Genomic DNA, 57671 nt, shown 5'->3' with positions numbered 1-57671 from the left:
TTGACTTGATCTACAGTTACGTTCTGGCTCAGTTCTACAACGAGGTCCGTTACGGATACGTTCGGTGTAGGAACACGCATAGCCATACCGTTCAGCTTGCCCTTCAGTTCAGGCAACACGAGAGAAACAGCTTTCGCTGCGCCTGTTGTGGAAGGAATGATGTTCTCTGCAGCAGCACGCGCGCGGCGAGCGTCCTTATGAGGCACGTCCAGAACGGACTGGTCATTCGTGTAAGAGTGAACTGTAGTCATCATGCCCTTTACGATGCCGAACTTGTCATTCAATACTTTCGCGAATGGCGCCAAGCAGTTCGTTGTACAAGACGCGTTGGAGATGACCGTATGGCTTGCCGGATCGTACTTGTCTTCGTTTACACCCATAACGATCGTGATATCTTCGTTCGTTGCCGGAGCGGAGATAATAACCTTCTTCGCGCCGCCTTTCAGATGCGCTTCCGCCTTTTCCTTCGCAGTAAAGATACCTGTGGATTCTACTACGATCTCAGCGCCAGCCTCACCCCAAGGCAGGTTTCCAGGATCGCGCTCGGCGAATACTTTCACCAGCTTGCCATTTACCTGCAGACCGCCTTCTGCAACTTCTACCGTTGCGTCAAGTCTGCCGTGAGTCGTGTCGTATTTGAGCAAGTGAGCAAGCATCTTCACGTCTGTCAGATCGTTAACCGCCACCACTTCTACTTCCGGATTGTTCAGAGCAGCACGGAACACGTTGCGTCCGATACGTCCAAATCCATTAATGCCAATTTTAACCATGTTAATGTCCTCCTTAAAAAAATTATGTTTGCGTTTATCTCAAAACGGTGCATAAGCTCCGTTATGAAAACATTAAGATAAGTAATGCAGAATTTGCTCTGCTGCGGCCTCGTCCGTAACCAGTATATCCTCATGGCCGAATCGCAAGACAGCCGCTATCGCTTCGCCCTTGCTCTTGCCGCCGGCCACGCCGATGACCAGCTCCGTCTTGTAGATGTCCTCCAATCGGAGACCGACGGTTGGAATGTTGTGGACTACATGCCCTTTATGATCGAAGTAATAGCCGAATGCTTCGGCCAGCGCCCCTTCCCGGGCCAGGCTTTCCTTCATGGCGGAATCCACATTGCGCCGCGTCGCCATCACCATAGCGTCTCCGATGCCGTGCACCACGATGCGGGCCTTGCGGATTATCGCAATCAGCTCGCGGATATTCGGCTCCTGTATCAAAGATTGGTACGCGTCCTCGCTCAGATGGTCAGGCACATGCAGCAGCCGGTATTGGCCGCCGGTTCGCTTCGCCATCGTTGAGGCAATGGAATTCGCCTGCAGCTCGACATTCTCGCCAAGCCCGCCGCGCGCCGGCAAAAACCACGTGCCGCGAAACGCCGACGAAGCCGTTAAGCATTCAGCGATTTCCGCCATCGTCGAACCGCCTGCTACCGCAATCACATCCTGCGGCTGGACAACCTCGCGCAGCGCCGCAGCACCCGCTCGTCCCAGCTCCTTCTTCGCCAAGATCGACTCGTCCGAGTCTCCAGGGACTATGATCACTTGCTTCAATCCGAAATGACAGCGAATCCGCTCAGCCAGATCAGTCAGGCCGAACAGCTGGCGAATATACGGCTCCAGTCCCTCTAGCAGCTCCTCGCCCGCTGCTGTAATATGCATGCCGGTGCTGTTCGTATCGAGCAGCCCCTGCTGCTTGAGGATATCGACCTCGCTGCGCAGCACCCGCTCCGTCATATGTACGGACTGGGCTAATGTCCTTCTTCCTATGCTGCCGCTAAGCTTGATATGATGGAGAATCGTATACCGCTTCTTCATGACGTCCATCAGCTCGGGAAGAAGCTGCTTCTGCAATTCCAGCAAACTGCTCAAATTTCTCCCACCCCAATCCGAACATGGCGCCATGAGATTTATCGGGGAGCTCGCGTCACTGCTGGACATTATATGTCCCAGACCAACATTTTTCGTCCCACCCTCGACAATCTTTATTCTATTGGATTTATTGCCAAATTGCAAGCGACAGAATGCCCCTTGCTTTTTTCCCCGAGATCGCCTATAATTAGTTTCGCTGTCTCCTCTACGAACTAGTATGCGCTCGTGGTCCAATGGATATGACGCAGGCCTCCGGAGCCTGAGATCGAGGTTCGATCCCTCGCGAGCGCGTTTCTCTACATGTTGCCGCCACAATGAAGGTGCACTGGTAGTCCGGTAGAACGACTGCATTTTTTTTGATTCTAGTTTGACCTTTCTTGACCTTTGGTATTGAAATCAGGTATAATAAAATACGTAAAGGCTTTTGAATATACAGGAACAGGTAAAGGAGGAAAGCCTCATGAGTTTTGTGCCTTATGTCGTCGAACAAACCAACCGCGGAGAGCGTTCCTATGACATTTACTCCCGGTTGCTCAAGGATCGGATCATTCTGCTCGGCACACCTGTCAACGATCAGGTGGCCAATGCGATTATTGCGCAAATGCTGTTTCTGACTGCGGATGATCCCGAGAAAGACATTCACTTGTACATCAACAGCCCCGGCGGATCGATCACGGCCGGTATGGCGATTTTTGACACGATGCAGTTCATTAAGCCGGACGTCTCCACGATTTGTGTGGGCATGGCCGCTTCCATGGGGGCCTTCCTGCTCGCAGCCGGCGCCAAGGGCAAGCGCTTTGCCCTGCCGAACAGCGAGGTTATGATCCACCAGCCGCTCGGCGGCGCAGAGGGCCAGGCTTCGGACATCGAGATCCGCGCGAAGCGCATCCTGAAGATGCGCGACAAGCTGAATCAGATCCTGTCTGAACGTACCGGCCAGCCGCTGGAGCGCATCGAGAAGGACACGGATCGCGATTACTTCATGAGCGCTGCCGAAGCAGCCGATTATGGACTGATCGACAAGGTCATCACGAAAACAAGCGAAGCGTAAGCCGGCACGTCTGCTGAGCACGCTAAGACTGCGCGATAAGGCTGCCCATCGGCACCTCATGTCTGGCGGATTGAACGGAGAGAATCGAACGATTCTCCCGGAAGCCGCGATATGGGCCAGGGGCGGCCTTTTTGCTTTGGAAGGCCTGACTGCTTTCACCGCTTTCTTACTTGCCGCTCGCCGTTGCCCACCACATCGCCTTAACACCACACACCGTCGCCCAATCCCTTCATGCCGTCCGTCTGCACCTCCTCCTATTGATGCTTTGCCCCACCACATTCGCCTGAGCATCTCGAACCGTCGCCGCCGTCCCCTTATATCTTCCGCTGTCCCCCTCTATCAATTGCCTCCTCCTCATGCCATTTTGCCCGAGCACCACACACCGACTCCACATCCCTTCTGACCCTCCGTCTGCACCGCCTGATATCGACACTCCGCTCGCACCCTCCGCCTGCACATCTACTCTACGTTGAAAGGTTGCTTCTCCCCGCCTTTCCTGCAAACTGCCGCAAGTAGAACCAAGTGTCGAAATAGCGGAATAAATTGGTCTTCAAACAGCAGGATCGGATGGATCGTATGAATGAAGACCAAAATTTGGACCTATCCCCGTTCGCATACCCGAATGAAACAAATCCCCATGCGGATACGACCAAAAAATTCCGCTAATCATCGGCCAAAATGAGTTATACGGCGCCATAAGAACAGTAATTCCCGTTATCCGTGCACCACCCCCCATGAAACCTGACTTCAAGGAATCTAGCGCCAGCTCCCACCGACACCCACCAGCCCCGCCGCCCATACTCCGAATAAAAAAACATGGTCAATAGTGGGAGAACCGTTTTTTTTGACGGGGTCATTGCCTCTAAAGCCGCCACGTTCTCCCGGCTATCTCCATCGTAATACGCCCATAAAAATAAGGCCAACCAGAACCTGGTTGACCTTATAATGCGAAACCCGGCTCCCTGCTGACACATTCGATCAGCAAGGATACCGGATTTTTTTGACATAAGGAGAACAGGGAATATAATGCCCTGTCTTTACTCCTTCCGCAGCGGGTACATAACGAGACTGATCGGGAAAGCAGACCCCGCCGGCGGGATAAATTCCACTTCAAGCGAGCGTTCCTCGCCAGTTGTGCGGTGCAGCAGAAGCACACCGTCATAGGCGGTCAGCGTGCCGCTTTGCGGCGCAAGCACCATTTTGCCGTTAATCTTGAAGACGCCCTTGAACAAGCCGCCTCTTGCCACGATGCCCAGCGCCATTTCGCCCGGGTTGTCGATGTGCACCTTGTAAGTGACGCCATAGTTGCCTTTGTTCGTGACCGACTCGCCCCGGAACACATCATAGCCCTGCACGTAAGGATCGGTCGTGCCATCGGCAATCAGCATATGGTGAGGCTCCCGCATGGTCGCCGCGTTAACCCGTTTGATGACATCCGATTGCACGAAGGTGCCGCGCACATGTCCGTTGTAAGGCAGTTCTCGTCCTCGCTGCACAACTTCATTCAAGCCGTCTGAGCGATGAGAGGCCACGACACTCACCTGAAGCCGACCATCCGTCTCGACATCATAAATCATATTGATACCCTGATAAGGATACATCGTCGGCATTTGCATAAATAACCGAGTCTCCCCAGGAGGGACAGTCACCGTCTTGTTGAACGGGTCTCGCAACAGGAAATCAACCGCAGCCTGATAGCCAATCAAATGCGCATACAGGTTCGGATATACCTCGCCTTTGTTCGTCGCTCTCAGCGTAACCGGATCACGGCCGGGATTAGTCAGCATGACAGCGACCGTGATCGGCTCATCCGTACCGTTCAGGTGATGCGCATAAATGCGCGCTTTGCCCTGGATCGTGTCGCGATACAGGACGCCTTCCTCCGTAATCGTCTCCGGGCTGTCGCTGACCAGCAGCTTGCGATCTTCTACCGGGAGAGTCTCCCCGTCAACACGAGGCATCCGACTCACATAACTGCGGAGCGCTCCGCTCATCGGAACGATCGAACCGATTTTTCCGTAATAGAATGGATATTCTTCCTCCGTTAAGTAAGGAATATCGTCTATTTTCAGCTTGCGGGTGTAAGGGGGACTCACATTCCCTTGGGAATCGGTCACCCGCAGGGTAACTTCATATTCACCGGGCCGGAAATAGGCGGCCTGCTTGCCTGACCATTCATACTTGACGAGTCCGTCGCCGTCAGCATCATAGCTGAGATCCACGGTTTCGACAGGCTCTCCCAATCGGTAGCTGGGCTTGGTGAACGCGAACTTGGCAGTAGGCAGGGAATTGCCAGTTTGCGTATTGTAGATGGAACCCGGCAAACGCAGAAAGGTCACTTCTATCTTGCGGATATTGCTGTCATAGCTGTACTGAGCACCGATCAAATCACAAATCCAGGACATCTGCACCAGCAGCGTGCCTTCCTTGATTGCGGCCACCGAATCCCATGGCAGAAACGCGCCGTTCAAGTAAGCAGTCCCGGCCTTCTGATCCAGCAAAACCGTACTTCCGCCGGGAAGCTGCATCTCAATTGTTTGCGTAGCTTCATGCCAGATGACCGGAAACCCGAAGGAATCGCCCAGAAACTTGGCGGGCAGGAAAGTCCGGCCATCAATCGAGGTAGCAGGATATGCCAGATCAACCGGCTCTCCATTCAACAACGCCTGCTTGCTGTCCAGATATAGGGCAACCTGTACCGTAGTGCCCCCCACGCTATTATTAGGCGATCCTGCTGCCGCGGCCGGCAATATGCCAAGCGCACTCATCATCAGAACGGCTGCCAGTACAGCCGCTATATTCCTCTTCCAACTCCAGCTCATTCATGCTATCCCCTTTTTTCGCGTATAGTGCTTTGTTTTATTCTCCCTATTTATTCTCGTCAGACACACGAAAGCTTAAAACGAATATTGTACCGTAACAGTCGTGCTGATCGTAAGCTGACCAGCTGAAATCGGGGTAGACACCGCTTGCTCCGTCGTCAGCTCCACCATCTTCCGCGCAGGGAACAGCCCGTTGTCAGGCATGCTCACTTGCCCTTGCGAAACGTGAAGCACCTGCTGAACGGTGCGATTCTCGGTCTTGGCGATTGCCTCGGCCTTCGCACGCGCATTCGCCATCGCCTTAGCCAGCACGTCGATTTCATATTGTTCGGATTTCTCTGTGCCGAAGCGTATGCCGTTAATCTGGTTGACCCCGGCCCGGGAAGCCGCGTCGAGCAGCGGACCAATCGTTTCCAGATCCCGATAAGATACTTGAATCGCGTGCGTCACCGCATAACCGGTCACTTTAGGCCCCTGCTTGTCTGAATAGTCGAATTCCGGATTGACGTGGAAACCCGTAGTCTGCACATCTTTGGGATCAAGCTTGTACGTTTCGAACAGAACCTTCTCAAGCTCCTGGAAGGCTTCGGCATTCTCCGATTGCGCGGCCTGCGCGGTCGCGGCGCGGGTTTGGATACCTAGCTGCACATACGCGATATCCGGCGCAATCTCCATGGAGCCTTGGCCAGTGACGGTAATCGTACGCTCTGTCCCGACTCCTCCATCTGCAGCTGCTGCCGGTCGTGATTTCAACCATTCGCCCCCTTGCATGAAAGGGGAAGCCGCCAGCAAACAAGCCGCTACAGCAACAGCAAGCCCAGCTTTCCTCCATGCTGTCATTTTTCCTGCTCACTCTCCTGTCTAGTGAAATAATTGAATTACACAATTAGACGCCCACTACTAGCAAAAGTTGCACGAAATCCGCCCCATAAAATCGCCTAGTCAATCAGCCCGCTTCCCTCCAGCGTGACCTGCACGTCCGCACGAATGCCTGCATCGGGATAAGCGGCCTTCCAGTCCTCCCACTCCTGTTCGTCCGCATGCATGGCCCGGTAACGCAAGCCGAACCCTACAGGATCCATACCCTGCTGCTGCGCTTCCTTCAGAATGCGCTCCAGCTGCTCGCTGAACGTGCGGTTGATCCGATCCTGAAGCCGCCGCCAGAGACAGCAGGCCGGGCATATGGCCTACATGCGTCACAGCCTCGCGAATGGCGTCCCAGGACAAATATGTGTTCGTGACACCCTTGAACATAATGAACATAATGATAGGAAAGTTCAGAACAATGATGATCTCGAGCGCTCCTGCTTCCCTTCAGGCAGCGGCTTCTCCTTGGTGAACAGCTTCAAGTACGGCTGTCCGTAGGAGCGAAGGTTGCACATATAGTAAAGCAAGCCGATAAACCCGATCATGACGCCCAACAGCCCAAACAAAAAAGTGGCCATCAGGATCAACCCATACTTCACCACCCGAATAGCGGAACTCATTTCATTTAACGGGATGATGAAATCAGGTTCGAATCCAGGCTCTCGGTTAACGTATCCTTTGGCCCCAGAACCGTCTTTTCTACCTTGGCTTCCCCGACAGGAGAAGCCTCCTTCTTCCGCAGCTCGCAGGCGAACACCTGGCCGTCCAGACAGCAAATCACTTGCCCGCTGAGCATCGCTTGCGCCGCCTGTTGAACGTCCCGATCCTGCAGCGGTCGGCCAAGCGCCGCCAAGTACTGGGCATAGATTGCCTTGTTTTCGTAATACGGCTTGACGAGTCGCTCCGGAATGAGCTTGCTGTCCACAATAGACTCCAGATAGGCAAGCATAAGCTCGCTGTTGTCCTGCTTCACGGATTGGCTCCGGTAATCGGCCATGCCGCCGAACTGCTCCTGCAATACCCGCCAAACCGCTGGCTCTTTCTGGCCTGATTGCTCTCGCTTCATGACACTTTCCTCCGACACTGGAAGTCCTTTCTATCGTGTGCGAAAACCCGAGTCTTTAAACGAAAACATTTGTCGCCTGCCGAATCACACGCAAACTGATCTCCAGCATGGACCCATCCCGGAAGTGGACAAAGGGCTTTGCTGGAAAGGGCGTATGAATGCCAACCTGCGCGAATATATATGAGCGATAGGGAGTTTCTGGATCGGAGGGCACAAGCTCATGCAAATTCATGTGATTCAACCAGGACAGTCATTGTGGGGCATTGCGCAGGCATACGGAACAACGGTCGAGGAGATCGTGCGCGCCAACGCATTGCCCAATGCTGGCCAGCTAGTAGTTGGCCAAGCATTGGTCATACCGATTAACGGCCAATATTATTGGGTGCAGCCAGGGGATAGCCTGTACACAATCGCCGCGCGTTTCGGGCTGTCAGTGCAGCGCCTGGCGAGCGTGAACCAACTGAACCTGAATATGCCGCTGCAGGTGGGGGTGCGTCTGTATATCCCCCCTCAGCCGAAGGTTCCAACAGAAGCGAACGCATATATCGAGCCGCGGGGTGAAAGTGTTTCTCCGGAGCTGCTTCAGGCTGCACAAGAAGCCGCGCCATATCTCACTTATCTGGCTCCGTTCAGCTTCCAGATACAGCGGGATGGCACGCTCGATCCCCCGCCGCTGGAGTCCTTGCCGGCAGTTGCCGAGCAGCATGGCGTGACGTTAATGATGGTCGTCACCAACCTGGAAAACGAGCAGTTCAGCGATGAGCTGGGCCGCATTATCCTGAACGACGAAGCGGTCCAGACCCGGCTGCTGGACAATATTCTGGACGCGGCCGCGCGTTACGGATTTCGCGATATTCACTTTGACCTCGAATTTTTGCGTCCGGCTGACCGTGAAGCATATAACCGCTTCTTGCGCAGGGCAGCTGCGCGAATTCACGAACAAGGCTATCTGATTTCGACCGCCTTGGCGCCGAAAACCAGCGCAACGCAGGCGGGCGCCTGGTACGAGGCTCATGACTACCGCGCTCATGGCGAAATCGTAGACTTCGTCGTCATCATGACTTATGAGTGGGGGTACAGCGGCGGACCGCCAATGCCGGTATCGCCGATCGGACCCGTTCGGCAGGTGCTGGAGTACGCCCTTACCGAAATGCCGGGCTCCAAGATCATGATGGGCCAGAACCTGTACGGCTACGATTGGACCTTGCCCTTTGTTCCCGGCGGCGAATATGCCAGAGCGCTGAGTCCGCAGGCTGCCATAGCGCTGGCCGCCCGCGAGAATGCCGCCATCCAATATGACTGGCAGGCGCAGGCGCCGCATTTCGATTACGTGGATGACGAGGGGGCAAGCCACAAGGTCTGGTTCGAGGATGCCCGCTCCATTCAGGCCAAATTCAATCTCATGAAGGAGCTGGGCTTGCGGGGGATCAGCTACTGGAAGCTCGGCCTGCCGTTCCCGCAAAACTGGCTGCTGCTGGACAGCAATTTCACCATCGTCAAAAACCCGGCGGGATAACGCCGGGCCTCCTCGTCGGCAGCCTGCCAGATTGCCGCTTACCGGATCGCAAAGGTCTGAGCATGACAAAGAAACCGAATCCTCCGCGCGGTCCTGCCGGAACAGGACGTCCGCCGCGGCACAAGGTGCTTTCGGCGCTCTGCCGCGGATTGGCGAAGGATTCGGTTTCTTACGGAAGACTGCCGCCACCCGTTGCATGGCAGTCTTCCCTCCACAAGGGAGTCAAATTAAGAAGTGGAACAGCTCCGGGTTCTTGTTCAGCTCCAAATACTGAATCCCTTCGCGCTCCATCCGGGCCAACAGCGGCTCGTAGTCCTCCCTGGCGCGCAGCTCGATGCCTACAAGCGCCGGCCCGTTCTCCTTGCTCGTCTTCTTCGTATACTCGAAGCGCGTGATGTCATCGCCTGGCCCAAGCACCTTGTCGAGAAATTCCCGCAAAGCCCCGCTGCGCTGCGGGAAGTTAATAATAAAGTAATGCTGCAGGCCTTCATAAATCAGCGAGCGATCCTTGATTTCCTGCATGCGGCTAATGTCATTGTTGCCCCCGCTAATGAGGCATACTACATTTTTGCCGCGGATTTCCTCCTGCAAGAAGTCCAGCGCAGCCACAGGAAGGGCTCCGGCCGGCTCGACGACAATGGCATTCAGATTGTACATATCCAGGATCGCCGTGCACACCTTGCCCTCAGGCACTGTCAAGACATCGTCCAGCACCTCGCGGCAGATATCCAACGTTCGCTCGCCCACCTGCTTGACTGCAGCTCCGTCTACGAACTTGTCGATGGACTCCAGCACAACACGCTCCCCCGAGTCCAGAGAACGCCGCATAGCCGGCGCTCCTTCCGGCTCCACGCCAATAATGCGGGTATGCGGGCTAATCCGCTTCACATACGAGCCGACACCCGCCGCCAAGCCGCCGCCGCCTACAGCCAGAATCAGCACATCGAGCGGCTCCTTCATCTGATTCAGAATTTCCAGTCCTACCGTTCCTTGCCCGATAATGGTCCGCTCGTCATCGAACGGGTGGATGAACACCTTGCCCTGCTGCTCGGCATAAGACGTCGCTTCCCGGTACGAATCGTCGAACGTATCGCCCACAAGCTGCACCTCAACTGCTTCCCCGCCGAAGAAGCGTACCTGATTCACCTTTTGGCGCGGCGTTGTCGCCGGCATGAAGATCGTGCCCTTCACGTCCATATCCTTGCAAGCATAAGCCACGCCCTGTGCATGATTGCCAGCACTGGCGCACACCACCCCGTTGGCCAGCTCCTTCTCTGTCAGCGTCTGCATAAAGTGATAGGCGCCGCGAATCTTGAAGGACCGCACCACCTGCAAATCCTCCCGCTTCAGGAACATCTGGCAGCCATACTTTTGCGACAACCCTTCGTTGCGCAGCAGCGGCGTCCGATCTACCGCCTTCTGCAGCAGGCGGTCCGCCTGCAGAATGTCTTCAACCTGAATCAATGCCAACTTCACCCGCTCCTTACCGACATAGCATCCCGAGCGCACACCCCCGCGTCGTTTCCGGCCGTCCGGGAAGCGCCCTTCCTCCGCCATGCTGTTTCTGTCTAGTGTATCCGTTTCATGGAATATGGAGCCACTATAGAGGGTAAGCCGGCTTTTGTCAACCTTCCGCCTGCTCTGTCCCGGTGAAAGCTTCGAAGCCGCGCGCCAAGCACGGCGGCACATGCAGAGCGCTCGCTAACGGATCATCCGCAGCTGCTTATGCCTTCTCCTCGCACAGTTCCCTGAAATTGCAGCCTGCGCATACCGCTCGGCTCGGGCGGCTCGCGAAAGCCTCCTTCGGCTTCGGCGCATTGCGCTCCGGATCGGCGAGACAAGCCTTCATAGCGGCCATGCTGCGGCTCATCGCCTCACGCACCCGTTCCATGTCCGCCTGGTCGGCGTAGACGGTCTTCGTCTCGCCGGTGAGCAGATATTCCACGCGCAGCTCCAGCTGCTCGGGCGGTATGCCTGCTTGCTCTCCGAGATAGATGGCATACAGGATTAGCTGCTCCTCATTCTTCTCATCCTCCATGCCCGTCTTCCAGTCCACCATGATCCACGGACGCTCGCGGGAGCGATCCTCCAACAGGGCGTCCATCTTCACATATACCGGCGTTCCCTCCACCTCGAACGTTCGCAGCTGCTCTACCTCCGCAATGCGCATCGACGGGCTTGCCGTTAGCTCCCGCCACGTCAGACTGCGAAGCAGGCCATCGACACAGACGCGCAGGCGGCGCTTGATTTTCTCCACCCGATCTTGAGGCAGCTCCCCTATGTAGTACATCTCATGCAGCATGGTGCTCTTCTTCGGCGCCCGCTTCCAGCGAGGCACATCCCGCGAATCGAGAAATGCCTGATTCAGCCGACGCCGCAAGCGCTCCACCAGCTCGTCTGCCGCCGCGTCGCCGGCTTGCTCCTCCCATCTCTGGAGCAGATGCTCTGCTATCTGATGCAGCTCATCCCCCATCACCAAGTACAGGTTAGCCAGCTGCTTCAGCCGATAGGCAGCTTGCGCCTCTTCCGACGCTTCGCGCTGCCATCCATTGTGGGAGGCATAATAATGATAGTAATATTTGCGTGGACATTCCCGAAACAGCTGATCCCTCGACTGTGACCAGGACCATTCCGGAAACGGCCGAACCACGAAAGCCATTTTGCATCGCTCCTGTCGTATCCTTGCTATCCGGATACTTCGCTGCGTCTTCATTTTCACCACTAACGGCTCGGATGAAGGAACATCTCCTGGCGCATACCCATCGGGCGTCCTCATTCGGAGCAGGAGGACTTCCAGGTGCGCTGCTGGATATATTGCTTTCCCCACTCGTCCAGTTGGTTTAATATGGATTTCAGCGACATTCCAAACTCACTCATTTCATAGACGACTTTGGGCGGCACTTGATTGTAAACTGTTCGAATGATGATGCCGGCCTCCTCCAACTCTCGAAGCTGCTGCGTTAACATTTTTTGTGTAATATCAGGAATATTCCTTTTTAATTCGCTCGTTCGTTTGGGGCCGGTCCCACAGTTCAAATGACATAAGATCAGCAACTTCCATTTGCCTCCTATGACCTCCAGCGTCGCTTCGGCAGGAATGTTAAAAGTCCTTATATTTTGCATTTCCATGGAATAACCCCCTTACTTATACTTTCAATAGGTACTTTTCGGTGCCTTTCTCACTTTAAAGTTCCTATAGTACAAAAAAGTACGTTCTTCCCATTAATTATGTCTTATCAGATAATTTTATCGTACCTCGCTTGAGGTGAAAAGTAAAAAGAATGGAAGGTGACGACTATGAGAGTCTTGACCGTTGTTTCACACCCTAGGGTGCAATCCTTAACCTTTTCTGTTGCAGAAAGATTCACACAGGGACTCGCCGATGGCGGACATGAGTCGGAAGTGCTGGATCTGCATCGCAGCGGGTTTAATCCGGTATTGTGGGAGGCGGATGAACCCGAATCATCTTCTGCTCGCAAGATCTACTCGCCCGAGGTGGAGGCGGAGATCGGACGTATGATGAAACACGATGCTCTCGTCTATATTTTCCCGGTATGGTGGCACAGTTTCCCAGCCATGCTAAAAGGATATATTGACCGTGTGTGGAACAACGGATTCGCGTACGGCGCGAACAAACTGCCTCATAAAAAAGTACTGTGGATTGGATTGGCTTCGGCTCCGAAAGTACATTATGAGAAGTACAAGTACGACAAGATGATGAGCCATCACCTAAACATCGGAATTGCCGGATTCTGCGGTATCTCGAACAGCAAGGTTGAAATATTGTATGACACTTTGGATTCCAATCCGGAAACTTTCGAAAAACTTCTGGCGCAAGCGTATCATCTCGGACTATACTACGACCATGATATAAAGTCGATAGCTCAATAATTCACTTTTCGTGAAGCCATTCGAACATGGCTTCATTTTTATTACATACTTTAGCCGGCTAAGTGCGTGAAACGCGCGAAACAAACTCGTCTCCGCCTCACCCGCTTCCCGTGGCTCGTCGCACGCAGGCAGAAGCCCTGATCGCAGCTGTAAATGAAAAATACCTGCCCCGCGCATGCAAGCTGCAGGCGGTGCGCTTCCTTGGCGCCTCCTGCACGAGATCACTTGCATGACGGAACAGGCTTCCATCAAGACTTGCCTATTCATTTACGATTTGCTTGCCCCGGGAACTACTGCCCTGCCTTCGGATCGAACGAGCTCTTGAGCGAGACGATTCGATTGAAGACAAGCTGCTCGTCGGCGGTCATTTTCGGATCAACATTGAAATAGCCATGGCGGAAAAATTGGAATTTATCCTGCGCCCTCGCTGATTTCATATTCGGCTCGACGAAGCCCTGCAGCACTTGCAAGGAATTCGGGTTAAGCTGCTTGAGGAAATCATCCCCGGTCTCCTCCGCGTCCGGCTGCTCTTCCGTTTCCTCCGCCAGCAGCGGCTCGAACAGCCGGAAGCTGGCAGGAACCGCATGGGAAGCCTCCACCCAGTGCAGCGTCCCCTTCACCTTGCGGCCGGCAAACCCGGTCCCGCTCTTCGTTTCCGGATCATAGGTGCAGCGCAGCTCTACCACTTGACCGTCTGCGTCCTTGATGACTTCCTCACATTTAATGAAGTACGCATGCTTCAGACGCACCTCATTGCCGGGGAACAGCCGGAAGTACTTCTTCGGCGGGTCTTCCATGAAATCATCCTGTTCGATGTAGATTTCACGGGAGAACGGAATTTGACGGACGCCCATCTCGGGCACCTCCGGATTCACTTCCGCTTCCAGCCACTCGACCTGCCCTTCGGGATAGTTCGTAATGACAACCTTCAACGGCTGCAGCACCGCCATCGTCCGGGGCGCCTTCAGCTTCAGATCCTCGCGGATAAAATGATCCAGCATCCGGTCATCCACCAGGCTGTTGCTGCGCGCCACGCCGATCTCGCGGGCGAATGCGCGGATCGCTTCCGGCGTATATCCCTTGCGGCGCAAGCCCGAGATAGTTGGCATCCGCGGATCGTCCCACCCATCGACGATCCCCTCGTCGACGAACCGCTTCAGCTTGCGCTTGCTCATGACCGTATTCGTCATGTTGAGCCGGGCAAATTCATACTGCCTCGGACGGCTTGGCATCTCGCATTGCTCCACCACCCAGTCGTACAGCGGCCGGTGATCCTCAAATTCCAGCGTACACAGCGAGTGCGTCACGCCTTCTATTGCATCGCTAAGCGGATGCGCAAAGTCGTACATCGGATAGATGCACCAGCGGTCGCCTGTATTGTGATGCTCAGCATGGGAGATGCGATACAGGACCGGGTCGCGCATATTCAAATTCGGGGAAGCCATATCGATCTTGGCCCGCAGCACCTTGGAGCCGTTCGGGAACTCCCCGTTCTTCATTCGTTCAAACAAATCCGCATTTTCCTCGACCGAGCGATTCCGGTAAGGACTCTCTTGCCCGGGCTCCGTCAAGGTTCCGCGCGACGCGCGGATCTCATCCGGACTCAAATCGCAGACATAGGCCTTGCCCTTGCGGATCAACAATTGTGCCCGCTCATACAGCTCGTCGAAATAGTTGGAGGCATAATGCAGCTCGTCCCAGTCAAATCCGAGCCAGCGCACATCCTCCTTGATCGACTCCACATATTCCGTATCTTCCTTCAACGGATTCGTGTCATCAAAGCGCAAATTTGTCCGTCCGCCATACTCATCCGCCAATTCGAAGTTCAGGCAGATCGATTTCGCATGCCCGATATGCAAATAGCCGTTCGGCTCGGGCGGAAATCTCGTGATTACTTTATCGACGACGCCTTTCTTCAAGTCTTCGGATACGATGGTCTTGATAAAATTTGATGAAGTCGCATTCGTATTCGCTTCCACTGCTCTCAACCTTTCGCCCATAAAAATTCGCTATTGTTCTATCATACACCATATGCACCTTGATTATAAAGCGCCAGCGCCCAATTCCGATCGGCTGCAAGGGTAGGCAAGGAAAATGCGGACCGCTGTGGAGGATGCCACGAACAGCCGGGGATGGGCGGCAAGGTTAGTGTGTGTACCTGACAATAGCCGATTGAACTGTCTGCATCTAACAAAATATAAGCATCAGTCAGACACGTCTGCATCTAACGGAAGCCACCGACACTATTTGCCCATTTTTTGCTCATCCTTCATTCTTACGGAACCTACAGCCCTTATTGCCTTGAAAATCCCCGATTACCGCAACTGACTCATCAAATAAGGTCTCTCTCTTCCGTTAAAAGTGAAATCTCCTCGAAATCTGCGAATTAGCGCTTCTCACTTCCGTTACAAGTTCCATTCGAACTGAAGCACCAATCTGCAACCACTAGCCTTCCTAGGAAGTTACGTTCATCAACCCTCAGCGCCAGCCTGCAGCCACTTTCCCTTCTAGGAAAGCAACGCGCCTCCATCAGCACCAGCCGCTTCTCCCCCTGGGACAGCGCCGGCACCAGCATCCATTCAACTCGGCCTCCATTATCGCGCGAACACCCAAGCATGCAGCCCTGGAGCCCAATCCCGCTTCCAGCCAAAGAAACAAGCCTGGGCCCCATACTCACAAGCATACGAAAAAAAAAAGCCCCAGGGCATCTCCCCGGGGCCGCCGCAACTGCCGTGCGGATTATCCGTGCAAATTGTCATCCGCCTCATCCAGACGCGCCTTTTCTTCCTCGAAGCGCTCCTTGACGCGCACAACCGCTTCAGTGTGATCGGCTGCCTGAGCCTGAGACAGCGCATGGGAGGCGCGTTCCTCCGCCTCGCGCGCCTGCTGAAGCATATCCGCATCCGGACGGGTCTGCGCTTGAGCTACCGCGTTAGAGAAGCGGTCCACCGAATTTTGCGCTTGGGACAACGGCGTCTGTTCCTGCATGCTGCTCTCTTCTCTCGATGTCACAACAATCTCCTCCTTCTGGCTGGCATTCACGCTTAGTATGCCAATGCCAGGCAGGTTTCATGTCCTTGCAAGGAGATCGCTTCGCCAGCCATCGCTAATTCAGGGAAGAGGGACACGCTGGATTCACTTTACCGCTTTGATCAGGCCAAAAGCCAAATAATCGATACAATCTGCAATAATCTGATCGTGACGCAGCGCAATGTGCCATAAATCTGCATTGGCATATACATCGTCATCGATATATTCATGCTCATCCTCATACATGAGCTGCATAGCCTTGATCTCTTCTGTGAACAAGCTGTATTGCGGTATCTCTGCCCGGGCAAAGCCCAGGCTGCGCAATAGCTCCACCCACTCCTCGCGCCGCATCAGCTGAGGCATGCCAAAAAACTGCTGAATTTCATCCAATCGCGGAGTCTCCGCTGCGGCTTGCTGCAGCATCATCTCTCTATCATATAAGACGCCGCCGCTTCGCAGAACGCGAAAGTATTCCGGCACAGCCCGTCTCGCTTCGGCAAAATTGGTGACCGACTCCACAATTACAACGTCAAATTGTTCATCGTCGAATGGCAATGCGCAGGCATCCGCCTGTCGGAATGTCACCTGCAGCCCGAGCGCTTCCGCCCGCCGCTCCGCTTTGGCAACCATGCCTTGCTGCAGATCGACAGCAGTGACTACATGTCCCTCTTCCGCCAGATAGCACGCCGTACGGCCCGTCCCGCAGCCCACCTCCAGTATGCGGCTGCCTGCCTGCAGCGGATGCTCCTGGAATTGCTGAAGCGTAGCCGCGAAGCCGCCGGGATGCGCGCTGCCTATGCCGAACTTGGTCAGCATTTCAATATAATTCAATGGATGATATCCCTCCTTGCCCTAACGTTCGCGTTAAGTATGAGGACGACCCCGGCTGGCTTTAGCCAGCCGAAGCCGCCCGCGCAGTACCCGCGTCCGCCTCGATGTTACACGAAGAATCCTACGCTCAATACGATGACCAGGAGAATGTAGAGTACCAGAATCGTGCCCGTATTTGTGAAGCCATATCCTGCTGCTGCACTCATTTGCGATCACCACCTTTCGAGACAGCTAACATATTCTATGATTATGCTGTCTCTCATTCGTGGGCCGATTGTCCATGCTGTGCGCCCCTTTTCGATCTGCGCGCCCCAGCCCCAGCTCTGTCCGCTTCTGCAGCAACCGCAGACCTTACTGTGAGCACCAGCCCGCAAAAACAAAAAAAGACTAACCGAGCTTGGCTCAGTCAGTCTGCATGCAGGAAAATTAGTGAGTTAAATGATCGTGTCCCGGTGAGCGATATATTCCGGGCGGGGCTTCTTGCCCGAGAACGGCTCGGCCAGTTGGTTTTCCACACTATTGAAAACAAAGAACACATTGCTTCGCGGAAACGGCGAGATGTTGCTGGCCGAGCCGTGCATAATATTGCAGTCGAAGAGCAGCACCGAGCCTTTTTGACCCGTGGGCGTATCGATCCCGCCCTGCTCCACCAGCCATTTCATGCTCTCATCATCCGGTGTGCCGTATTCCTGCTTGCGCAAGGAATTTTTGTAGTTCTCGTCCGGCGTCTCCCCTACACAGGCGACATAATGATTCTGCGAACCCGGAATCACCATGAGCGGACCATTGTAATGGAAGTTGTCTTCAAGCGCAATGGAGCAGCTCAATGCCCGCATCCGGGGCATCCCGTCCTCCACGTGCCAAGTCTCGAAGTCCGAATGCCAGTAAAATTCCTTGCCGATAAACCCCGGCTTGAAGTTGATCCGCGACTGGTGAATGTACACATCGCTCCCGAGAATGTAGCGAACGATGCCGCGCAGCTTTTCCGATGTCGCCAACGCATGGAATGCCGCATAGTCCCGATGAACGGCGAAGACGGAACGAACCACATCGCTGTTCGGCTCGCGAATTACCTCCGGCCGGTCGGCATGCGCGCCTTCCTCCCATATGGACCTCAGCTCCCTGCGAAGCTGTTCTGTCTCTTCCGGGGAGAAAAAGTTCTCCAGGAACAAATACCCGTTGTCCCGGTAAAAATCCGCTTGCTCCTTCGCGAGAGATCCGCTTGTACCCTCTGAGTACAGCACAGGGTCCTGTCTTTCCAAGATTTCAGGACGGGATTTCACCCGCGAAGGATAAAGGTCTTTGGTCGTTTGCGTGGTACCCACGTGATCAGCTCCTCATCTATTTATATATGGAAAAGGTTAACGTGTTTACTTGGCCGTGATCGGGTTGGCTTGCTCCTCGTCATCCTCCACGATCAGCGGATAGACGCCATTCTCGTCATGCACTTCCTTGCCGGTCACCGGAGGATTGAAGACACAGATCATGCGCATGTCCTCCTCTGCACGCAAATAGTGCTTCTCATGTCCATTCAGGACATAGAGCGTGCCATCCTTGATCGGGTACGTCTTGCCGTTGTCGAGATCCTCGATTTCTCCTCTGCCCTGCACGCAGTAGACGGATTCGACATGGTTTTTGTACCAGATGTACGTTTCCGTTCCTGCCTTGATGATCGTATCGTGCAGGGAATAGCCCAATTTATCCTTGGCCAGAAGCAGCCTGCGGCTGTTCCAGGTTTCAGTATCGACATCCGCCTCTGTCCCGATCAGGTCTTCCAGTTGTTTGACAATCATGTTGATGATCTCCCTTCTGTAATAGGTGTCCCGCTCAACGCATCCCTGAGATGGCAGGGACTCCCCATCCCCTGGCTGATGCTGGGCTGCCGCCGATCCAGGAGTTTGCAGGTTCATCGTCCCTCCATCGCTTAATTAGGGCATGGTCACTGCCGGTTCCTTAGCCGTCAAGCCGGTCGTGTACTGCCTTCACACTTTGGCGCAGCAGCTCCAGCCCCTCGTTTAGTCCCTTGTCGTCTATCGTTAGCGGCGGCATAACTTTCAACACTTGGCTTTCGACACCGGACGTTTCCATGATCAGCCCGCGCTTGAACGCTTCGGCGGAAATTTCGTCGGCAGCGCTCCCCGCTTCGAAGGCGATGCCTTGAATGAAGCCGCGGCCGCGCGCTGACCCCTTCAGCTTTGGATAGGCCTTGGCCACGGATTCAAGCGTCTCCTGAATTTGCTCGGCCTGACGGTCAATCTTCTCCGTCAGCTTCGTGTCCGCCCAGAAGGACAGCGCTTCCGCCGCCGCGACGAAGCTCAGGTTGTTGCCGCGGAACGTCCCGTTATGCTCGCCCGGCTTCCAGATATCCAGCTCCGGACGAAGCAGGGTGATCGCGAACGGCAGGCCGAAGCCGCCAATCGACTTGGACATGCAGATGATGTCCGGCTCAATGCCTGCTTTCTCGAAGCTGAAGAACGTGCCGGTCCGGCCGCAGCCCATCTGCACATCGTCGACAATCAGCAGAATATCATGACGGCGGCACAGCTGCTCGATCCGCTTCATCCATTCATAGCTGGAGACGTTAATGCCTCCCTCGCCTTGCACGGTCTCAAAGATGATCGCAGCCGGCTTATCTACACCGCTGCCGTTGTCCTGCAGCATCGCATCGATGTAATCGACCGTATCCACCTCTTCGCCGAAATACCCGTCATAAGGCATAAATACGCTGTTATGCAGCGCCACGCCCGCGCCTTCCCGCTTCATGGCGTTGCCTGTTATCGACAGCGAGCCCATCGTCATGCCGTGGAAAGCGTTGGTGAAGCACATAATCGTATCGCGGCCGGTGACCTTGCGCGCAATTTTCAAAGCGGCTTCTACCGAGTTCGTGCCGGTCGGCCCCGGGAACATGATCTTGTGATCCATGCCGCGCGGCTTCAGAATAATTTGCTCGAAGCGCTTCAGGAATTCAGCCTTCGCCTTCGTCGCCATGTCCAGACTGTGCACGACGCCGTCTTCCATCATATAGTCAATCACCTTCTGCTTCAGCACAGGGTGGTTATGTCCGTAGTTCAGAGATCCTGCTCCTGCGAAAAAATCGATATATTCCTTCCCGGCCTCATCCCACAACCGGTATCCTTTCGCTTTGGTAAAAACCGTCGGGAAGCTGCGAATGTAACTGCGAACTTGGGATTCCAGCTCCTCGAACAGCTCGATCGTTTGCGGTTTTTCCATCACGTTGGCATTTGTCATGATAGGGTAATTCCTCCAATACTTTATTTTGCGGAAGGGATCGGGCCGATTTGATACAGCTCCTCGTCCTCATGGCCCCCTCCAGGGAATAACGCTGCGGCATAACCGGAGCGAACGTTCATATCGGTATTCAACTCTCGAGCCATGCGCATAAACAGCGCTCGTGACGCTTGATTGGACGGGGAAATCGTCAGTTCTACCATATTCACTTGTCTGCATGCTTCACGCTGCATTAACACTCTTAACAACTCCGTTGCCACGCCCTTGCCTCTTTGGGAAGAATCGACTGCAACCTGCCAGACGAACAGCGTTTCCGCGTTCCCTGGCGGACAAAAGGCGGAGACAAATCCGACAATCGCGCCATCGCTTTCCGCGACCACACAGGTATCCGCAAAATAATCGCAAAACATGATGTAACTGTAAGCCGAGTTCAAGTCCAGCACCTGCGTGTCTTTGACGAGCTGCCACACTTTCCCGCCATCTTCGGCCGTGGGCTTGCGATACACCAGCTTGCTTTGAGTGGTTGTCACAATTTCACCTCCTAAACATAGCCCACAAAAGCGAAGAACAGCTTCGAAGCATATGCCTATTGCTTTTGCGAGGCCCGATTATAAACCCACGAATTGAAGACCAGCTCTGGAGCTTACTCCTATTACTTTCGCGGGGCTGCCCGCTCACATGCCGTTGCTGCGGAAGCGCGACAGGAACGCTTGCAGGCGCTCGCTTTGTGGATTCTCGAAAATTTGGCTTGGCGGCCCATGCTCGACGATCAAGCCGCCGTCTGTGAAGAGCACCGTATCCGCCACGTCGCGGGCAAAATCCATTTCATGCGTAATGAGCAGCATCGCCATCTCGCCTTCCTTGGCGATGTCCTTGATGACCTCCAGCACCTCGCCGACCAGCTCAGGGTCCAGCGCTGATGTCACTTCATCGAACACCATCACCTTTGGGCTCATGACGAGCGCCCGCGCTATCGCCACCCGCTGCTTCTGACCGCCGGACAGCTGGGACGGGTAGCCATCCAGCTTGTCGCCCAGCCCAACCTTATCGAGCATTTCCCTCGCAAGCCGTTCCGCATCGTCCTTCGGCATCCCCAGCACCTTGCGGGGCGCCTCTGTCACATTGCGCAAAATCGTCATGTGCGGGAACAAGTTGAAATGCTGAAACACCATGCCGATATTTTTGCGCATTCGGTGCAGATGCTTCTCATCTGCACGCACGAGCTTCCCATTAATCTCTCTGTGCCACAACAGCTCGCCATCCACTTCAATGGTGCCGGAGGTCGGCTCCTCCAGCGTCATCAGCAGGCGGCCAAGGGTGGTTTTGCCCGAGCCGCTCGGTCCGATGACCGCTACCTTCTCGCCCGGCTGAATCTCCAGATCAATGCCCTTCAGCACCTCCAGATCGCCGAACGATTTATGAATATCGTTGTATCGCACGATCGGGCGCATGCCCGACGTCGACCGTTCCGCTGTTGTCTTTTCCATTTCCGCTTGCATCATCTGTTACCCCTCCCTGATTTGGCCGCTCCCCTATACACCGCGCTGTTGATTCAACCGCTTCTCCAGGCGGCGCACCAGCACCGCCGACGGGTAGCTGACCAGCAAGAATAAGATGCCGACCATGGTATATGGTTCAAGGAATGCGAAATCCGAGGCAACCCGACTCTTCGCCTTCAACAGCATTTCCGCCAACAGGACAGCCGCCAGCATCGGCGTTTCCTTGAACATCGTAATCAAATAATTGCCCATCACCGGTATGATTGGCGGGATTGCCTGCGGCAAGATAATGTTCACCCATTTCTGGTAAGGGGTGAAATTGAGCGCTGTCGCCGCTTCCCACTGTCCCTTCGGCACGTTGTCGATACCCGAACGGTATACCTCCGACAAATATGTGCCGTAATGGAGTCCCAGCGCGATAATTCCGGCAGTCAAGGACGGGATATACGTCCCGAGCACAAGGGGGCCGACTTTATATAAGAAGACGACCTGTACCAGAAGCGGAGTAAATCGGATAAAATCGATGACCCATCCCGAAGGCAGGGAAATAAAGCGATTGTCGGAGCGCCGCAGCAAAGCCATGAACAAGCCAATCACACAGGCTGCGAGAAAGCCTCCCAGCGTCGCTTGTACCGTCTTCACCAATCCCTGGAGCAGGTCGGGCAAGATACTCCATGCATAATTCCAATCCCACATCAGCTACACCCTCCCGACACTCAGCCTGCGTTCCAGGAAGCGATATCCCTGAATCAGCAACCAAGCCATAACAAAGTACAGGACAAGAATAAACACGTACATCAGCCAGATATCTTTCAAGTAGTTATTTTGAATGGCAGTCAGGCGGTAGAAAATGTCCTCAAGTCCGATAAAGTACACAAGCGCTGTGCCTTTCAACATCTCGACTTGCAGGTTGCCGAATGGGGGCAGCATACGAAGCAATGCCTGCGGAATGATGATATGCCGCATTCTTTGGTACGGGGTGAAATTCAGAGCAATCGAAGCCTCTGTTTGCCCTTTTGGCACAGTTAATATCGCGCTTCGCACGATTTCGGAGCCGTATGAACCGTAATTGATGCCCAGAGCGATTACAGCGGCGTAAAAAGCATTCAGGTCCAAGCCAAACAAAACAGGTACACAATAATAAATCCAAAATAACTGCACAACTAGAGATGTCCCTCTGAAAAACTCCACAATCACATAAGAAGTTCCGTTAATCAGCTTGTTGCGGGACACTCTGGCAAGCCCCAGCAGCATAGCAAAGATATATGACAAGATTGTGCTGACCGCCAGCACCTTGATCGTCATCCAAGTTCCGTTGAAGACGAAGGGAATCCCCTTCTCAATCATCGTTTCAATGGCAATTGGCCTCCTTCCAAACACAACCGTAGGGAAAGCATTCCCCTTCCTTGTCAGCCGAAGGAAGGGGAACAGCCCATCCAGGTTTAGTTACCGCAAAGCTCTGCAGTCGTGATGTCACCCGGCAAGTGTTCTTCGGCAAAGCCATTGTCCAACAAGATTTCCAGCAGCTTGCCGCTTTCCTTCAGCTGCTGCAGCCCTTCGTTGTAAGCATCGCGCAAATCGGTATCAGCCGGACGGAACGCTGCTGCGCCGTAGCCCCAAATTTCGTTGCCGTCCTCATCCTTCGGCTGTTCGAAGTCTTCTACGCGCTCCAAGTTGTCGTCACCGGCAGATTCCAGCATATTCATCAAGCTCATGTAAGTCATCGTCACGCCATCAACCTGTCCGGATTGCAGCGCACTAATGGCCGTTGGCTGGTCAGGCACTTCCACAATTTGATTGTCAGCCGCTCCTGCGTCCTTCAAATATTGAATCTCAATCGCGCCAGTCATGACGGCGATCTTCACATCCGGATTGGCCGCAACATCCTCATAGCTGCGGATATCCTTCGGATTTCCGGCCTTCACCGCCATCGCCTCACCCATTCGGTACTCCGGCTCGGCAAAGATTACTTGCGCGCAGCGGTCTGGATTCACATACATGCCAGCCGTAATAATGTCATAACGCGACGCGTTCAGACCGCCGATCAATTGACCGAATTCAAGCAATTGACTGTCTATTTCATCAATGCCCAGCTCCGCAAGAACGGCCCGCGCAATATCCGGCGCCTCGCCCCTGAGCTGATTGTCTTCGTCCAAATAAGCATAAGGCTTCTCGTTAGCAAACCCTACGCTAATGACGCCCGCTGCTTGTGCTTCGGCTAATGTACCGGAAGCTGCTTCGCCTCCTGCGTTATTGCCTCCGTCGCCATTCCCGCTGTTAGCACCATTGGCGGCTGGAGAATTGCCCGGATTCTCTCCACCGCAAGCAGCCAACGAAAACACTAAAGCGACTGTCAATACTGCCATCATCCATTTCTTCATAATAAGCTTTGACACCCTTTCTCTCTGATTTTTTCGCATTTATAAACTGTATTTATAAATGCGAAATTACCACACTTGACCGGGACGCTGGACAAATAAAAGAGTTTTCGTCCACATAACCAAAATCCCAACCATAACCTTTTCTTATATCCTGTGCACGTCAATTATCGTAACACGTTATCCGGAAGGGGTCACCCTTGATATCCATGGTTCATTTCCGATAATACTCCCTGTGTTTTCCACATGGGCGATTACCCATGCGAGCCTCCCTTTTCGTCTGGGGTCCTCCCATATCCTCCCGAATGCAAGCTTTCGACATAATCCCCCACAGCCTATGAAATCCTCGAAAAAACTTAGCCAGACAAGGATTCGGGAGCTTCTTGCCTGCGTGAATGCAACGCTGTCTTTTCTCCTGCATTTTTTTTTGCTATAATCGTTAATGCCGCTCGCCTCTGGCGGGCCAAACCCGGTCTCTGTCGCTCATCCTGACATTGCGATGCGGCACGATCCACCCAAGACTTACACATAAGTATGACCCCGTAGCTCAGCTGGATAGAGCACTTCTCTCCTAAAGAAGGTGTCGGAGGTTCAAATCCTCTCGGGGTCGCCAGTTCTGTATGTATCAAGCCGTCTGAAGCTCAGGCGGTTTTTTTGTTTTCCGGCATAAAAAGTTTTTTTTGGCAAAAGTGCAGGGCAAGCGTCCTTTCGCATCGTCTATAATCAACAGGAAGGGAGGGGAGCCCGATTCATGACGATGATCGCATTCGACGAAGCCTAGATGGCGATGAAGAAGCATTTCGCGCGCTGATTCAACAATATGCCAACCACGTCTACCAGCTAGTGTACGGCGTGCTGCGCCACGAACAGGACGCCCGGGAAGCCGCGCACGAGGTCTGGGTTCGTCTGTATTACGCGCTCCCCCAATACCAATTCAACGGGTTCAAAACGTGGCTCTCCCGGATTGCGGTTCACAAAGCGATTGACTGGAAGCGAAGGAAGGATAGAAGAAAGGAAGAGCTGCTCGACACGCAGGAGCCTGACGGAGAGCAGCTCGTTTCCTTGACATCGCGTTCTGACGACATCGAGCAGGTCTTGCTCAACAAGGAGCGCCAGGCCTTGATACAGAAACAAGTTCGCCAGATGCCAGAAACATACCGCAGCGTAGTCACGGCGTACTATTTGCAGCAGCGCAGCTACAAGGAAATCGCCGCTGAGCATGGGCTGGAGGTCAAAAGCGTGGAGTCCCGGCTGTACCGGGCAAAACAATGGATGCGCAAGCATTGGAAAGAGGAGGATTGGCTGTGAACAACCACTATGATCGCCTGTTCTGGAACGCCTATATCGCGGATACTCTTGACGAGCCCGAGCGCCAGCGCGCGGAAGACCATTTGCTCGACTGCGAAGCCTGTCTTGCGCTCTACCTCGCCTGCGTAGAAGAGGAATCGCCAAGCATGCCGGCGCTCGATCCCAAGCAAAGCGAGGCGCTGGCGAACGATGTTGTGCATGCGCTATTTCCCAAAAAACGCTGGTTCCAGCACGTCATCTTTCATTATGCAGTGGCTGCATCCATCACTTTGCTGCTGATGGGCTCCGGCGCATTCGACCGCATGACCCACGCCGTACAACTGGAACAAATCGTCGCGGACAAACCAACTCTTACAGACAAACTGATGCAAACGGCCAACGGTTGGCTGGATGAACTCGGTTCAATTTTGAAAGAAAGGAAGCCTGAACATGAATAAACACCCGCTTCTTCTGCTCGTGCTCTCCCTGATTCCCGGACTTGGCCATTACTTTCTGGGGCGCAGGGTTCGCCCGTTTCTCTACGCGCTGGGCTGCTTCGGCACAATTGTGCTGCTTGCTATCCTATTCATCTTGAGCGGGGGACAAATCATCTACTACAATGATGAAATCATACTGTTTGTGCTCTTCTGCGTGCTCGCCCTTTGGCTCATTAATGTGATCGACATGCTTATCTCTTTGCTGACTCGCAGCACCTATGCGCAGCAGCACGCCCATGCGTCCGAATCGGATGGCCAACTGGCTGCATCCCCCGCACAGCCAGACCGGTCCATGACGATTTTCCTCTCCTTGGTTCCCGGCCTCGGCCATATGCATATCGGCTTGATCCAGCGGGGCTTCACCTTCATGGTCGGCTTCTTCGGCTGGATCACTATGGTGCTGTTCGTCGTCTACATTACGAACCGCGGCGGCTTCGCCGTCTTCCTCCTGCTGCTGCCGATCCTGTGGCTGTTCAGCTTGTTCGATATATTCCAGCAGCTCAAGAAGGCGCAGAATGGCGAAGCCCTAGTTGACCGTTCGATTCTTGACGATTTCGCCGAACAGCGGGACGACGGCAAAAAAAGCAAACCGCTCGCCACCTTGCTGGCGATGTTCCCGGGAGCCGGACATATGTATTTGGGTCTGCAACGCCGGGGACTGCAGCTGATGGCCGCCTTTCTGTTCTCCATCTACATTCTGGATACGCTGCATCTGTCGCTGTTTCTGTTCGTCATACCGATCTTGTGGTTTTTCAGCTTGTTCGACGCTCTGCAGATCTTGTCTTCGCCTAATATGAAGGAAGTAAAGGATGTGCCTTTTGTGGATTGGCTAATGAATCATCAGAAATGGATTGGTATCGCCCTGCTGCTGATGGGCGGATACTATTTGTTCGATCAGATCGCCCTCGATGTGCTGACCCGCCTGTTCCCGGACCTGCGCATCGCCTACTGGTTTAACCAGTATGCCCAAACCTTCATTGTATCCACGCTCCTCATTGTCGGCGGCCTTAAGCTGTTGACCGGACAAAAGAGATCAAAGAAGGTGAGCGGACGATGAGAAAATGGCGAGTCGGTTCGTTCACCATGGGCTTCTCTCTCCTGCTGCTGGGGATCGTCTGCCTGACCACGGCCTGGCGGGGAAAAGAAGCTTTCGATGCGCTGTTCCAATGGTGGCCGCTGCTGTTCATACTCCTAGGTGTGGAAATCCTGGCCGCTCTCGTCCTGGCGAAGGAGGAGCACCCAAGGCTGCACTATGATGTGCTCAGCTTGTTGTTCGTGCCTTTTCTCATTATGCTCGGCATGGGCTTCACCCTCCTTACCTACACAGGGCTAGCTGAAGAGCTTCGAGACTCTATCCGCGCAGTGCGGTATACGGAGACGTTGCCGGCATGGGAACAGAACTTGCCGCCGGAAGTCACGACAGTCGTTGTGCAAGCGCCGCACACCCAAGTCATTACAGACCGCATCGCAGACAGCAAGCTGCACCTGTTGGGCACATACTGGTACGATTCAGCGATCCCTCAGAGCGAGCAGCCTGTTCTGACGACGGACATCTATGAGACGTCTGTCATCGGGGACAAGCTTTATCTGACCATGAATCCGTTGCCGCAGCAGCATAATTGGTTCGGCTCGCCCGGACATAGGAAATTGACGGTCATAGTGCCGGAGCAAGTACACGTTGAAATCCGGTAAAGCAAGCAAGATCTGCATCTTGTCAGGCAAAAATAAGCTATGCTATAATAATCTTCGCCGCCCGCAAGGACGTTCGCAATTGGCGCCACAGCATGCTGTCCATCGCTGTAGCCGGAACGAGCCTGCGGCACATGCACGCGGATTCCGGCAGGAACTGGCTGCGCTCCATTCCCTGCGCAGGCCATTCATTCGCATGCAGCTGCCCATGGGGCATAGGCGACGAGACGTGGCTCAGCTTGGTAGAGCGCTTGCTTCGGGAGCAAGAGGTCGCAGGTTCAAATCCTGTCGTCTCGATATGACGAACTAGGGGCTGCCCTGGTCATTATGACCAGAGCAGCCCCTTTGTTATGCGAACCTCGGATACGGCAACAAGACGCGCCAGGACGCGGCAAAACCCTCACGCCCCGCGATGCTTCTAACGGAACTCAGAAGCACGATTAGCTTCTTTTTGATGATTATGCACCGCTAACGGAACCAGGAGACGCTATTCGGGGCACATAACCGGAAATCCCCTTACTTGCACCCTATAAGCGCTGTGAGTTCCGTTAGAAGCAGAAATGTACAAAAAACGAGCAAATAGCGTCTGTCATTTCCGTTAGATTATACCGTGCACGCTACCCCGCTTCACCCAGCTCGCACAGCAGCCCAACACAGGTTAGATTCCACCGCCCAGAGACAGTTGCGCCCAGCCAACAAGCTTGCGGCCAAGCATCCCCGATGTTACGGCCGGGCCGGTGTGCCGTCCGGCTTGCGCGCCAGCGTCCAGGCCGGAAGCTCGTCATGCGGCGGGAACTTCGCCGCCTTCTCCTCGTCAAGCTCGATACCAAGCCCCGGCTTCTCCTCGATATAGGCGTAGCCGCCGCGCACCTCCGGACAGCCCGGGAACACTTCGCGCGTCGCGTCGCTGAACGGCGTCCATTCCTGAATGCCGAAGTTCGGGCAATTCAAGTCCAGATGCAGGTTCGCCGCATGCCCGACAGGGCTCACGTCGCCCGGCCCATGCCAGGCTGTCCGCACGCCGAACGCTTCGCCCAGCACCGCCAGCTTCTTCGCAGGCGTAATGCCGCCAATCGTGCTGACATGCACGCGGATGAAGTCAATCAGCCGTTCGCTGACGAGCGGCGTCCATTCGAGCGGGTGCACGAACAGCTCGCCCATCGCGAGCGGTGTGCTCGTTTGCGCCCGAATCATGCGATACCAGTCAATCTGCTCCGGCGGCAGCGCGTCCTCCAGGTAGAAGAGGCGATACTGCTCCAGCTCCTTCGCAAGCTGTACCGCTTCAATCGGCACAAGCCGCTCGTGAATATCGTGAATCAGCTCAATCTCGCTGCCGACAGTACCGCGGATATGCTCGAACAGGCGAGGGATGCTCCGCGCATAGGCGGCGGGATCATAATAAGCGCCCTCCAGCGCGCCTTCCGGCTTGGCGAGATTCGGATGGAGCCCCCCGTATAAGCCCATCTGGCAGCGAATATAGCGGTATCCCTGCTCTATGAATGCCCGTACGTTTTCCTCGACCTCCCGTTCATCTCTGCCGTCCGCATGACGATACACAGCCGCCGCTTCCCGACATTTGCCGCCCAGCAGCTGGTAAACCGGCATGCCGGCCATCTTGCCCTTGATGTCCCAGAGCGCCATATCCATGCCAGATACCGCGTTGTTCATAATCGGCCCGTTGCGCCAATACCCGCTGACCATGGCTGTTTGCCAAAGGTCCTCGATCCGGGAGACATCCTTGCCGATCAGGAACGGCTTGATGTATTCCTCGATTGCCGTCTGTACAGCGCGATGCCGCTGCGTAAACGTTGCACAGCCCAAGCCGTACAGCCCCGGCTCCGATGTTTCTACTTTAACAACGACTAAGTTAATGCCCTCCGGCGCGGTCAAGATCGTTTTTACGTCTCTTATGGTTACAGCCGCCACGTTCATCATCTCCCTGGTGTTTGTGGTTTCCCTAAGCTCTGCCTGCAAATGCCGCCCCATCACTGCAAATTGTCTGCCAAGGCATGGGCGAGCCTGCCGCTTCACACGTGCATTCGCATCTTAAATCTTGCCCCAGCCATCCTCCGGATTCACATCCAGCCGCTCCGGCATGCCCGGCAATATCAGCCCGCCGTCCACCCGCAGGTTGACCCCGGTAATATACGAGGCCTCCTCCGAGCAAATCCAGACAACGGCACTGCCGACATCGCTCGGCACACCGCCGCGGCCCAGCGGAATCTTCTTCCCCAGCGCCTCGTAGAACGGTTGCATCTCATCCCGCACCTGTATGGCGCCCGGCGAGATATTGTTGATGCGAATCCCATGCGGCGCCAGCTCCAGCGCAATCGATTCGGTCGCCCGCACGAGCGCGGCCTTCATGCCGCCATAAATGGCGTCGGTCGGATAGGCTCTCTCCGCTCTCGATGAAGCAATGTTCACGATCGCTCCTGCAATGCCGTGCTCGATCATATGGTTCGATACTAGCTGAATCATTTGCATCGGCGCCCGGAAGTTCAGCTTCATCAAATAATTCAGAACGTCGAGTGGCATTTTCTTGATCTCATCAAACTTGCTGGCCCCTGCATTATTGACCAGCACATGAATGCGGCCGTATGCTCGCACAGCCTGCTCCATAACATTTCGGGCAGACCCGCTCTCAGACAAGTCGCATTGAACAATGTGGCAACGCCCCCCGTGCTTGGAAACAATCTCTTCGGCAACCGCCTCCGCTTCCTCCTGCTCATTTAAATGCGTGATGACCAGATCGTACCCATGCTCGGCCAGCTTCAATGCCGTGCCTCTGCCAATGCCTCGGCTGGCTCCAGTTACAATTGCAGCCTTTCTCTCCACGTATCGGCACCTCTCTTTCTGTTTTGCCGGAAGTATGCTGACAACAAGGAATATTTGCTCCTCCTTATGACTTCACCGCTCCAGCAAGCGCCCCGTCCACGAGGTACTTCTGAAGGAAAGCGTACAGCACAATCAACGGCGCAGCTACGATGATGATGCCGCATGCAAGCAGCGGCCAGTTGTTCAAATATTGTCCGCGGAACGCGAACAGTCCCTTCGTTACAGGCGCCAAGCTCTGATCTGACAAATAAATAACCGGCATGATAATGTCATTCCACGTTCCGATTGCCGTCAAGATAATGCCGGTGGCCAGCACCGGCTTCGTCAGCGGCAGCAAAATCGTGAACAAATAACGAATATACCCGCAGCCGTCCATGGCTGCCGCTTCATCCAAGTCCCGAGATATCGACTTGATGTAGCCTACGATCAGCAGGAACGCAATGCCGGTGCCTGTCGTACGCAGCAAGATATAGCCGATTTGGGTATTATACAAGCCAAGCTCCGTCATCAGCGCAAATTGCGGTATGAGCGGATTGGGCAAGAACATCGAGATGAGAAAAAATGTATAGAAAAAGCTACTAAACTTCACATATCCCCGTGCAATCGGGAATGCCGCTATAAGTGAGAGCAGCATAGACAGCACCGTAGAGGTCACGGTATAGAGCACACTATTCCACAAGTATTTGGCAAAGTTCCCTAGCTGCCAAGCCTCTGCAAAATTTGAGAAGCGCAGCGATTCTGCGATCGCTAATGGGTTCGCCAAATATTCGAACTGCGTCTTCATCGAAACATTGAACAAATAGAGAAGCGGCAGCAAATATAGAGCCATGAACAGCAGCACGATGCCATAACGCATTCCTAGAATCGTTCTGGATTCCCTCATTAGAGCTCCACCTCTCTTTTGCGGAAATACAGCATGGCAACAATCGCGAAGGCGAAAACGAATACGAACTGAATCATTGCAATCGCTGAAGCCCTGCCAAAATCAGAAGTGGTCGTTGCGAATGCAGCTGCAAACACATTGTACGCCAATGTCGAGGTTTCAAAATTTCCGCCAGTCAAAACATAAATAATGTCGAACGTTTGCAGCGCGCCAATAATCGAGAGTAGTATATTGACAGTCATCGCCGGAGCGATCATCGGGAAAGTAATATGACGGAAGGAGGACCAACCCCTCGCCCCATCCATATAACCTGCCTCATACAAATCCTTAGGAATCGCTTGCAAACCAGCGAGAAAAATTGTCATGGAGTAACCCATATACATCCATATCTGCACAAAAATAATAAGCTCAAAGGCGATATCATAGCTGCCAAAAAAATTCGACTGTGTTCCGAAGACGTTCAACAGCTTCTGCGCTGGACCGCCCATCGGGTTGAACATCATTTGCCAAATAAGCCCCGAAACCGTTACCCCGAGCACGACAGGCAGGAAATATGTTGCCCGGTAAAACACATCGCCGCGCAATCTCTTGTTGACAATAATCGCAATCAACAGGGCCACCGCATTCTGAATCAACACCACCGCAAAGGCGAAATACAGGGAACGGCCGATTGCCCGAACCTGATCGCCTGCATTCGATGCTGTGAAGAACGTCTTGTAATTGTCCAACCCGATAAACTGCCAGGACGTTCCCGGAATCCCCGTAGCGTTTGTAAAGGAGAACACAATCGTGACTAGCGACGGTCCAACCGCCAACAGCACATATAACGCTACCGGTATCATCAGGAGGAGGAACGGCATATGGCGGGACAAGCCTTTTCCGAAAGGATACATAGGAACACCTCTGTGGAAAGAAGATGCCAGCGCCAGACGCTGAACCGTCTGGCACCAACACCTTCTTAGGGTTTAGTTATGCTCAGTTCACCTTACTGTGCTGCTGCGTCCCAATCCTTCTGTGACAAGTCGGCTAGCTCCTGCGGAGATTCTAGCGGTCCTGCCGGCTTCAGGAATTCAGCGTGCGGGCTCGATCCATCGGCGTATTGGCCTACATTCTCACGATTGATGGCCAATTGATCCCATGCAAGAATGAACTCTCCGAGATAAGGCATGATTTCATTAATAAACTCGCTGTCCACCGTCACATCCTGCGTCGGCAAGAAGCCTGCAGCATTCACGAAAGCCGTATAGTTGTCGCGCGAGCTCATCTCTTCCAAGAACGTCAACGCCCAGTCTTTGTTCGACGATTTCTCTACCACCATCCAAGTCATATCGTACTTCCCTGCTAATTTGCCATTGACCGCGGCATTGCTGCTTCCTGGTATTGGGAAGTATCCGAAATTTAAGTCAGGATTCAAGCCTTGATAGGTAGCCGCATTCCAAGTGCCGTCAGCAGCCATCGCTACTTGGCCTGCTGCGAACAAGCTTGGCAGTGTGCCGTAATCAGTGCCCATAAAGCCGTTTTGCGCGTAGTTCATCATGATTTGCGCTTTCTCCAGCACTTCAATCGCTGCCGGATCGGTGAACTTCGTTTCCCCTGTCCAAAGCCCTTTAATATAAGCCAACTGATCTTCATGAATCGTGGCTTGCAGCCCTTGCACTGCCAAATTGATTGGCCACACTTCCTTGCCGGCAAAACCAATTGGTGTAACACCGTTGTCCTTCAGCGTATTCAACACAACCATGAATTCATCCCAAGTCGTCGGAACATCTAAATTATACTGCGCAAAAATATCTTTATTGTAGAAAAGCCCGGTGAAGGATACTTTCCCCATGTTCACACCATACACTTTGCCGTCGTAGGTCATCGCATTTTCCACATCAACCGGATTGTAATTTGCGATAAAGTCTTCTTCCGTCAAATCCGCGAGCAATCCAGCGTCCGCCCACTGCTTCCACAGCGGATCAGCCGCTCCTGGCGACCACTCCTGCGGCGCTCCTACAAAGGAACTCTTGTAGGCCACTATATCTGCATCATTGGCATTAATTCGTGTTTGCATCAGTTGATCATACGTGCTGTCAGAAGGTACGGTCGTATAATCGATCTTAACATTCGTATACTTCTCCTCAAATTGCGGAATGAACACATCCTCCATATACTTGTTAACCGGTTCATTAATCCAGTGCAATACACGGAGCGTGACCTGCTTTCCGGCATCCCCTGAGCCCTTCGAACCTGAATCCCCGTTAGGCGATTGTGTAGCGCTACCGCCATTCCCCCCTGAACAAGCGGACAACACAAGTAGGACAGCCATGGTTAGCAGCAATGCAGACCATTTTTTCATTTCGTTGACTACCTCCCCATCATCTGGATAATCATGTTGAAGCGCTTACATTCCTGCAAATGACATCCGGCTGCTGCATCGCTTAGTACCCGCCCTCCTTTTGAGTGCTTGCGGCTCAGGGCGTCATTTTCGTGAAACGATGCATGCTCTTGTTGCGCGTTCGGAAAATGTTTCGCGCTTACATCCCCATTATTAAGCACGATTTTCGGTTTGTAAAGAGATTTTTCGTAAATTAACCAACGAAATGTTTTCGTAAATGACCTGTTTTTTATGAGTGAATGGACAAACACCTCTATTTTCGCGTACTCAGTTGACGAACCTAACGAAAAAGCGGTATGATTGTTTTGCTAATGTTTACGAAAATGTTGTTGGATTTTAGGAAAAAGGCTAAGAGGGTGTAAGGAATGAATATGAAAACCATTGCCAAGCTGGCTGGGGTTTCCGTCTCCACCGTCTCGAAGATTATTCACAATTATCCCGATGTCGGCGAGGAAACAAAAAAGCATGTGCTAAAAATTATGGAGGAGAACGGTTATCAACCCAGTACATCGTCCAAGCTGACCGCCATTACCAAGTCTCAGCTCATTGGCGTTGTCTTTGCCGGCAAGCTCAATGTCGATTTCAGACACCCCTTCTTCATCGAAGTGATCAATGCCTTCAAGAAGCAGATCGGAATTCTGGGCTATGACGTCATTTTGTTTTCCAACGAGAAGTTTCTCAGCGGCGGCGAGGATTATTTGGCGCGCTGCCTCCATTATCATGTGGACGGCTGCATCATTATTGCCGGCGATGAGCTGGAGCCAAGCATCGGCGATCTGGATCGAAGCGATATTCCCTGTATAGGCGTCGACATCGAGCTGCACGGCAAAAATTCCGCCTATATCATGACAGACAACAAGAAGATCGCCTCCAAAGTAATTGAGCACTTCTACATTAACGGCTACCGGGAAATCGGCTACCTCGGCACCGATCGCAAGACCGGCGTCATGCAAATCCGCGAGGATGCGTTCCGGGAAGCGATGAGCAGCTTTGCCATGCCGATACGCGAAGAATGGTTCGTCTACAGCAGCGGATTCGAAGAACAGTTCGGCTACGAGGCTACCCAAGCCTGGATTGCCAGGGGCTCTCTCCCCAAGGCATTGTTCGCTGCCTCCGACCTCCTCGCCTTCGGCGCGCTGCGGGCATTCCGCGAGCACCAGATAAAAGTGCCGGAGGAGATCGCGGTTATCGGCTGTGACGATATCGACGCTTGCCAATACATTACGCCGTCCCTGACGACCATCCGCCAGGACAAAGAACGGATCGGCAGACTGGCGGCTATGATGCTGTTCGATCTGATGAACAAGCAGACACAGGGCAGCGCTATTATGGTAGAGCCGGAGTTGAAAATTCGCTCTTCCTGCGGTGCGCAGCCCTTGTGGCAGACGAATGCGCCAGCCGCACAACCGAAATAAGCTTCCGCTCGCTTCGCAGGTTTTCATATATATGCCGAAGAGCTGCCATTCAGGATTTTTTTCTCCTGAACCGCAGCTCTTTTTCAATGATTCCGCTCTTGTTCGCAAGTTTCCTTAATATAAAGCGCCGCTCACGAATAACCCGAAGCATGCAGCATTCAGCAGGAACGACAAGCCGGCCCCAATCAAGACGCCCTGCATCAGCCCCGTTCGACCTTTTCGGCGTAAAATATAAACCGTCGGCAGCACATACAACCATTGCACGACCCCTATGAATACCAGCGCGAGAAATCCGCTATTCCACCACTGCGTAAGGATAAATAAAGCTACATGCAGCAATGCCAGCAGCAGAATGCCCAGTATGACTTGCCCCACATGCCCCGCTTTGCCGGATCGTTGATTCGGCTCCTTTTCCATCGTTCCGCGCTCCTTTCATCCTTTCGTCAACTGCATCCTGTCCTATAGCCGTTCCTGCTGCAGCTGCCTGAGCTGCTCCTCCAATCCGTCCCGATAGAACAGATTATACGTATCGAACGGGATGATTCTGCCATCCGGATGCACGATGTGCACGCAAGATTTCTTCACAGACCGAACATCCAGATTGTAGGCATCCATGAACTGCATGATTACGATACGGAATACTTGCTCATAGCCAATTGCATCGGGAACCGGGACAAGCGGCAGGCAGCAGAGCAGCTCCTTGAGCTTCAACGGCGAGCTGTTCGGCGTCTGATTCAGGGAGAACAGCTCGAACAGCTTGCTGCGCAAGGCTTCATCCTGTTCATAGACAATCGTGTTCTGGCCGCCCTCCAGCAATATTTGCGGATCGATCAGGCCTGTCAACGGCACAGCACGCCCGTCCCCGGTCTTCAATGCGTACCCCATTGCCAGACAGTCGGGATGGCAAGGCACCGGAATCACATCCTCCTCCTGGAACAAGCCGGACTGCTCGATAATCATCCGCCGAACTTCACTGACGGTCAGACGGTCCCTGGACGGATCGTACTGCTCGGTTCTTCCGGCAGCCTGTATGGGTTGGAAGGTAACGCCGCGCACTGCCTTCTGCTTAACCCCGTATTGAATAATGTCCCCGATCTCGCGATCATTCAGCCCCTTCTTGAGCGTCACAACCAGGGTCGTCGAGATGCCGAACTCATTGGCATGCTCAATCGCCTTCTTCCTCACATCGCGCAAATCTGCGCCGCGCAGCTCCAACAGCGCATCCCGCTCGAAGCTGTCGAACTGCAAATACAGCTCGAATCCGGGCATATAGTCCGCCAACCGCTTGGCGAATTCGCGGTCGCTCGCCAATCGAATCCCATTCGTATTGACCATCAGGTGCTTGATCGGCCGTGACTTGGCCATATCGAGAATCTCGAAGAAGTGAGGATGCAGCGTCGGCTCGCCCCCGCTGATCTGCACAATGTCAGGCTCTCCTTCGTTGGCCACCACGGCGTCCAGCATCCGCTCAATCTGTTCCAGCGACCGATACGACTCCCGCTTCGGCGAGGAATCCGCGTAGCAAATCGGACATTGCAAATTGCAGCGGTCCGTCACCTCAATCAGAGTCAGGCAGCTATGCTGCTCGTGATCCGGACACAGCCCGCAATCGTACGGACAGCCATATCGAATCGGCGTATTCCAGCGGAGCGGCACGTCGCCCGGCTTCGTAAAGTCTCTGCAGCGCTTGTAATAAGCCACATCATCAGAGATCAGGACTTTCTCCGGACCGTGCTGCATGCAGCGCTTCAGCATATACACCTTGTTGTCCTCGAACACGATTTTTGCCTCTGCTTTGCGCAGGCACTTGGAACATACACTTGCGGTCAATTCATGATACAAATAAGGCCGGTTAGGCATGCGGTGTCACTCCTTTGCGCTGTTGGCGAATCATGGCTATCACTAGCGGTATGTAATGCAGCAAGCCAAGCAAGCAGGCCACCTGTATGGCATGCAGGCCCAGATACGGACTAGGCGCAGGCTTGATGAATTCAATCAGCAGACGGAACAGCAAGTAGCCGAACATGAACAGCTGGAACTGCCCGCCTTCAGGCAGTACCTTCTTCCTTCGAAGCAGAACAAGCGCGAGCAGCAGCAGTCCGAGGAAGGCGATCTCATACAGCTGGGTCGGATGCCTCAACACGCCGTCGCCGAAGTCTACCCCCGTCCACCAAGTTGTCCGGATGCCGTGCGTATGATCGTCCAGTCCGGTCAGGAAGCAGCCGATGCGGCCAATCATCATGCCGACGATCAGCGGGATCGCATAGTCATCGCCGGTTCTCCGGGTCCACCCGATCCGCTTTTTCATGGCTTCCACGCCAATCAACCCGCCCAGCAGACCGCCGACTATCGTCTTGCCCTCCATCAGATACGCCGGGTTTTGCGTTATACTTCGCCATGTAAGCAGCGGATCCTCCAACCAGAACAGCACTTTCGATCCGGCCGCTGCGCCCAGCACGGCCGCCACTGCAAGCCATAACGCTTGCACAGTCGGCAGCTGTCCTTTGCTCCGCATTTTCAAATACAGGCGAAACCCGATAAAATACGCCAGCGCCTCAAACAGCCAATGCGGATGTATGTGATAGGGACCTAGCGGTATGTATACAGGGAAATCCATTGTCTTCCTCCATTCGCGCTTTCCGATCGCCTGATTTGGGCTATAATAAAAACAGAAATGACAGTTTATTTGCTACAAGAATATAGACATGAACGGAGTGATCTCTACTATGCAAATCCTCACCCATCAGGAGCATGGAAGCGGCAATCCTGTCGTCCTCCTGCACGGCTTTCCCGGAAGTTCGGCCTATTGGCAGCTGATGCTTCCCCAATCGGCTGCGGCCTGCCGCGTTTATACGCCAGACTTGCCCGGGCACGGAGCAAGTCCGTTGCCGGATGGCGAAGCCTCGATTGACGCTTATGCGGATGCGGTAGCGGCCTGGATGCGCCACATCGGTCTTGGGCGAGCAACGATCCTCGGTCATTCCATGGGCGGATACACCGCTCTGGCCTTGCTGGAGCGCCATCCGGACGCCGTATCCGCAATCGGATTGATTCACTCCACGCCCTATGCCGACAGCGATGAAGCCAAGCAAAATCGGCTGAATCAGATAGCCCGTATACGCGAAGAGGGGATGGACACGTTCGTCGAGGGCATGGTGCCCAAGCTCTTCGCTCCGCAGCACTTGACGTCCATGCCTGAACATATCGAGACCGTGAAGGCCATTGGCCGCCGAAATCCTCCGGAGGGAGCGATGTATGCGCTGGAGGCTATGCGCAAGCGTCCCGAACGGCTGCATCTGCTTCAGCAAGCCGGGGTGCCTGTGCTGCTGGTCGCCGGCGAAGAAGACCAGGTCATCTCGCCCGCGCGCACTCTTGTTGTTGAAGGCGACCACGTTACTTCTGCATCCTTGCCAGGCTGCGGCCACATGGGAATGTACGAGCGGCCGGCACAGCTTGCTGACGTCATCATCTCCTTCGTTACGCAGACTGCTCTATAAATCGATCGTTTATCCCATTATACGAGCTGACTGGCAAAATGACAAAAACATCCACGATATGTGAAGGAAGGTTCGATGCGCCAGGCCCCAGTCATAAAAGAAAGGCCAACCAGAACATTTCCGGCTGACCTATTCATGCGAAGCTGTCCCAAGTCCATTCCGCGACTGCTCTGGGACAGCTTTGTTCTTCTCTTTTCCAAGGTGAATACCAACTCTCACCCTGTCTTGCTCGCGCGGTGCTTAAAACGCCATTTCGGCGTTAATCAACTCATCCAGCTGATCAATCGTAAGCGTATTATCCGCTGTCGGCTCTTCCAGCTCAAATGCCGGAGTGCCATTGAAATTGGTCATCGTCGAGGACATTGAACCCTTGAATGCCATTTGCTCCCCATCCTGTTGGATAGCAAAGTCAAATCGCAAATTAGAATACGGGGTATTCCCGTCCTTATCCAATGCCATCAACATCGAAAGCTCGTTGATGATCAACATCTCCTTCAACTCTTCCAGACCTGCCTTGATCTCGTCTTGACTTTCGGCCAGATCCTTCTTCGCCTGTTCGGCATCAATGGTTTCGCCAAGCAGCGCAGCATATTCAGGCTTCGCCAGCACGTCAATCAGCTCCGGCAGCGCATCTTCTACCAAGGTTGCCGCCACTTGCTGGAATTGGTCCTGAGTCAAGGAAATGCGCAGCACATCGCTGGCATCGACGCCCGCTGGCAGACCTGCCTCTTCTACATTCACAATTTCCACGTACTCCTCTTCGTCGAAATGCTTCAGCAGCACGCCCATGATATCCATGCCTAACTGCTTTTGCGTTTCAACGTTGAAGGCATCTGGATTGAACGCGCCAGCTTGGGGGTCCATCTCTGCCAGCTGCTCGAAATCCAACTCGATATATTTGCCCACTACATCCTGAGGAAAGATGCCTGCCAACATCGGAATATTCGGCACCTTCACCCACATCTTGTCCTGTTCCATAATCACTGGGACACGGATCGTCATGCCAACGTCGCCGCCCAGCTTTAAGTCCATCGTTGCTTCAGTCTTAAGCGGCTCCTCTTGGTAAGCGCCGCTCGCGCTCAGCGTGATATCACCCAAAAAACCGGCAATCATGCCAGTAGCTGGATCAGCCTGCATCAGCGAATCCGGAAATTCCAGCTTCAGTGTAGCTTCACTGGAAAATTCATAGCTCTTCAATTCCGTGGAAGCCTTCAGGGCCTTATTAAACAATTCTTCCGGCGTTGCAGGACTCTTCGTACAACCAGCCAGCACCACCATGACACAAAGCGCTATCAGGGACAATACCGCTGTCCAACGTTTTCTCATTCGATTCTCTCCTTGCTCCCTTTTTTTTATAATTTGCGCAAATACATCTATTAATCGTAATCGGTTCGACAACAAAAATCAATAATAAATTCGCTGAAACTTTTCCGGCATTTTCCTCGTCTAATACTAGTACCGCCTGAGACGGCATTATTTACATAGTTTTGACCCCCTGCTTGACTTCTTGATTTGAGGTGTTTTATTTGTGGAAAACGCGTAAGTTTTGGCTAATTGTCGGAATCTGTTTCGTGGCCTTGTCCCTCTTTGCAGCTACCGGTCTGGCCTACCAACTGAATCATTGGTGGAATGAAGCGCATATTTCTACCGATCCGGATAAAGCCATTCTGTCAGATAAGCAGAGAGACAAGATCATGACCCAGAAGCTGAATCGAAACGAGCCCGAGAAAAACGAGGAAACCCGCTACGATTTTTATGCGCTGATCATCGGCTTGGATCTAAGGGACGACTCTTTCATGCTCAATACAGACACGATTATTGTTGCTCATGTAATGCCAAAGCGGCAAAGGGTCAAGCTCTTATCTCTCCCTCGTGACTTAAGAGTCACCGATTTGGAAGATCGGTCTGTGAAGATTAACAGTGTGTTTGCGGATGGGTATATGCAAGCTCGGGAGAAGTCACGCCTCAATCCAGACCTGTTGTCGGGGAAAACCGTTAAATTGGGGCAATTTCATATTTACGAAGAACTTCTAAGTTCCGGAATGGTTGTATTAAGAGAAACGGTCGAAGAATATCTGGACATATCAATCGATCATACATTCCTCGTACACTTCCAGACGGTGACCGAACTGGTTGATGCTGTTGGAGGCATAGAGATAGACGTAAAGCGGACAATGGTATGGGATGACGGCGCCGATGGCACCAGCATATATTTCGAGCCCGGTGTCCAGCATGTAAATGGAGAGCAAGCATTGCATTACGCCCGTTTCCGTATGGATTCCAGGGGCGAGCGATACCATTCGAACGACTTCGAACGCAACGAGAGGCAGCAGGAAGTCATTTCCCGCATCGTGGACAAAGTCGTGTCATGGAACAGTCTGCCGAAAGTGTTGGATATGATCGACATTGTCGCCAAGAACGTCAAAACAGATATGGGACAAAACGACATGATCCAGTTGGCCAGAAACTTCTACAGCGGCTGGTCCAGCGGTTCAGTTGAGAGCATCCCTTTCCCCGGATATTGGAACTACCCATTCGTCTATATCGACGAGGAGGATCTGGAGCAAGTCAAACAAGCGCTGAAATCCTTGGAATAGGATGCCAGCGCTTGCTCCCTTTTGAAACTTGAAACATAATTGCCTTGCTGATGCTCCTTCAGAATCCTCTATCCCTCAGTGTGCTGATTTCGCCTCGAGTGGTTGCGATTTTTCACTTTCTTGGAGCCGTCAAGCGGCTCTTTCCCCGCTGTGCGAGGCTGTTCCTGACGGTTGGTCATTTCATATGGGTTTTCCGGGTTTATTCGATGGTCAGACACCTTCGCTCACCTCAACTTTATTGTGTTCCCAGCATGCTCAAGCATGGGTAACGGGAATTACCATTTGAGCGCATTCATGAATATGGCGCACATAATCCGAAATCAGCTCTTGGATCTGTTCATTACGCTCATCTACGGACTGTCCTTCACTTTCCACATCAACGAGCTGCACATCCACTTCGCGATCGTCCATATAGGTGCACTTGAAGTCGAAATTATACCCGGTACGCCCGGCTGTTTGGATCGTGATGCGCAACGCACGCTCATCTCCCTGATCCAAATTGACTTTAGCCTGATCGTTCTGATTCAATACACTCGGCAAATTGCGTTCCCATGCGCGCAGCAGTTCTTCGCGGCTGCTTTGCGGCCTGTCTGCTTTCGTCATTAGCCACCCACCTCCACACGTTTAAAGTGCGAAGGCGGCCTATAATTTATGCACCTTATGCACCGAATTATACGAAAAAAACCGGAGGCAGTCTTCTAGACCCCCCCGGTTCGCTATTTCTGACCAGATGCCTGTTCTATACTCTGTCTTTGTAGGCGTCCGGCACCAAAACTCCTTCTCTATTAAACCACTTGGGTGCATCGACCCCCGACTGCAAAATAATATTGCCGTATGGATCGAAGGCCCCGGTTCTCACAACGGCCTTTGCTCTGTACGCCGCTTCAGACAAAATCTTCTCATGGGGCATCGTTGCCAGGTCAATGCCGTTGAAGATTTGTTTCACCTTATTGATAAGAGGCGGATTATACTGCGGCATTTCTTCCGCATAATATACTTTCTCTGCAATGAAATCTTCTGTAATGAGGCGCAGCACCGTCTCGAGATCCGGCAAATCCCGTTGAATCGCCAAATCCACCCTGCGTACGGCGTTCGGAATCGGGAACCCGGCGTCGCATACGATGATCCAATCCCCATGACCCATGCCCGCAATGACTTCATTCAGATCTTTATTCAATATCTGGCTTCTCTTCATCTGTGCCTCTCCTCCTGTTCATTCATTGTCAGACGACACTTATTCCTGCATGCTCAAAGCCTCTTCGACATTCTCTTCCGATACGAAGATAGAAGGCAGTTCGATCAATTCTTTGACATTCTCTCCATTTGCTACTTGAAGAGCAATTTGGATCGCTTTCTCCCCGTATTGATTTGGATAAATGGCCATCGTTCCCGCTATCCTGCCTTCTTGTATAGCGTGGAATGCATCGATCGTGCCGTCATTGCCCACGATCACGATTCCATTGCGGTTCGCCGCTTCAATAGCTTGGAGCGCCCCAAGAGCCATTTCATCGTTGGCTGCATATACACCATCAATTTCGCTGTGTGCTTGCAGCAGGTTCTCCATAACGGTCAGGCCTTCCGCCCGGTCAAAATTGGCGGACTGACTGGACAAAATTTCGATGTCTGGATAATCAGCCATCGCTTCTTGGAATCCCTGGCTGCGCTCTTGCGCTGTGCTGGTTCCCATTACGCCTTGCAGCTCCACAATTTTACCCGATCCCCCAAGCGCTTCGGCCAAGAACCACCCGGCTTCTTTCCCATGCTTCACTTCGTTATAGCCCAAATGCGTGACGATTTCAGCGCCTTCTACCATCCGGCCGGTTGTAATTACTTTCACCCCTGCATCATTGGCAGCCTGAATAGCCGGAAGTGCTCCAGCACTGTCAACAGGGTCCAGGATTAACACATCAATGCCTTGCTGAATCAAATCCTCGACGCCGCTTAGTTGCGTCGCGATATCATTGTTGGCGTTCACTACGGACAGCTTGGTGCCAACCTCTTCGGCTTCCTTCTCAGCACTATCCTTCACCGAGACAAAAAATGGATTATTCAACGTATTGATGACATAACCGATCTTAACCGAATCCGTGCCAGCTGCCTGGTTGCCGCCTTCCGCTTCAGTCCCATTGCCGTTGCTGTTGGAACCTGCATTCTGATTGGATGAATTGGCTGAGCAACCACTAACTACGAGCATGCACGCAAGAAACAGCAAAATCATTGTCTTTTTCATATGGATGTATCCCCCTAAATGCTTATTGAGTATCTGCGTTGATGAAGCGATCCAGCAATACAGCTACTAAAACAATCGCGCCTTTCACCACATCCTGATAGAACGGCGAGACATTGATTAAGTTCATGCCCGTTGTCAGGACACCGAGTAAGAGAACGCCGATCAGTGTTCCTCCTACACCTCCCTTCCCGCCAAACAGGCTTGTGCCGCCAAGGATGACCGCTGCGATTGCATCCAGCTCATAACCGGTGCCGGCAACTGGTGTTGCCGCCGATAACCGGGCGCTCAAGATGACTGCTGCCAGACCTGCTAGCAAACCGGAAACCGTATACACGATCATCTTATGTTTTTTAACGGGAATACCCGCAAGAACGGATGCCTTCTCGTTTCCGCCAATCGAATAAATGTAATGGCCATGCACGGTTTTGCGCAGGATGAAAAAGAATAGCACATACACGACCACTAGCAAAACGACAGGGAAAGGAATCGGTCCTATGTATCCTTGCCCTATGAATTTGTAAACAGGATCCGATACGATAATTGGATTCCCGTTCGTATACACTAACGTTATGCCGGAGACCGCCGTCATGGTGGCCAGTGTCACGATAAAAGGCGTCAGCTTGAAGTAGGAAACCATCACACCGTTAAACAAGCCGATCACAGCACCTGTCAATAAACCTGCGGCGATGCCGATTAACGGATTGCCGGTTCCCAACGTTACACTGGCTGATACGGCGCCGGACAATCCCACTATGCTGCCGACAGACAAGTCTATCCCTGCGGTTAGAATGACAAGCGTCTGGCCGACCGCAATGATGCCGACAATGGACACCTGTCTCAAAATATTAATCAAGTTCCCGGTTGTCAAGAAATTCGAGCTAAGCAACGAAAAGATAGCCACGACCAGCAGTAAAATCAACAACATCCCATAGGTTTGGATAAATTGAAGATATTTCGATGCCCGATTCGCTGGACTGGCTGCTGCTGATGTTGTCATTGTTTCACCTCTTTCTTTTCCCTTGCGCCAGATGCGTATTCCATTAGCAATTCCTCATTGGCTTCTTCCCGCTTCAATTCTGCAATCACGTTTCCATTGAACATGACAAGAATGCGGTCGCACATGCCGAGGATTTCGTCCGCATCACTGGAAGCAACCATTACGGCTCTTCCCTGATCAGCCAAGTCGGACAGCAAATGGTATATTTCTGAACGAGCGCCAATATCAATGCCTCTTGTCGGCTCACTTAAGAGCACAATATTCGGTTCGGTGTACAGCCATTTCCCCAGAATGGCCTTTTGCTGATTGCCGCCGCTGAGATTTTTCACCGGCTCGCGAATCGAGCTCAATTTGATATTCAAGGCTTCCACATAATGATTGGCGACCGATCGGATTCTGCCGTCCTTCTTGATCCCCCAGCGGGACAGCCGTCTCATAGAAGCCAAGGCTATATTAGATGCTGTTCCCTGTTCCAGAACCAGCCCTTCTTCCTTCCGATTCTCTGTAACCAGCGCAATTCCATGTGCCTTGGCCTTCGCCGGCGAATCCAGCCGGACAGCCTGATTCTGAATCCGGATCTCTCCCTCGTCATACTCTTCTGCGCCGAATACGACCTTGAGCAATTCTGTTTGTCCCGCACCAAGCAGACCGAACAGCCCCAGCACCTCGCCGGACCGGAGCTGCAAGCTTACCTGGTTCAAGACGTGTCCCTTGGTCACCTTGGACAATTCCAAGACGGGTTGGCCCGGCACCCGGTCCGAAGACGGATAATAGTGCTCCAACTGCTTCCCGATCATATGCTCGATGATCTTCTCGCTGCTGAAATCGCGTATCGGTCCTTCCGCCGTGTTCCGTCCGTCTTTCAGAATCGATACATAGTCGCAAATTTCTTGTATTTCGTCCAGCCTGTGCGAAATGTAAACCATTCCGATTCCCTTGTCTTTCAAGGAACGTATAACCGTAAATAGCTGTTCGGTCTCGCCTGTTGTCAATGTCGCTGTGGGCTCGTCCATAATAAGTATGTTTGATTCATCTGACACCGCTTTCATGATCTCCACCAGCTGTTGGTGTCCAATCGACAAGTCACGTACCCTTGCCCGCGGATCAAGCGGAATTCCGTACTTCCCCAGAAGCTTTTCTGTGCATGCTTCCAGCCTGCCCTTAGAGAAAAACATGCCCGCAGCATTGGCGCTGGCTTCTTTGCCCAGATAAATATTTTCAGCTACCGTCATCTCGGGCACGAGGCTGAGCTCCTGGTGAATAATGCTGATGCCGTGCCGCTTCGCATCCGCAGGCGACTGAATGCTAACCTGCTTGCCCTGAACGGTCACCGATCCCGAATCCAGAGTATATACGCCGGATATGATCTTCATCAGCGTAGACTTCCCCGCGCCGTTCGCCCCCAGCAGCGCATGTACTTGCCCGGACAGAAGTGTGAAATGGACATCTTTGAGGATGACATTAGGGCCGAACGACTTGCAAATATCATCCATCCTCAACAATTCAGCTTCGCTCATGGGACATCTCCTTGCGCTCAGCAAGAAATAACTCCACCTGCTCCCTTGTAGGCAGAGCCGGAATAACCTCTTTGCCAGTTACCGTATACGCGCCAACCGCACAAGCATACGCAGCTGCCTCTTGCAACGGCTTGCCTTCCGCCAGCGAAACAGCCAGTGCGGCATTGAACGAATCTCCGGCGCCTGTTGTATCCACCGCAGCAACCGGAACGGAAGGCAGCAGATAGGAAGTTTCTTCAAGAATGACCAGCGCTCCACGCTCGCCCATTGTCACAATAACAGCTTCCGGTCCTTTCGAAATAATGCTGCGCCCGAGCTGAATGCAATCATCATCGGTGAGCCTCTGCTCTGGCGGCAGTCCGCTCATAATCTTTAACTCTGTCTCGTTCGGAGTCACGTATGTTGCGTAAGGCAGCAAATCGTCCAATCTTTTTTGGGCAGGCGCCGGGTTCAGGATGGTCACCTTTCCTTTTTCCCGGGCGGTTTTCAGTCCATACCGGACAGTATCCAGACTGGATTCGAGCTGAAACAAGATGACATCCGACTGTTCGATTGCTTCCGCCGCGTTATCAATATCTTCGGGCATGAGTTCAAGATTGGCGCCGGGATCCACAACGATGCAGTTGTCGCCTTCCTTGTTCAAAAAAACAAACCCTACTCCTGTCATGGATGCACCTGTTCTTTTCAGATACGTCAGATCGATTTGCTCTTTCTTCAGCATGCTGATGGCGTCATCGCCATACCGATCCGTACCGACGCTTCCAATAAATCTTACTTCTCCGCCAAGCCTCGACGCGGCTACTGCCTGATTCGACCCCTTGCCTCCCGGACTCTCGCAAAATCCGTTGCCAAACAGGGTCTCCCCCCATGCAGGCAATCGTTCTGCATTCACAACGAGACCTACATTGTAGCTTCCTATTACCGTTACGCGTGCTCTACTGCCCATTGGTCGATCCCCCTTGCCCTGATGTATCGTCTATTATTGAGATTGTTTGGTGATCATGTGGTTGGCAATCTGCTTGATTTCCTCAATCTCCTCTTCGGAGACAGATTCCACTACACGTCTTACAAGACGCTCGCATTCGTCTTTGACATGACTGTAATCATCGGGGTCCTGGCCTCTGTTTTTCAGCACTTGCGACAACCACGTTTTGCCATAGCCCGTATGAATGGTCTCGTCCGCCCAGTCGAAATCCATATCATGCTGACTCATGCGATCCTGCATCCGTTCGAAATTTTTAATTCGGTCGATTTTCTTGCCGATGTTTTTCGATTCGAAATAAAACAGCATGCCCAAGCGATAGATAGGATCGTGTCCCTTGGATGAATCATAAATGTAAGTGCCCAATGGCAGCTCGTCATCCTCATATCCCCATGAGACCAGACGATCATAGCCCATCCGTACATGCCGGCTTTCGTCATATACCCACCGGGCAGCGTCAAACACAAACGACCATCCCAGCTCTTCTGCGAAGCTGTACAAGATAAAGCCTCCTGTCTCTACCGCCCACACTTCGTTAAAGTGACTGACTGCGCTTCGTAGCTGAAGCTGCATGCCAGTACCGTACGGGAATGCAGGATCTACGATATCCGGCCAATAGAAGCGAACCTTCCGAAAGCTGTCTTCTCTTGCCGGAACTTCCGCCGGCTCGTACTTGCCGGTCAGAGGCTCAATGGCAATCGCATTCGGAGCATCCAGTCCGAATCCCCCGACTTTCTGCAGCCAGAGATCCTGTTGCTTGATCCAGGCGTCCGCTTTTTCCACTTCCTCCTGCGGCACATCGCCTATGACGGAAGCCAGGAATTTCTCCAGGATGTCGATATGCCGAGTTTTCTCTTCTATTGCCACGCGAAGGAAGCGATAAGTAGGTCCGTCCCCGATCTCGTCCGCCACATTCAAGTAGGTTTGATAGGCGGAGCGCAGAGCGGGCTTGATTAATCTGGACATTACCATCATGAAGGCAATGGCGTTCGGTGCCAGATAGCACGAACGAATATAGTCTACAAGCGGCTGGTCTGTGCCGACTTCCAGCATGCGGCTCGGGAAGCGCAGTTCAATGACCCGCTTGCGCAGCATATCAGCAGTCATGGCATCTTCCCAGAGCATTTTGGGAATAAGCGTTTTCATTTCGAAATATGGAATTGCCGGCAGCCATCCTGCCTGCCCGATAATGCTTGCCTGCTCGATCAAATAAAACCGCTTCAGCATCACGGCCGTGTCTTGCCGCATAAAGGTGCCCCTGGCGTTACCGGTTAAGTAATGCGTTTCCGTCATGATGTCGATCACTCCTAACAATTATAATCATGATAATTATAGTATTACCATGTTGTTTATATACCTTTATATACGTCTCATATGTATAATAATTTCGTCGTGGCTATTTGTCAATCCTATTTCGCATATTTTTGATCCGTGTCATTGATTTATATGTTTATGATTGATAATATACCTCTATATACGTATTTTGGAGGAGATAAAATGAAGGAAATGGAAGTTCATCAGTCTTGGTGGGCCATGAGACAAGTGGGCGACGAGAAGGGGGAATGGTCGTTTGAGGAGAAGATCGAGCGCATCCATGCTGCAGGCTTCCAAGGCATACTGGGCAGACTCCCTTCTGCGGAGGAACGAACTGCTTGGAGACAGAAGCTTGATGCATACCAGCTGCGGTTTGGGATCGAAGCGTTCATCCATAACCCGGAGGAGGCCAAGGATTACTTGGCTCGTGCCGTTGATTTCGGCGTGGACTATATCAACGCGCAGGTGTCTACTTCTTTTGTAACCGGCGAACAGGCAATCTCCCTGCTGACACAGATTGTCGAACAAGCCGACACTGCCGGCATTCCGTTCTTTGTCGAGACGCATCGCGGCCGCATTACACAAGACTTGCTCCGCACTATTGCGTACGTGAACCAATTGCCGCAATTGCAGCTAACTATAGATTTTTCACATTATGTTTTGGCTGGTGAGATTCATCGCAACGTTGCGGACATTGACCCTTACTTTGAGCCGCTGCTGCGCCAGACCGCCAGCATTCATGGCAGAATCTCGAATGGCCAACAAATCCAGCTGGACATGAACGAGGCCCTGCGGCACCCTATGCTGAATCATTTTACTCGCTGGTGGGAGCAAGGCATGCGGCATTGGCTTGAATCTGCCTCACCCGGCTCCTTCCTGCCATTTGTTTGCGAATTCGGTCCGCCGGACTATGCCATTACCCAACATCGCAGCGGCGCTTTCGTGGAGACCTCTGACCGCTGGCAATCCGCATTGCAAATGAAGCGTTACGCCGAGCAGCTTTGGAAGGGGATAAAAAAATAGCCTGGTCCGCCCTCACGGGCGAGCCAGGACTGCTTACGTTCTGCGCAAGATGGAGGTCAACTTCATCTGATCGCTACGTATCCATACCTTGGAATATTCTAGGGGCTCGCTCTGATCGGAATAGGTCACCTGCTCGAGCAAAATGATAGGCGTCCCCTTTTCGATCTGCAGGAGCTCCGCCTTGCTTTTTGTTGCCCCTTCCGCTACGAAGGAACGTTTTCCCCAATGGATCTTGCTATTGTATTGTTGTTCCATAATCGAAAACAGCGTCTCGCTTTCAAAATCGACCCTATCCAGATCCGGAAACCGTTCGCAGGACAAATAGTTCTCCAAGTACATAACAGGGATTTCCTCCAGATAACGAATACGCTGGAGCCTATATACCTGATTCCCCTCTTGCATATTCAACACTTCTGCTACAACCTGGGATGCCGCCACACGCTCCACACTGACAACATGGGTAGTAAATTCATTCCCTGACTCCAGCAATGATTCCGCAGTAGATATGAGCCGCTCGGCTACCGGCGATTCCAGCTGCTTGCCCTTGACAAAGGTTCCTTTGCCGTGAATTTGCAAGAGAACGCCTTCATCGACCAGCTGCTTGATCGCTTGTTTCAAGGACCCTCTGCTGATTTGCAATTTATCGGCCAAGTCGGATTCTGAAGGAATTTTCTCATTAGCTTTCCATATTCCTGAGCTGATGTTTCCCCTCATCCAATTCTGTACTTGTACATAGATCGGCTCCGGCCCTGTTTTATTAATAATCGATTCCTTCATGAGTTTCACCTTTTATACGTATATATATATCACTATACCTTTACAGCACTTGCGTAGCAAGTATAGCATAGTTAGCTGGATTTGCCAATCTTCACTTCCTTATAAAATGAGGGGCTGTACAATTATTAATCTGGTTAATAAATACTGCTCTCTTCTCCCTCTCCCGTCACAATTTTCACACTTCCGCTTGTGCCGATTAGCTCCGCACCTGCATTTAGAATCTTCACAGCCGCGTCGAAATTGCGTATGCCGCCCGAGGCCTTCACGCCGACTTCTCCATTGGCAATTTCCTTAAGCAGCGCAATGTCCTCGACCGTAGCGTGGCCGCCCTGCCCCCAGCCGCTTGAATTCTTCAAGTAAGTTACTCCTGCTTCCTTAGCCAGCGTGGCAGCACGGATTTTCTCTTCGCGGTTTAACATGCCGAATTCCAGCATTATTTTTACCGTTTTTCCCTTCGCCGCTTGTACGACAGCAGCAATTTCGGCTTGAAACTCCGCTTCCTTGCCGCTTTTAAACCATCCGTAATTCGGCATAAAGTCGATTTCGTCCGCACCTGCATCGAACACTTCAACCACCTCAGCCACTTTGGACGAGGTCATCATGCCGCCCATCGGAAAACCAAGTGCCGTGCAAACTTTAACGCCGCTTCCTTCCAACTTCTTCTTCACAAAAGGGATCCAGCAAGGCTGCACCATTGCCCCGTCAAACTGATACGTTAAGCATTCCTCGACCACTTTGGCAATATCCTTCTCTGAAGCGTCTGGCGTGACGAGCGTGTGCTGGATTTTCTTTGCCACTTCTTGCGGAGTGTACGTTTTCATGATTTTTCAACCCTTTCTTTTCATTAAATACTTCCTATATAGTTTATATACCTCTATGGACGTCTATAGTATAATCTTTGTTCTTGTTCTTTGTCAACTCAGGAAACAGCTGTCGTCTGACTCGTACCTGCGCCTTCCTCCTCCATTGCGTGGGTTCGATCCCTTAAACCTCCCCGCACAAAAAAAGCCACCCCAAGGGTGGCACTTTTTATGTAACTGGCGGAGAGGGTGGGATACTCTTCGGGTACGCACCTTTCGGCGCGCTTGTCCCTTCGAGACTGCGATGCTCATTCAAAGATGCCCATGCTCCGACGCCCCCACGTCTTCCGTGGGTTCGATCCCTTAAACCTCCCCGCACAAAAAAAGCCACCCCAAGGGTGGCACTTTTTATGTAACTGGCGGAGAGGGTGGGATTCGAACCCACGGAAGAGTTACCCCTTCGCTGGTTTTCAAGACCAGAGCCTTCAACCACTCGACCACCTCTCCATATGAAGGCTGCATAAGCAGCCTTTATCAACATGCAAGAAGCATTTTACCATAACGAACGCCTCATGTGCAATGTCTATTTGCTGGACTTGGGCGTAATTGCTTCCACACCGCCCATATAAGGGCGAAGCGCTTCTGGAATGACGACTGAGCCGTCCTCTTGCTGATAGTTCTCCAAAATCGCTGCAACAGTTCTCCCCACGGCCAAACCGGAACCGTTCAAGGTGTGTACAAATTCAGGCTTGCCGGAAGCTTCTCTGCGGAAGCGAATATTCGCCCGCCGTGCTTGAAAATCTTCAAAATTGCTGCACGAGGAAATCTCACGGTACATCTTGGCGCTGGGCAGCCATACTTCCAGATCGTATGTCTTGGCAGACGTAAAGCCCAAGTCGCCTGTACACAGCGTCATGATCCGATACGGCAAATCGAGCAGCTGCAGGACTCGTTCCGCATTGCCGGTCAGCTTCTCCAGTTCTTCGTACGAATGCTCCGGCGCCACAAGCTTGACAAGCTCTACCTTATTGAACTGATGCTGGCGGATTAAGCCGCGTGTATCTCTTCCTGCCGAGCCTGCTTCCGAACGAAAGCAAGCACTGTATGCAACAAAATATTTGGGCAGATCCCCAAGAGACAAAATGTCGTCCCGGTGATAGTTGGTCACCGGCACCTCTGCTGTCGGCACGAGGAAATAGTCCGTATCCGTCAGCTTGAAGGCATCCTCCTCAAATTTCGGAAGCTGGCCAGTACCTGTCATGCTGTCCCGGTTCACCATATACGGAGGCAGCATTTCTTCGAAACCATGCTCGCTGCTATGCAAGTCCATCATGAAATTAATCAACGCCCGCTCAAGCCTTGCACCCAGCCCGCGATAAAACACAAACCGGGAACCTGCCACTTTCGCAGCTGCTTCAAAATCCAAGATGCCCAGTTGCTCCGCCAGATCCCAATGGGCCCTCGGCTCAAAATTCCATTCAGGAAGCGTCCCCCATTGACGCAGCTCTACATTATCTTCCTCCGATGCGCCAATCGGTACACTCTCATGGGGAATATTCGGGATTGTGAGCAAGATCCCCTGAAGCTGCTCTTCTATGGCGCGGATTTCTTCATCCAATCCTTTGATACGATCAGACACTTGCCGCATCTCGAGGATCAAGTCGTCGGCATTTTCACCGGATTTCTTCATTTTAGCGACTTCTTGGGACACGGTATTGCGCCGGTTCTTCAGTTGTTCGCTCTCTTGCAGCAGCTCGCGCCGCTTAACATCCAGCTCCGTGAAATTCCCTAATTCCGCCGCTGATCCACCCCGGTTCGCGAGAGCTTGTTCTACGGTGGCGATATCGGTGCGCAGCCTTTTGATGTCCAACATCCTGAAAACCCTCCTAATGCCGACGTAACTTGAATAAGTCAAGCTTGGCCAGTTGCTTCTCCAACCATCTTCAAAAAGTACTCATGCAAGCTGCTGTCATCCGTCAACTCTGGATGGAAGGAGCATGCCAACAAATGGCCCTCTCTAGCAGCCACCACCTCATCGTTCACACTGCAGAGCACCTCAACATTGCGGCCGACCTCTTTGATCAATGGGGCGCGTATGAATACGGCCCGGATTGATTGATTAAATCCTTGAATCGGCAAGTCGGCCTCGAAGCTCTCGCGCTGACGCCCAAATGCATTGCGCTGAACCTTAATATCCATTAACCCCAGATGGGTTTCCTCTTGTCCCTCGATGTCTTTGGCAATGACAATCAGCCCGGCACATGTGCCGAAAACAGGTTTCCCTTGCGCGGAGAACTCACGAATTGCCTCAATAAATCCATACGTGCGCATCAACTTGCCGATCGTTGTGCTTTCTCCACCAGGAATAATCATGCCTTGGAGGTCCTTCAGCTGCTCGGTACGCTTCACCGGAACGCCTTCCGCTCCGGCCTTCTCCAACATGCGAATATGCTCCGCTACAGCCCCTTGCAGAGCCAGAACGCCAATTTTCATGTCTGTTCCCTCTTTTTGTGTGTGAATGCCCGATTACCAGCCACGATCCTGCATGCGCTGGGATGCATCCAGACTGGAGATTTCAATTCCTTTCATCGGCGTTCCCAAGTCCTTCGAAATTTCAACGATATGGGCAAAGTCCGTGTAGTGGGTCGTTGCTTCTACGATCGCTTTTGCAAACTTCTCCGGATTGTCGGATTTGAATATTCCGGATCCGACAAACACACCGTCCGCTCCCAAGTGCATCATCAACGCTGCATCAGCCGGTGTAGCAACCCCACCTGCCGCGAAATTAACTACAGGCAGCTTGCCATTCTCGTGCACATAAAGAATTAGATCATACGGCGCTGCCAAATTCTTCGCTTCGGCCATCAGCTCATCCTTGGACATGCCCTGGATCTTGCGAATTTGCGACTGGATTAACCGCATATGGCGAACAGCCTCTACGATATTGCCTGTTCCCGGCTCGCCTTTCGTGCGCAGCATCGACGCGCCTTCGCCAATACGACGAAGTGCTTCGCCCAAATCCTTCGCCCCGCAAACAAAAGGAACCGTAAACTCCTGCTTGTTAATATGGAACACTTCATCAGCAGGGGTTAGTACTTCACTCTCATCGATATAGTCAACGCCCATCGCTTCCAGCATCTTCGCTTCGACATAGTGACCAATTCGCGCCTTCGCCATGACTGGAATCGACACAACCTTCATAACCTCTTCGACGACGCGCGGGTCCGCCATTCTGGCTACACCGCCAGAGGCGCGAATCTCCGCAGGAATTTTCTCCAAGGCCATAACTGCTGAAGCACCTGCTGCCTCCGCAATTTTCGCCTGCTCTGCTGTCATAACGTCCATGATGACGCCGCCTTTTTGCATTTCAGCCATACCGCGTTTAACTGTTGAAGTTCCCGTTTGCATCCCTAATTTCCTCCCGATTCTATTCATTATGCGACACCTGGTCGCTTTTACTCCTAACAAGACATTTTACAATATGCCTCAGCATTGCACAACTCCATACCTCTTAAAATAGGCAACACGGTTCATTTAGAACAAATTCTTGATTCCCCCGAACAGTTCAACGAAGAAGTTCTTGATTGCTCGGAAAAACAAGCGGAACCAGCTTCCTTTCTCTACATCTTCAGCCGCAACCAATTGGACAGTCTGCTGAACATCTGTAATGCCGCTGTAAGTGACAATCAGTTTGCCCAGTACATCTCCCTGTTCAATTGGAGCAATACGCTCGTCTTCCGGCAGAAGCTCGGTAGCAAACGTAATGTTGTCATCTCCCTCGCCTTTCCCAACAATGAAAGTGACGCCCGTTTCAGTGACTACACTAACTTCTGTTTCCTTGCCTTTTTTGATTTCGACTGTTTTGAGATCAGGCAGTTCCGATTTCGCTGGCATAATGGTTTTCATCTCGAAGTTATTGAAACCATAATCAAGCAGTTTGCGGGTTTCCCGGAACCGCTCGTCCTCGCTGCCCGTCCCCATTACCACGCTGATCAACCGCATGCCATTGCGTTCGGCCGTACCAGTGAAACAGTACCCTGCCTGGTTGGTGAATCCGGTCTTGAGACCATCGAGTCCGTCGTATGCATACTGCGCATAGTAGGCGGAGTCTTTCCAGCCCTCCAGCATTCTGTTCCAGTTGATCATCTGCGGGGATGTCTCATCGCCTTCCCGTTGGTAAGCGCGTGTCTGTTGGGAGTATTCAAGCACCTCTGGATGCTTGGTCACGATTGCTTGTGCCAGCAAAGCCGCATCATGCGCCGTCATAAGCGTCTCTCCAGGCACATTCGGAATATGATTGGCATATGCCTGCGGATAATCTTCTTTATTCAAACCCGTTGAATTGACAAAATGCGCCTGTTCCGACATGCCAAGCTCCCGGGCCGTCTGGTTCATAAGTTCCACGAAGTTGGTCTCGCTGCCTGCGATGAACTCTGCCAATGCTACGGAGGCGTCATTCCCTGAATAGATGGACATGTTGCGGAACAAGTCCCTGACTGAGTAGGTTTCGCCTTTCGCCAGCAATTGACCTGATCCGCCAATGCTGCCTGCGTATTCGGTAATCTGAACCTGGCTCTCCCATTCAATCTTCCCGGATTTGATGCTCTCCATCACAATGTACTCCGTCATCATCTTGGCCATGCTGGCTGGCGGACGGGGCACATCCTTGTTCACTTGATACAATACTTGCCCTGTCGTTGCCTCAATCAACACAGCAGCTTCCACATTGAGATTCAAATTAACTGCTTCTTCTGCCTCAGCTGTTGGGACAAGTACAGACAAAAAGCCGATATACATAAGTAAAAATGATGCCAAACAAAGTCGAACCACCGGTTTTTTTATCCGCGTCCAAGCCAACTTCCTTCACTTCTCCTATCCTCATGGATTTATTCAGTACCGTATTATTGTATCACAGGCACGTCCGCAAAAAAAGACAGACAGGCGATCTCCCATTTGTCAGGGGCCTGTCTGTCGGTTACTTATAAGGAGTAGTTCGGCGCCTCTTTCGTAATTTGCACATCATGAGGATGACTTTCGCGTAGACCGGCATTCGTAATGCGTATGAACTGCGCATCATTGATCAACGACTCGATATTCGGCGTACCGCAAAGACCCATGCCGGAACGCAATCCACCGACCAGCTGGAAGACGATATCGGCAAGTGGTCCTTTGTAAGGAACCCGGCCTTCAATGCCTTCCGGAACAAGCTTGGTCTCATTTTCCTGGAAATAACGATCCTTGCTGCCATCCTTCATTGCACCGAGCGAACCCATGCCTCTGTATACCTTGAAGCGGCGTCCTTGGAAAATCTCGGACTCTCCCGGACTTTCTTCTGTTCCTGCGAACAAGCTGCCCACCATTACTGCGCTAGCTCCCGCGGCAATTGCCTTCACAATGTCGCCTGAATACTTAACGCCACCGTCAGCGATGACCGGAACGCCGTATTCGCGCGCTACAGTAGCACAGTCATAAACGGCAGATATTTGCGGTACGCCGACCCCTGAGATAACACGTGTCGTACAGATTGAGCCTGGCCCTATACCGACCTTGATGATGCTAGCTCCCGCTTTAATAAGATCTCTTGCTCCTTCGCCGGTTGCCACGTTGCCTGCACAAATCGGCAAATCGGGATACGCCTCGCGAATTTTCTTGACAGTATTCAATACATTGATATGGTGACCGTGTGAGGAATCTACGACGAGCAGATCAACGCCTGCCTCCACCAATGCTGCCGCTCTGTCCATCGTGTCCTTCGATACGCCTACCGCTGCTCCTGCAAGCAGCCGGCCTTGTTCGTCTTTGGCCGCATTAGGGAACTGAATGGCCTTTTCAATATCCTTGATGGTAATGAGTCCCTTCAATTCATTGTTCTCATCAACCAAAGGAAGCTTCTCAATTTTATGCTGCTGCAGAATTCCCTCCGCTTGCTGCAGCGTAGTACCTACTGGCGCAGTGACCAGATTCTCCTTTGTCATCACTTCGCTAATCTTGATTGCATAGTCATGAACGAACCTCAAATCGCGGTTCGTCAAAATGCCGACCAGCTTGTTATGCTCGTCCACAATTGGCACACCCGAAATGCGGTACTTCGCCATAACCGCCTCTGCATCAAAAACATGGTGATCCGGTGTAAGGGAGAATGGGTTCGTAATAACGCCGCTTTCCGATCTCTTTACCCGATCCACTTCTTCCGCCTGCTGCTGAATCGACATATTCTTATGGATGATGCCTATGCCGCCTTCTCGCGCCAGTGCAATCGCCAGCTTCGATTCGGTGACTGTATCCATCGCAGAACTGACAAAAGGCACATTCAATTTGATCTTGCCAAGCTTGGTCGAAATGTCGATTTCCTTGCCGAACACTTCCGACCTGCCCGGCAGCAACAACACATCGTCAAATGTCAAACCCTCTTTGGCAAATTTGGTTTCCCACACACTCAAGTCCTCCTCGTTTCCTTCTATGTCCGTGTATATTAGTGCAATATTAGCAAAGCGGTTTTAGGCTGTCAAGAAAAGTTATGTCCGCTTGTGCAAAGCGTTGATTGCGTCTCGTCTAATCCCCTTAGTCTGGTGTATATGGCCTTTTCCCTCAGATGCCATTGAACTATAGATGTTGATCACTGCTATATGTAGTTTGTCAATATCGTCCACCGCATAATCATCCGCATTCAGATACACATAATGGAGTACGGAATGGGGTACGGATCTGTTATCTGCTCGGTTTCTTGCACGCTTTTCAGTTCAAATGTGTAAGGAACCCTACAAGAAACAGCACATAAACGATTAGCACAAAAAACGTGCGTACCACAAAAAGCGCGACCGCCTCTCATTCGAGAAACAGTCGCGCTTCGTGGGTTGCCTGGCAGCGTCCTACTCTCCCAGGA

57 protein-coding genes and 4 tRNA genes (1 of these 61 running past the window's edge) are annotated in these 57671 nt (G+C 52.7%); 14 read left to right on the top strand and 47 right to left on the bottom strand.

All coding sequences use genetic code 11. The features are described 5' to 3' along the window. Together gap and XYCOK13_RS09020 are read right to left on the bottom strand one after the other, a co-directional pair. Positions 1-770: the 5' portion of a type I glyceraldehyde-3-phosphate dehydrogenase gene (gene gap, locus XYCOK13_RS09025; RefSeq protein ID WP_213411805.1), read on the bottom strand. 235 nt of this gene lie to the left of the window's left edge; 770 of the gene's 1005 nt are visible here — the first part of the coding sequence; the start codon lies at positions 768-770; the stop codon falls past the left edge of the window. Positions 771-842: 72 nt separating this feature from the next. Further along, a complete protein-coding gene (locus XYCOK13_RS09020) occupies positions 843-1868 on the bottom strand; it encodes a sugar-binding transcriptional regulator (RefSeq protein WP_213411804.1) in 1026 nt (341 codons plus the stop codon). A gap of 219 nt (positions 1869-2087) precedes the next feature. Here XYCOK13_RS09020 and XYCOK13_RS09015 point away from each other — a divergent pair. Next, a tRNA-Arg gene (locus XYCOK13_RS09015) sits at positions 2088-2159 on the top strand. Between the two features lie 139 nt (positions 2160-2298). Beyond that, positions 2299-2919, top strand: coding sequence for an ATP-dependent Clp endopeptidase proteolytic subunit ClpP (gene clpP, locus XYCOK13_RS09010; RefSeq protein WP_280520890.1), 621 nt, complete (start codon positions 2299-2301; stop codon positions 2917-2919). Positions 2920-3956: 1037 nt separating this feature from the next. Here the strand turns inward: clpP and XYCOK13_RS09005 are convergent. From XYCOK13_RS09005 to XYCOK13_RS08985, 5 genes are all read right to left on the bottom strand, one after another. After that, entirely contained in the window at positions 3957-5741 is a 1785-nt protein-coding gene (locus XYCOK13_RS09005) for a stalk domain-containing protein (RefSeq protein ID WP_213411802.1), read from the bottom strand. A 75-nt stretch (positions 5742-5816) separates the two neighbouring features. Next, entirely contained in the window at positions 5817-6581 is a 765-nt protein-coding gene (locus XYCOK13_RS09000; RefSeq protein WP_213411801.1) for an SIMPL domain-containing protein, read from the bottom strand. Between the two features lie 98 nt (positions 6582-6679). Beyond that, positions 6680-6925: a Ger(x)C family spore germination C-terminal domain-containing protein gene (locus XYCOK13_RS08995; RefSeq protein WP_213411846.1), complete on the bottom strand. Its 246-nt coding sequence runs from the start codon at positions 6923-6925 to the stop codon at positions 6680-6682. A 93-nt stretch (positions 6926-7018) separates the two neighbouring features. Next, the gene (locus XYCOK13_RS08990) at positions 7019-7228 is read right to left on the bottom strand and encodes a spore germination protein (protein ID WP_244865087.1); all 210 of its coding nucleotides are present in this window, start codon (positions 7226-7228) and stop codon (positions 7019-7021) included. Between the two features lie 5 nt (positions 7229-7233). Further along, positions 7234-7674 (bottom strand): spore germination protein, encoded by a 441-nt coding sequence (locus tag XYCOK13_RS08985; protein WP_213411799.1) that lies wholly within the window; start codon positions 7672-7674, stop codon positions 7234-7236. 220 nt (positions 7675-7894) lie between these two features. Between XYCOK13_RS08985 and XYCOK13_RS08980 the strand changes: the two genes are divergently transcribed. Next, positions 7895-9190, top strand: a complete 1296-nt coding sequence (locus tag XYCOK13_RS08980; protein WP_213411798.1) for a glycoside hydrolase family 18 protein — start codon at positions 7895-7897, stop codon at positions 9188-9190. Between the two features lie 222 nt (positions 9191-9412). Here the strand turns inward: XYCOK13_RS08980 and ilvA are convergent, their stop codons facing one another. The 3 genes from ilvA to XYCOK13_RS08965 all read right to left on the bottom strand — a co-directional run bounded on the left by ilvA (position 9413) and on the right by XYCOK13_RS08965 (position 12319). Beyond that, positions 9413-10660, bottom strand: coding sequence for a threonine ammonia-lyase IlvA (ilvA, locus tag XYCOK13_RS08975; RefSeq protein WP_244865086.1), 1248 nt, complete (start codon positions 10658-10660; stop codon positions 9413-9415). Positions 10661-10913: 253 nt separating this feature from the next. Continuing rightward, positions 10914-11849 carry a PD-(D/E)XK nuclease family protein gene (locus tag XYCOK13_RS08970; RefSeq protein WP_213411796.1) on the bottom strand — a complete coding sequence of 312 codons (936 nt, stop codon included), beginning with the start codon at positions 11847-11849 and terminating at the stop codon, positions 10914-10916. 113 nt (positions 11850-11962) lie between these two features. Beyond that, a complete protein-coding gene (locus tag XYCOK13_RS08965) occupies positions 11963-12319 on the bottom strand; it encodes a winged helix-turn-helix transcriptional regulator (protein ID WP_213411795.1) in 357 nt (118 codons plus the stop codon). Between the two features lie 168 nt (positions 12320-12487). Between XYCOK13_RS08965 and XYCOK13_RS08960 the strand changes: the two genes are divergently transcribed. Continuing rightward, positions 12488-13081 (top strand): NAD(P)H oxidoreductase, encoded by a 594-nt coding sequence (locus XYCOK13_RS08960; RefSeq protein WP_213411794.1) that lies wholly within the window; start codon positions 12488-12490, stop codon positions 13079-13081. 290 nt (positions 13082-13371) lie between these two features. On the opposite strand, the gene XYCOK13_RS08955 is transcribed toward XYCOK13_RS08960, so the two are convergent. From XYCOK13_RS08955 to ehuB, 12 genes are all read right to left on the bottom strand, one after another. Then, positions 13372-15060: a glutamine--tRNA ligase/YqeY domain fusion protein gene (locus XYCOK13_RS08955; RefSeq protein ID WP_373314366.1), complete on the bottom strand. Its 1689-nt coding sequence runs from the start codon at positions 15058-15060 to the stop codon at positions 13372-13374. A 760-nt stretch (positions 15061-15820) separates the two neighbouring features. Continuing rightward, complete coding sequence (locus XYCOK13_RS08950; protein ID WP_213411792.1) at positions 15821-16093, bottom strand: hypothetical protein; 273 nt, start codon at positions 16091-16093, stop codon at positions 15821-15823. A gap of 123 nt (positions 16094-16216) precedes the next feature. Then, on the bottom strand, positions 16217-16942 hold the full coding sequence (locus XYCOK13_RS08945; RefSeq protein ID WP_213411791.1) for a class I SAM-dependent methyltransferase: 726 nt from the start codon (positions 16940-16942) through the stop codon (positions 16217-16219). 107 nt (positions 16943-17049) lie between these two features. Then, on the bottom strand, positions 17050-17148 hold the full coding sequence (locus XYCOK13_RS08940) for a YjcZ family sporulation protein (RefSeq protein ID WP_213411790.1): 99 nt from the start codon (positions 17146-17148) through the stop codon (positions 17050-17052). 228 nt (positions 17149-17376) lie between these two features. Then, the gene (gene thpD / locus XYCOK13_RS08935; protein WP_213411789.1) at positions 17377-18267 is read right to left on the bottom strand and encodes an ectoine hydroxylase; all 891 of its coding nucleotides are present in this window, start codon (positions 18265-18267) and stop codon (positions 17377-17379) included. Positions 18268-18312: 45 nt separating this feature from the next. Further along, positions 18313-18735 carry an ectoine synthase gene (locus tag XYCOK13_RS08930; RefSeq protein ID WP_213411845.1) on the bottom strand — a complete coding sequence of 141 codons (423 nt, stop codon included), beginning with the start codon at positions 18733-18735 and terminating at the stop codon, positions 18313-18315. Positions 18736-18895: 160 nt separating this feature from the next. After that, a complete protein-coding gene (gene ectB / locus XYCOK13_RS08925) occupies positions 18896-20191 on the bottom strand; it encodes a diaminobutyrate--2-oxoglutarate transaminase (protein ID WP_213411788.1) in 1296 nt (431 codons plus the stop codon). 23 nt (positions 20192-20214) lie between these two features. Continuing rightward, complete coding sequence (ectA, locus tag XYCOK13_RS08920; protein ID WP_308443016.1) at positions 20215-20721, bottom strand: diaminobutyrate acetyltransferase; 507 nt, start codon at positions 20719-20721, stop codon at positions 20215-20217. Between the two features lie 144 nt (positions 20722-20865). After that, positions 20866-21693, bottom strand: a complete 828-nt coding sequence (ehuA, locus tag XYCOK13_RS08915) for an ectoine/hydroxyectoine ABC transporter ATP-binding protein EhuA (RefSeq protein ID WP_280520888.1) — start codon at positions 21691-21693, stop codon at positions 20866-20868. 30 nt (positions 21694-21723) lie between these two features. Beyond that, positions 21724-22386, bottom strand: coding sequence for an ectoine/hydroxyectoine ABC transporter permease subunit EhuD (gene ehuD, locus XYCOK13_RS08910; protein ID WP_213411787.1), 663 nt, complete (start codon positions 22384-22386; stop codon positions 21724-21726). Between the two features lie 3 nt (positions 22387-22389). After that, positions 22390-23070 (bottom strand): ectoine/hydroxyectoine ABC transporter permease subunit EhuC, encoded by a 681-nt coding sequence (ehuC, locus tag XYCOK13_RS08905; protein WP_244865085.1) that lies wholly within the window; start codon positions 23068-23070, stop codon positions 22390-22392. A gap of 62 nt (positions 23071-23132) precedes the next feature. Next, on the bottom strand, positions 23133-24071 hold the full coding sequence (gene ehuB / locus XYCOK13_RS08900; RefSeq protein WP_244865084.1) for an ectoine/hydroxyectoine ABC transporter substrate-binding protein EhuB: 939 nt from the start codon (positions 24069-24071) through the stop codon (positions 23133-23135). 533 nt (positions 24072-24604) lie between these two features. Here ehuB and XYCOK13_RS08895 point away from each other — a divergent pair. The 6 genes from XYCOK13_RS08895 to XYCOK13_RS08870 all read left to right on the top strand — a co-directional run bounded on the left by XYCOK13_RS08895 (position 24605) and on the right by XYCOK13_RS08870 (position 27838). Next, positions 24605-24681 (top strand) — tRNA-Arg (locus XYCOK13_RS08895). 134 nt (positions 24682-24815) lie between these two features. After that, on the top strand, positions 24816-25376 hold the full coding sequence (locus XYCOK13_RS08890) for a sigma-70 family RNA polymerase sigma factor (protein WP_213411840.1): 561 nt from the start codon (positions 24816-24818) through the stop codon (positions 25374-25376). Continuing rightward, positions 25373-25813: a zf-HC2 domain-containing protein gene (locus tag XYCOK13_RS08885; RefSeq protein ID WP_213411786.1), complete on the top strand. Its 441-nt coding sequence runs from the start codon at positions 25373-25375 to the stop codon at positions 25811-25813. The genes XYCOK13_RS08890 and XYCOK13_RS08885 overlap by 4 nt, the downstream gene beginning before the upstream one ends. Next, entirely contained in the window at positions 25806-26909 is a 1104-nt protein-coding gene (locus tag XYCOK13_RS08880) for a hypothetical protein (protein ID WP_244865082.1), read from the top strand. Before XYCOK13_RS08885 ends, XYCOK13_RS08880 begins: the two co-directional genes overlap by 8 nt. Next, positions 26906-27544 carry a hypothetical protein gene (locus XYCOK13_RS08875; protein ID WP_213411785.1) on the top strand — a complete coding sequence of 213 codons (639 nt, stop codon included), beginning with the start codon at positions 26906-26908 and terminating at the stop codon, positions 27542-27544. The genes XYCOK13_RS08880 and XYCOK13_RS08875 overlap by 4 nt, the downstream gene beginning before the upstream one ends. Positions 27545-27764: 220 nt before the next feature. Further along, positions 27765-27838: transfer RNA gene (locus XYCOK13_RS08870), tRNA-Pro, on the top strand. Positions 27839-28264: 426 nt separating this feature from the next. On the opposite strand, the gene XYCOK13_RS08865 is transcribed toward XYCOK13_RS08870, so the two are convergent. The 5 genes from XYCOK13_RS08865 to XYCOK13_RS08845 form a co-directional block, all read right to left on the bottom strand. After that, a complete protein-coding gene (locus XYCOK13_RS08865) occupies positions 28265-29473 on the bottom strand; it encodes an enolase C-terminal domain-like protein (RefSeq protein WP_244865088.1) in 1209 nt (402 codons plus the stop codon). A 114-nt stretch (positions 29474-29587) separates the two neighbouring features. Beyond that, positions 29588-30376 carry an SDR family NAD(P)-dependent oxidoreductase gene (locus XYCOK13_RS08860; RefSeq protein ID WP_213411783.1) on the bottom strand — a complete coding sequence of 263 codons (789 nt, stop codon included), beginning with the start codon at positions 30374-30376 and terminating at the stop codon, positions 29588-29590. Positions 30377-30440: 64 nt separating this feature from the next. Continuing rightward, a complete protein-coding gene (locus XYCOK13_RS08855; RefSeq protein WP_213411782.1) occupies positions 30441-31259 on the bottom strand; it encodes a carbohydrate ABC transporter permease in 819 nt (272 codons plus the stop codon). Then, entirely contained in the window at positions 31259-32152 is an 894-nt protein-coding gene (locus tag XYCOK13_RS08850; protein WP_213411781.1) for a carbohydrate ABC transporter permease, read from the bottom strand. The genes XYCOK13_RS08855 and XYCOK13_RS08850 overlap by 1 nt, the downstream gene beginning before the upstream one ends. Positions 32153-32244: 92 nt before the next feature. Then, positions 32245-33600 carry an ABC transporter substrate-binding protein gene (locus tag XYCOK13_RS08845; protein WP_213411780.1) on the bottom strand — a complete coding sequence of 452 codons (1356 nt, stop codon included), beginning with the start codon at positions 33598-33600 and terminating at the stop codon, positions 32245-32247. 404 nt (positions 33601-34004) lie between these two features. Between XYCOK13_RS08845 and XYCOK13_RS08840 the strand changes: the two genes are divergently transcribed. Next, on the top strand, positions 34005-35054 hold the full coding sequence (locus XYCOK13_RS08840) for a LacI family DNA-binding transcriptional regulator (protein ID WP_213411779.1): 1050 nt from the start codon (positions 34005-34007) through the stop codon (positions 35052-35054). A gap of 114 nt (positions 35055-35168) precedes the next feature. Here the strand turns inward: XYCOK13_RS08840 and XYCOK13_RS08835 are convergent, their stop codons facing one another. The 3 genes from XYCOK13_RS08835 to XYCOK13_RS08825 are packed head-to-tail and all read right to left on the bottom strand — an operon-like array spanning position 35169 to position 37671. Continuing rightward, entirely contained in the window at positions 35169-35471 is a 303-nt protein-coding gene (locus tag XYCOK13_RS08835; protein ID WP_213411778.1) for a hypothetical protein, read from the bottom strand. Between the two features lie 42 nt (positions 35472-35513). Next, positions 35514-36914, bottom strand: a complete 1401-nt coding sequence (locus XYCOK13_RS08830) for a radical SAM protein (protein WP_213411777.1) — start codon at positions 36912-36914, stop codon at positions 35514-35516. Beyond that, entirely contained in the window at positions 36907-37671 is a 765-nt protein-coding gene (locus tag XYCOK13_RS08825) for a prolipoprotein diacylglyceryl transferase family protein (RefSeq protein ID WP_213411776.1), read from the bottom strand. Before XYCOK13_RS08825 ends, XYCOK13_RS08830 begins: the two co-directional genes overlap by 8 nt. Positions 37672-37759: 88 nt before the next feature. Between XYCOK13_RS08825 and XYCOK13_RS08820 the strand changes: the two genes are divergently transcribed. Next, a complete protein-coding gene (locus XYCOK13_RS08820; RefSeq protein ID WP_213411775.1) occupies positions 37760-38551 on the top strand; it encodes an alpha/beta fold hydrolase in 792 nt (263 codons plus the stop codon). A 240-nt stretch (positions 38552-38791) separates the two neighbouring features. Here XYCOK13_RS08820 and XYCOK13_RS08815 read toward each other — a convergent pair whose 3' ends face one another. Continuing rightward, positions 38792-39877, bottom strand: a complete 1086-nt coding sequence (locus XYCOK13_RS08815; RefSeq protein ID WP_213411774.1) for a hypothetical protein — start codon at positions 39875-39877, stop codon at positions 38792-38794. A 200-nt stretch (positions 39878-40077) separates the two neighbouring features. Here XYCOK13_RS08815 and XYCOK13_RS08810 point away from each other — a divergent pair, with 200 nt between their 5' ends. Beyond that, complete coding sequence (locus tag XYCOK13_RS08810; protein ID WP_213411773.1) at positions 40078-41148, top strand: LCP family protein; 1071 nt, start codon at positions 40078-40080, stop codon at positions 41146-41148. A 68-nt stretch (positions 41149-41216) separates the two neighbouring features. On the opposite strand, the gene XYCOK13_RS08805 is transcribed toward XYCOK13_RS08810, so the two are convergent. The 8 genes from XYCOK13_RS08805 to XYCOK13_RS08770 form a co-directional block, all read right to left on the bottom strand. Then, a complete protein-coding gene (locus XYCOK13_RS08805) occupies positions 41217-41351 on the bottom strand; it encodes a small acid-soluble spore protein P (RefSeq protein ID WP_506016916.1) in 135 nt (44 codons plus the stop codon). Positions 41352-41403: 52 nt separating this feature from the next. Continuing rightward, on the bottom strand, positions 41404-41751 hold the full coding sequence (locus XYCOK13_RS08800; protein WP_213411772.1) for a hypothetical protein: 348 nt from the start codon (positions 41749-41751) through the stop codon (positions 41404-41406). A gap of 136 nt (positions 41752-41887) precedes the next feature. Next, entirely contained in the window at positions 41888-42343 is a 456-nt protein-coding gene (rbsD, locus tag XYCOK13_RS08795) for a D-ribose pyranase (RefSeq protein WP_213411771.1), read from the bottom strand. 39 nt (positions 42344-42382) lie between these two features. Further along, the gene (locus XYCOK13_RS08790; protein ID WP_213411770.1) at positions 42383-43378 is read right to left on the bottom strand and encodes a substrate-binding domain-containing protein; all 996 of its coding nucleotides are present in this window, start codon (positions 43376-43378) and stop codon (positions 42383-42385) included. 22 nt (positions 43379-43400) lie between these two features. Next, the gene (locus tag XYCOK13_RS08785) at positions 43401-44375 is read right to left on the bottom strand and encodes an ABC transporter permease (protein ID WP_213411769.1); all 975 of its coding nucleotides are present in this window, start codon (positions 44373-44375) and stop codon (positions 43401-43403) included. Continuing rightward, positions 44372-45892, bottom strand: a complete 1521-nt coding sequence (locus tag XYCOK13_RS08780; RefSeq protein ID WP_213411768.1) for a sugar ABC transporter ATP-binding protein — start codon at positions 45890-45892, stop codon at positions 44372-44374. The genes XYCOK13_RS08785 and XYCOK13_RS08780 overlap by 4 nt, the downstream gene beginning before the upstream one ends. Further along, positions 45879-46838 carry a ribokinase gene (gene rbsK / locus XYCOK13_RS08775; RefSeq protein WP_213411767.1) on the bottom strand — a complete coding sequence of 320 codons (960 nt, stop codon included), beginning with the start codon at positions 46836-46838 and terminating at the stop codon, positions 45879-45881. Before rbsK ends, XYCOK13_RS08780 begins: the two co-directional genes overlap by 14 nt. Positions 46839-46871: 33 nt before the next feature. After that, positions 46872-48167 (bottom strand): DUF455 family protein, encoded by a 1296-nt coding sequence (locus XYCOK13_RS08770; protein WP_213411766.1) that lies wholly within the window; start codon positions 48165-48167, stop codon positions 46872-46874. Between the two features lie 204 nt (positions 48168-48371). On the opposite strand from XYCOK13_RS08770, the gene XYCOK13_RS08765 reads away from it, so the two are divergent. Further along, positions 48372-49211, top strand: coding sequence for a sugar phosphate isomerase/epimerase family protein (locus XYCOK13_RS08765; protein ID WP_213411765.1), 840 nt, complete (start codon positions 48372-48374; stop codon positions 49209-49211). 33 nt (positions 49212-49244) lie between these two features. On the opposite strand, the gene XYCOK13_RS08760 is transcribed toward XYCOK13_RS08765, so the two are convergent. The 8 genes from XYCOK13_RS08760 to guaB form a co-directional block, all read right to left on the bottom strand. After that, positions 49245-49988, bottom strand: coding sequence for a GntR family transcriptional regulator (locus tag XYCOK13_RS08760; protein ID WP_213411764.1), 744 nt, complete (start codon positions 49986-49988; stop codon positions 49245-49247). Positions 49989-50122: 134 nt separating this feature from the next. Further along, positions 50123-50809, bottom strand: a complete 687-nt coding sequence (gene deoC, locus XYCOK13_RS08755) for a deoxyribose-phosphate aldolase (protein WP_213411762.1) — start codon at positions 50807-50809, stop codon at positions 50123-50125. Positions 50810-51205: 396 nt separating this feature from the next. Further along, a tRNA-Ser gene (locus XYCOK13_RS08750) sits at positions 51206-51295 on the bottom strand. Between the two features lie 76 nt (positions 51296-51371). Then, positions 51372-52661 carry a serine--tRNA ligase gene (gene serS, locus XYCOK13_RS08745; RefSeq protein WP_213411760.1) on the bottom strand — a complete coding sequence of 430 codons (1290 nt, stop codon included), beginning with the start codon at positions 52659-52661 and terminating at the stop codon, positions 51372-51374. Positions 52662-52699: 38 nt separating this feature from the next. Beyond that, positions 52700-53281 (bottom strand): pyridoxal 5'-phosphate synthase glutaminase subunit PdxT, encoded by a 582-nt coding sequence (gene pdxT / locus XYCOK13_RS08740; protein ID WP_213411758.1) that lies wholly within the window; start codon positions 53279-53281, stop codon positions 52700-52702. 33 nt (positions 53282-53314) lie between these two features. Beyond that, positions 53315-54196 (bottom strand): pyridoxal 5'-phosphate synthase lyase subunit PdxS, encoded by an 882-nt coding sequence (gene pdxS, locus XYCOK13_RS08735; protein ID WP_213411756.1) that lies wholly within the window; start codon positions 54194-54196, stop codon positions 53315-53317. Between the two features lie 126 nt (positions 54197-54322). Continuing rightward, positions 54323-55603 (bottom strand): D-alanyl-D-alanine carboxypeptidase family protein, encoded by a 1281-nt coding sequence (locus XYCOK13_RS08730; RefSeq protein WP_244865081.1) that lies wholly within the window; start codon positions 55601-55603, stop codon positions 54323-54325. Between the two features lie 164 nt (positions 55604-55767). Beyond that, positions 55768-57222 carry an IMP dehydrogenase gene (gene guaB / locus XYCOK13_RS08725; protein ID WP_213411754.1) on the bottom strand — a complete coding sequence of 485 codons (1455 nt, stop codon included), beginning with the start codon at positions 57220-57222 and terminating at the stop codon, positions 55768-55770. Positions 57223-57671 lie beyond the last annotated feature (449 nt).

It is taken from the genome of Xylanibacillus composti (genome assembly GCF_018403685.1).
Lineage (GTDB): Bacteria > Bacillota > Bacilli > Paenibacillales > K13 > Xylanibacillus > Xylanibacillus composti.
This window is presented reverse-complemented; position numbering and strand designations above follow the sequence as displayed.

Bases quoted from the DNA above. Each gene is read 5' to 3' on its own strand.
- rbsD (WP_213411771.1), bottom strand. From the start codon at position 42,343: ATGAAGAGAAGCCAGATATTGAATAAAGATCTGAATGAAGTCATTGCG.
- XYCOK13_RS08940 (WP_213411790.1), bottom strand. From the start codon at position 17,148: ATGAGTGCAGCAGCAGGATATGGCTTCACAAATACGGGCACGATTCTG.
- ectB (WP_213411788.1), bottom strand. From the start codon at position 20,191: ATGACAAATGCCAACGTGATGGAAAAACCGCAAACGATCGAGCTGTTC.
- pdxS (WP_213411756.1), bottom strand. From the start codon at position 54,196: ATGCAAACGGGAACTTCAACAGTTAAACGCGGTATGGCTGAAATGCAA.
- XYCOK13_RS08760 (WP_213411764.1), bottom strand. From the start codon at position 49,988: ATGAAGGAATCGATTATTAATAAAACAGGGCCGGAGCCGATCTATGTA.
- XYCOK13_RS08815 (WP_213411774.1), bottom strand. From the start codon at position 39,877: ATGAGAAAACGTTGGACAGCGGTATTGTCCCTGATAGCGCTTTGTGTC.
- rbsK (WP_213411767.1), bottom strand. From the start codon at position 46,838: ATGGGCAGTAGAGCACGCGTAACGGTAATAGGAAGCTACAATGTAGGT.
- XYCOK13_RS08990 (WP_244865087.1), bottom strand. From the start codon at position 7,228: ATGAGTTCCGCTATTCGGGTGGTGAAGTATGGGTTGATCCTGATGGCC.
- XYCOK13_RS08960 (WP_213411794.1), top strand. From the start codon at position 12,488: ATGAGAGTCTTGACCGTTGTTTCACACCCTAGGGTGCAATCCTTAACC.
- XYCOK13_RS08930 (WP_213411845.1), bottom strand. From the start codon at position 18,735: ATGATTGTCAAACAACTGGAAGACCTGATCGGGACAGAGGCGGATGTC.
- XYCOK13_RS08845 (WP_213411780.1), bottom strand. From the start codon at position 33,600: ATGAAAAAATGGTCTGCATTGCTGCTAACCATGGCTGTCCTACTTGTG.
- ehuD (WP_213411787.1), bottom strand. From the start codon at position 22,386: ATGTGGGATTGGAATTATGCATGGAGTATCTTGCCCGACCTGCTCCAG.
- XYCOK13_RS08765 (WP_213411765.1), top strand. From the start codon at position 48,372: ATGAAGGAAATGGAAGTTCATCAGTCTTGGTGGGCCATGAGACAAGTG.
- XYCOK13_RS08880 (WP_244865082.1), top strand. From the start codon at position 25,806: ATGAATAAACACCCGCTTCTTCTGCTCGTGCTCTCCCTGATTCCCGGA.
- XYCOK13_RS08965 (WP_213411795.1), bottom strand. From the start codon at position 12,319: ATGGAAATGCAAAATATAAGGACTTTTAACATTCCTGCCGAAGCGACG.
- XYCOK13_RS08780 (WP_213411768.1), bottom strand. From the start codon at position 45,892: ATGAGCGAAGCTGAATTGTTGAGGATGGATGATATTTGCAAGTCGTTC.
- XYCOK13_RS09000 (WP_213411801.1), bottom strand. From the start codon at position 6,581: ATGACAGCATGGAGGAAAGCTGGGCTTGCTGTTGCTGTAGCGGCTTGT.
- XYCOK13_RS08850 (WP_213411781.1), bottom strand. From the start codon at position 32,152: ATGTATCCTTTCGGAAAAGGCTTGTCCCGCCATATGCCGTTCCTCCTC.
- XYCOK13_RS08985 (WP_213411799.1), bottom strand. From the start codon at position 7,674: ATGAAGCGAGAGCAATCAGGCCAGAAAGAGCCAGCGGTTTGGCGGGTA.
- XYCOK13_RS09005 (WP_213411802.1), bottom strand. From the start codon at position 5,741: ATGAGCTGGAGTTGGAAGAGGAATATAGCGGCTGTACTGGCAGCCGTT.
- XYCOK13_RS08835 (WP_213411778.1), bottom strand. From the start codon at position 35,471: ATGGAAAAGGAGCCGAATCAACGATCCGGCAAAGCGGGGCATGTGGGG.
- XYCOK13_RS08830 (WP_213411777.1), bottom strand. From the start codon at position 36,914: ATGCCTAACCGGCCTTATTTGTATCATGAATTGACCGCAAGTGTATGT.
- XYCOK13_RS08840 (WP_213411779.1), top strand. From the start codon at position 34,005: ATGAATATGAAAACCATTGCCAAGCTGGCTGGGGTTTCCGTCTCCACC.
- XYCOK13_RS08980 (WP_213411798.1), top strand. From the start codon at position 7,895: ATGCAAATTCATGTGATTCAACCAGGACAGTCATTGTGGGGCATTGCG.
- XYCOK13_RS08800 (WP_213411772.1), bottom strand. From the start codon at position 41,751: ATGACGAAAGCAGACAGGCCGCAAAGCAGCCGCGAAGAACTGCTGCGC.
- ehuB (WP_244865084.1), bottom strand. From the start codon at position 24,071: ATGAAGAAATGGATGATGGCAGTATTGACAGTCGCTTTAGTGTTTTCG.
- XYCOK13_RS08790 (WP_213411770.1), bottom strand. From the start codon at position 43,378: ATGAAAAAGACAATGATTTTGCTGTTTCTTGCGTGCATGCTCGTAGTT.
- pdxT (WP_213411758.1), bottom strand. From the start codon at position 53,281: ATGAAAATTGGCGTTCTGGCTCTGCAAGGGGCTGTAGCGGAGCATATT.
- ehuA (WP_280520888.1), bottom strand. From the start codon at position 21,693: ATGATGCAAGCGGAAATGGAAAAGACAACAGCGGAACGGTCGACGTCG.
- XYCOK13_RS08770 (WP_213411766.1), bottom strand. From the start codon at position 48,167: ATGACGGAAACGCATTACTTAACCGGTAACGCCAGGGGCACCTTTATG.
- XYCOK13_RS08785 (WP_213411769.1), bottom strand. From the start codon at position 44,375: ATGACAACATCAGCAGCAGCCAGTCCAGCGAATCGGGCATCGAAATAT.
- XYCOK13_RS08855 (WP_213411782.1), bottom strand. From the start codon at position 31,259: ATGAGGGAATCCAGAACGATTCTAGGAATGCGTTATGGCATCGTGCTG.
- XYCOK13_RS08865 (WP_244865088.1), bottom strand. From the start codon at position 29,473: ATGAACGTGGCGGCTGTAACCATAAGAGACGTAAAAACGATCTTGACC.
- XYCOK13_RS08820 (WP_213411775.1), top strand. From the start codon at position 37,760: ATGAACGGAGTGATCTCTACTATGCAAATCCTCACCCATCAGGAGCAT.
- XYCOK13_RS08825 (WP_213411776.1), bottom strand. From the start codon at position 37,671: ATGGATTTCCCTGTATACATACCGCTAGGTCCCTATCACATACATCCG.
- serS (WP_213411760.1), bottom strand. From the start codon at position 52,661: ATGTTGGACATCAAAAGGCTGCGCACCGATATCGCCACCGTAGAACAA.
- deoC (WP_213411762.1), bottom strand. From the start codon at position 50,809: ATGAAAACGTACACTCCGCAAGAAGTGGCAAAGAAAATCCAGCACACG.
- XYCOK13_RS08970 (WP_213411796.1), bottom strand. From the start codon at position 11,849: ATGGCTTTCGTGGTTCGGCCGTTTCCGGAATGGTCCTGGTCACAGTCG.
- XYCOK13_RS08875 (WP_213411785.1), top strand. From the start codon at position 26,906: ATGAGAAAATGGCGAGTCGGTTCGTTCACCATGGGCTTCTCTCTCCTG.